We start from the raw sequence: 57,671 nt of genomic DNA, 5'->3' as shown, positions 1-57,671 counted from the left end.
GATGTCGACCGCCGAAGCAGCCAGCGCCTCGAGCGTGCTCTGCGGTTTGAATTCGAACCGGGGCATTTCTCCCGGATCGATCCGCTCCGCTTCCTCCTGAGGCGCGCCATCGTGGATGCGAATCATCCTCACGCTGGCGCCGGAATTGAACCCCGTCTTGGCCCTTTTGAATTCGCCGAACGTGCGGCTGTATTCCAGTGCGTCCTGATGGAACCGCTCGCTGAGCGCGAGGGAAGTCCCTGCCAGATGCGAGATGGCCAGCGTTAGGGACGCCGTGGGTGACAGACGCGCCAGACCCAGGGCCAGGTGGCTCTGCCGTTCCTGCGCGTTATGACGCCGTTCATTGAGCCGGCCGGACAGCTCATCCATCTTCGACTGGCGCACATTAGTAAGCGAATCCATGTATTGGTTCAGTTTCTGGATAGGATCGCCCTCAGCCCCGGCCATGGTAATCGACATGTCGTTCAGAGCATCGAAGTACTCGTCACGCAACTGAGTGGCATAGCGGGCGATTTGCGAGGCGATTTCGTCCACCGACGGAACCTCGACCGCACGGCCCGCAGTTAAAACGGCCACCCGTGGAATTATCAGGACGCAGGCAATCCAGATCACGAGCATCACGAGAAAAGAGCTCGACGAACGCTGGGTCAACGCCGAGACCCCGACAGACAGCGTCAGAAACACGCCGAAATACAGAAATCCGGTCAACACAATCAGAAACAGACTTAGCCAGTGGCCTCCCGACATCGGCACCGCCATAATCGGCAGGAGCACTGCCCCGGCTATCAGTGCAATCAGCAGCGACGCGCCCAACAAGGCCGAACTCCCGAGCAGTTTGCCGACGATATATGTATGGCGAGGGAGGGCGTTGGCGAAGGACAACCGGAGCGTGCCCTGCTCTTTTTCGCCGCTGATGGCATCGTATCCGAGCAGTATCGCAAACAGAGAGAGAATCACCTTGAAGAGGAACTCAAGGTCGAGGAACTGGAACACGGCGTAGATAGGGTCCTCGCTGAAGCGGCTGTCCTGCACGGTGGGTTCACCGCGCCCTCTTACGATAGCAGTACGGCCTATATCGTTGGATACACCGGAGACGAGTGTCGCCAAAGGATCAGGAGGCAGGAACGCGATCGCCTCGCCCACCGCATTCCAATCAGTATTGGCACGGACCTGCCGATGCACCTGTTCGCGGGAGGCGTCGTACTGGTTGCGGTACAGGTGATATCTGGCCGCGCCGGCATAGAACGCGGCGATAATCAGCACTGCGCACGCTCCGAAAGTGATCGCGAACTTGGTCGAGCCGATCAGGTCGCGGATTTCCTTTTCGACAATCGTCCTAAGCATGACGACTCTCCACGGCGACGCCCTCTCCGTTGCTGCCCGCCATGTATCGCATATAGATTTGTTCAAGGTCCTGGCCGGCCAATTCCGACGCTTCTTTCTGCATGATTATGCGGCCTTTATCCATAATGGCAATGACATCGGCAACCTCGCGGGCGCGGAAAATGTCATGAGTAGACATCAGAATAGCCTTCCCCTCGGCTCGAAGTTCACCAAGCAGTTGGAGGAATTCGTGGCCCGCTTTCGGATCGAGTCCGGCAGTGGGCTCGTCGAGGAGGATAGCCGGCGCATCCTTAAGGATAGCGATGCCAATACCGCATTTCTGGCGCATGCCCTTGGAGAAGCCCTTGAGCCGTTTGCGGTGAAACTCGCGCGCCAGACCGACCCGATCCAGCACGCGGTGGTAATCATCGGCGGTGTAACCCGTTTTGCCGCCCAGGCGGGCGAAGAAGTCGAGATTCTGCAGCGCAGTGAAATTCGGGTAGAGCATGACGTTCTCGGAAACGAAGGCGACTTTTCCCTTGGCTCGGAGCGGTTCCTTGTGCGACACAATGCCGCAGACCCGGGCCTCTCCCTCGGTCGGATCAAGGAGGTTCAAAAACAAGTTGATGGTCGTGGTTTTTCCCGCACCGTTGCCGCCGAGCATGGCGAATACTTCGCCCGGCATGACACTGAATGAAACATGGTCGAGTGCCAGTACGCCGTCTTCGTATCGCTTGGTCAGACCGAATGCTTCAAGACGCGGGCTGGTTGTATCACTGTAGTTTTCCACAATTACCTCTCGTGCATGATGTAGCAGTTTATCGTCGGGATAGTCGAATGCCGTACACCACAATCCCGCCGACCAATCCGACAAGTGCCAGAACGATGGCGATCGTGCCCAGGACATTTGAAGCAGGCTGAATTTCGATCGTTACCGTTTTATCGGTGGCGTGCACCGGCTGGTTGTTCGACGTAGCGCTGGTGCGAAGGCGGACTTCGTACTTCCCGGGGGATATCTTTTCCGGCGGAGTGAACTTCATGTTTACGCGCGCTTCTTCTCCGATACCGATCGTAGGAATCGATAGCGGCATGATCTCCTTGCTCCATCCAAGCGGCATGTCGGCGCGGACCTCGGTGTTGTCAAGGCGACGTGACCCCTCATTGACAATATCCACCGCCATAGTCACGGATTCGCCGCTGTGAATTGCGTAGTAAAGCTGTGGCGAGCGCACCAGCAGCTCTCCTTTGCCGCGGGGAATCAGTTCGAGCCGCACAAAACCGATGTCGAGACCTTTTATCTCCTGTTCCGTCCACTGCCGGGCGGGCAGATCCTGAAGCCGGCGCGCTTTCTCCCGGGGCAGGACCAGAACGTAGAACGGGATAGCGGCGTCCATAGCGACATCGGCGGCGCTTCGATCAGGCAGCGTCACTTTAAGCGCCGCGCGCTTGCTCCGGCTGCTCTCAGTGAACTTGACCTGGCTCAGCCGGGCCGCGCCGGTTGAATCGGTGAAATAGCGGTTAATGGACTTGGGCAGGTTTACGACCTCGAGTGAGAACGTGTTGTCCAGGCCGCTGAACAGCTCGAGGGTAAGGTCGAAATTGGCTGATTCGCCCAGGTCGACCTCCTGTGAGAACTGTTCCGACTGAACCAGCACACGGTTCACCGACGCGTCCTTCTGCAGGAAGATCTTCATGTTTCGCTGGGCGCCATTGCCGTAGATCAACATGACCGTGACCGCATCGAGATCCTGAAGTAGAGTGAAGTCGATCTCTTTCGGCTCGCCAAAGCGGAGTTCTTCGACCTTAGCCTCATACGGCTGGCTGATTATTGCGTTGTCATCGTTGAGCAGGCTGACATAGATGTTGTGCGTGACATCCGGCTGCAAGGAGCGAAAGAGATCGTCCTCGACACCTATCAACTGGCGGAACTCCTCGGAGCCGCCCGAGGTGTTGGCCAGGGTCAGGCGAACATGCTTACGGCCATCGGGCGCCTGACTCTTTACGGCACGAGTAACCGAGACATACTGTTCCTCGAACAATACCGCCAGCAGCGATTGCTGGTAGTTGACCTCGGCATCGGAAAACGCGCGGCGCGCCTGATCGAGATGCGTGCTGGAGATAAGCTGCCGCGAATGAAGCTCCTTCTGGCGTTCAAAATCCTGGCGTGCGACCTCGTATGCCTCTTTGGCGCGCTTGAGTCCAAGCAGGCGATATTTGTCATCGCGCTGATTAAAGAAATCACCCGACTGACCAAGCACCGGGGCAAGGGGGAGCAGGCCGGCCAGAACGACAAGCAGTGCGGCGGAGGCAAGTCGCATTGAGCTCTCCCGCTACTTTCTGATCCGGATCAGGCCGGTCGGGCCTTTCGGCTTGATGAAGGTGAGGTTCGATGTCTGCCCTTTGCTCTCTACAGACAGCGCAATTGTATCCCCCTCCCGGCACTGGTTGTAGCGTTCGGTCAAATCCAAGGCGTTAGAGACGGGCTGACCCTGCAGGGCCGTAACTACATCACCCTCCAGTAATGTCGCCGGAATCGGGAAATCGGGCGGCATGGGGAGTTTTTGTTTTACCACGACTTTGCCGTCGTCATTGCTCAGCAATACGGCCATCTCCGGCCACGGTACCGAGTTCTCATCGGCCTCGACCCTGAACATCATGCGGCCCTGAGTCGGCCCACCCTCTTCGATAGTCACTTCGGTAATCGGCTGGGCGGATAGCTCGCGCGCGGCTGCAATCTCATCGTTCGTGGCCGCCGCGTAAGTGACAACCACCGGGCTGCCCTTCCTTAGAATACCGAGTCTAATCTCCTCACCCGGCTTCGCGGCGCTGAGCACACGCCCCAGTTCTTCAAGAGTCTTGACGCTTTCTCCGCCGGCGCTGACAATGCAGTCACCCGTTTTGATATCGATCTGACGGTATTTCTCCAGGCGAGCGGCCGGCGGAATCACACGCAGCACGCGTGGGCCGTCAGGCGTGGATTCGACAGAGGCCCCCAGTTCGACAATCTGATAACTCGAATCAACCTGAATTGAAACCGACTGCTTGTCTTGTGCCGTGGCGCTAATTCCCAAACTCAGGGTTAAGGCAACAACAACGAACAGAAAACCGGTTCGAATCCGTTTTGACTTGCTCATCCAAGAATCTCCTCATGAAGTTTCACGTCCAACTGGCAAACTGTACGGTATTAATACCCCGCCTGTTCGGCTCTGTGGAGTTAAGTTACGTTACAGATCGTTAAGAAGTGTTAATTTGGGTTTTGCAGAACCACGTGCTACCGTATACTAAACTGAGTATGGGACTATCGACCCGAACCGTCTGGATTATTACGGCCGCCATGGTGATTGCGCTGGCCGGACTGGTGGGACTGCAGGCATCGCTCCTCGGAAACGCCATGGAATCGCGAGAGCAGTCTTTCCGGCGAAACGTGCTCGCGGCGATGTCCGACATAGCCCGCGGACTGGAGACTGCCGAGACGATCTCGGCCACCCTGCACGTGGTGGACAACGCCCGGCGGATGGTAATCCGAGCGGCCACAATCTCTGATGATGGCGCCGGCAGGCGGCTGACTGACTCGACCTTCTTCTTTCAGTTCGCCCTGGCCGATTCTATTCCGGATCTTGACAGGCACCTGCTTGCCGTCTGTGAGTCATCGGCTGACACGTCGGCCGTCATGTTCCAGTACCTCCTGAGGGACACGAATTTGGAGGTGCGCTTTGTTGGCGACAGCACTCTGGCGGTGGATTCGGTTATCGCGCGCGATTCTCTGCGCCTAGGGGTGATCCAGAGAGTGATCGAGCGCATCGAGTCAGGTCAGTGGCTGCCTATAACCGATCGAATCGATCCTGGCCGTCTCGATTCACTCGTTCGCGACGCTATGGGTGAATATGGCATCGCCTTAAGACCCGTCTACGCCGTTTACTCGGGAGCCGACACCACCGTGCCAATTGAGAGCGCCCCCGGTTATCGCGAGGAGTTGGCGGCATCGGAATTCCGAACCGACTTATTCCCTCATGATATTCTCGCCGTTCCGAACAGCCTCGTGCTCTACTTCCCGGGGCGGGCTGTCTACATGTGGCAGCAGATCGGCCCCATGCTGGCGGCCACGGTTTTCTTCATGGTAGTGATCGTAGGCGTGTTTGCTTACTCCGTGAAGACCATCGTGGCCCAGCGCCGGGCAGCACGGCAGATGGTTGATTTCGTCAATAATATGACTCACGAATTCAAGACGCCCATTTCCACGGTCGCCCTGGCCTGCGAGGCGATCCTGCGCCCTGATGTGCTGCCCGACCCCGAGCGCGTGAGGCGCTTTTCGCAGGTCATTGTCGACGAGAACCGCCGCATGCGCCATCAGGCGGAGAAGATTTTGCAGATGGCCGCTCTCGAGGAACACCGCGGGCACCTGCAAACAGCGCCTGTGGATCTGCACGAGGTCATCCGCAACGCCGTGGAAAGCATAAGTCTTCAGGTCGGGCAGCGCGGCGGACGTATCACGTGCGATCTTGGGGCCGGCAGTAATGTCATGGCAGGCGATGAGCTCCACTTGACCGGCATCATCTACAACCTGCTGGACAACGCCAACAAGTTCTCGCCGGAATCGCCCCAGATCAGTATCAGCACCGAGGATGCGGCCGGCGGTATCAGGATCACCGTCTCCGACCAGGGCGTCGGTATTTCGTCCGAGGACCAGAAGCACATTTTTGATAAGTACTTTCGTGTCCAGCGCGGAAACATCCACGAGGCGAAGGGGTTCGGGCTGGGACTCAGCTATGTCGCCCTGATGGTGCGGGCGCATGGCGGAACAGTTCGGGTGGAATCGGAACCAGGGCACGGCACCCGGATGATTCTCTGGTTCCCCGTGCTACGGGCAGACAAGGACCCAAGGGGGCATGACGCGTGAAGGGTCGCGTGCTGCTGCTGGAGGACGACCCCAACCTGGGGATGATCGTGCGCGAGCATCTCCAGATGAACGGTTTTGAGGCGGTGCTTTGCGCCAATGGCGAACAGGGCCTCGAGCAGTTCCGTCGCGAGCGTTTCGATCTGTGCCTGGTCGATATCATGATGCCGCGTGTCGACGGCTTCACCTTTGCGCGCGAAGTGAGGCGGAGGAATCAGGATGTGCCCCTGGTATTTTTGACCGCTAAATCACTTAAGGAAGACAAGATTGAGGGGTTCCGGATCGGCTGCGATGACTATATAACCAAACCGTTTTCAGTCGAGGAACTACTGCTCAGGATTCAGGCAGTCTTGCGGCGAACCGGCGGCCTTGGCTCGGAGGATACGCGCACTGAGTTCGAGATCGGCAGCTACACCTTCAACTCAGTAACGCGCACCTTGAGGTCTGAGTGCGAGGAACGGCGATTAACCCCAAAGGAGTCCGATCTTCTGCGCCTGCTCTGCGTGCACCAGGACAAGACTCTGGATCGTACCCTGGCTCTGCGCGAAATCTGGGGTGATGACAGCTACTTTAATGCCCGCAGCATGGATGTGTTCGTATCTCGTCTCAGAAAGTACTTCACCGACGATCCTCGAATAGAAATCTCAAGCATTCACGGGGTAGGTTACCGGCTGACTGTCAGCAACCTGTAGGCGGGGAGACGACTCACCCGGGGATGAGATCTTTTGCATCAGATCCCACTCTGAACCCGACTTGCCCGGCGCACAGTCAGCGTACTGGCATCGGTTCGGCAAATAGAGTATACTCCCCGGCGTCACCCAGGGCGAAAGCATCGAAAGGAACGCGTATGAAGTCATTTAAGATGACCAATGTCTCAGTTAGTTCATGCCTGTTTGTTGTTGCTGTGGCCACAGTCGCCTGGGCGGCGGAGGACAGCGTAAAAGTGGACAGCCGCTGGGTATCAGAAGCGGCGAGATTGATCGATCTTGAGTTCACGCCGGAGGAGCGCGACTCGATGCTGACCGATCTGGCGGACAACATCGCCTTCTACCGAGCCATTCGCTCAGCCACAATTGACAACTCTGTGCCGCCCGCTCTCGTTTTCAATCCGATTCCCTCAGGTGCAACATTCGATACCGTGCAGCGTCCTGTCAACTTTGGGCCGCCTCCGCCGGTAAAGCGCCCGGCCGATTTGAACGATCTGGCCTTCAGCAGCGTGCGCCAGTTGTCCGAACTGATACGTACCCGCCAGGTAACATCGGTGGAACTAACCGAACTCGCGCTCAGCCGATTGAGGAAATACGATTCTGTTTTGCACTGCGTTATCACAATGACCGAGGAGCTTGCCTTGAGGCAGGCTGCCGTTGCCGACAGCGAAATCGCCGCAGGGTACTATCGCGGTCCGCTTCATGGGATTCCTTATGGCGCTAAAGACCTGTTGGCTGTCCGCGGCCACCCGACCACCTGGGGCACGACGCCCTATAAGGGCCAATACATTGACCGTGACGCCGCGGTAATCCACAAGCTTTCTGAAGCGGGAGCTGTCTGTGTAGCCAAGCTCTCCCTAGGCGAATTGGCCTGGGGCGATGTCTGGTACGAGGACACCACGCGCAATCCGTGGAATCCGGCCCAGGGATCGAGCGGCTCATCGGCCGGGTCCGCATCTGCGGTAGCCGCCGGGCTGGTGCCGTTCGCGATCGGCTCAGAGACGTGGGGTTCAATCGTGTCTCCGTCGACTCGATGCGGCGCCACCGGCCTTCGTCCCACGTTCGGCCGGGTCAGCCGCGCCGGCGCCATGGCGCTGAGCTGGTCGATGGACAAACTCGGTCCGATCTGCCGCACCGTGGAGGACTGCGCGATCGTTTTCAACGCGATCTACGGCTACGACACGGAAGATCCAACGACCGTTAACCTGCCTTTCAATTACCAGCCGGATGTCGATTTGAAAACGCTGCGAATCGGCTATCTAAAGAGCGACTTTGATTGCGACACTTCGTACATGAAGCAAAATCTCGCGGCGCTGGACAAACTGCGGGAATTGGGAGCGGAGTTAATCGAGATCGAACTGCCGGAGCTGCCGGTGTATCCGCTCTCCATTATTCTGTCCGCGGAGGCGGCTGCTGCCTTTGACGAGTTGACACGAACCAATCGCGATGACCTGATGACCCGACAGGTCAAAAACGCCTGGCCGAATGTGTTCCGCAGTTCGCGTTTCATCCCGGCGGTTGAGTATATCCAGGCCAATCGGGCAAGAACGCAGTTAATCGAAGCCATGGGGGCATTGATGGATTCGATTGACGTATACGTTTCGCCTGCATTCGAGGGCGACAACCTGCTCTTGACAAACCTGACCGGACATCCCTGTGTCGTTCTTCCGAACGGCTTCGATGATGAAGGCTCGCCGGTCAGCATCACCTTTGTGGGCAGACTGTATGATGAGGGCCCGCTGCTTGAAGTGGCATGGAAATATCAGCGCGCGACCGACTTTTATACACAGCACCCGCCACTATTCAGGTAAAGCGCGAATGCTCGAAGAGCCAGGGTGCCCCACCGCTTGCGGTGGGTGAGGATTGCTTTGCTTCCCTTCGAGGTAGAGCCAGGATAGAGTGCTTGGGGTCAAGCCCGGTGCCCCACCGCTTGTGGTGGGTGAGGATTGCTTTGCCTCCCTTCGAGGTAGAACCAGCATAGAGTAGTTGGGGTCAAGCGTCGAGGCCTGGCCGTGTACAACGACCGCTTAGATCAAGCTGCTGATAATTGCGATTGAATCCTTGCTCGCTTGTGTCGGAGGAGTAGTCGCCCGGTTGTGCTCGTCCAGGCGGCGGCAGCCTTCGAGCAGGATAGCCTCATTTGTCGAGAAGACGTTTGGCGCGGGCAACTCATCGGGACACACAGGGTCAACACTCCAGACCCCCTGGTTCCAACCGACAGCACTGTAAACGGCGTCTGGGCCAATAAAGTCGTCGCATTCGGCGTACATAACTCTTCCCCGGTCGATAAATACCGTCAATTGCCGTCCCTCCGCTGAGATACTTATGCGGGCGGTCTTGCCCGTGGGCCCCATCGCCTGCAGCAGGTCGATCACATTCATGTCGGCAAGCGAACCGTGGGTTCCCAGGGCCTGCAGCAATTCCACGCGCTGGTTGCGTTGAGTGATCAATCGTTCTTTGAACCGGTTGAGTTTGATCATCAGGAGGTCAAGCACGTTTCCGGCCCGGACGACCTCCTCGAACCCGATACGGAGCAACCGACCAATGTCTGCATCGTCGATTTCCCGCATGACCAGAAAACTGGGGCAGGAAGCTATCGCCGTCGCAAGGGAGTCAATCTCCGCGAACAGCATCTGCAGCCTGCTTGAGTCACTTCCAACTAGCACAAGTATGTCGGGCTTCGCGCTTTCAAAGGTAGACCTGAGATCATGGGGCGACACGCACTCGGTAACCACAAACCCCTGATGTAGCAGCACCGGCCTAAGAGCAGGTACGTCGGTGTCGTTGTCTCGAATGAGCAGAACCCGGCACGCGGCCGACAACGAGACAAGCTGATCGATCGGCACGGACACCGAACCGGACGCAGGAATGTCGCGAGTGGGTGGAGATTCCGAGATGACGACGGCGTCCCGGTAGTGGGAGACGATGGCAGCGCGCAATGTGTCAGCGATCGCGACGTAACGCTCCACCCTTATTCCCGGCAAGAGCTCACGCAGCTCCTGGTCGAGACCGCTGCGCCTCGGGTTTTCGCAGGCGATCTTCAATAATGATCCGGATTTATCATAGAAGAACGGGAGTATCAGGCATGATCGAGCCAGGTCCGCCGGGATCATCCGGATCACGCCTCTGTCAATGGTGATGCCTGATAGACAAACCGGTGGGAAGCCGAATTGCCGCGCCAGCGACGTCACCAGGGTCTCCTCGCTCGCGTAGCCGAAGCGATATAGATGTGACTCCAGGCGGCCTCCGCAGATGCGCTGGTAGTCGAGAGCCTCGCGTACGAAGGCCTCTGCAACGGTATTATCGGCTATGAGCAGTTCATCCAGACGCATTACTCGACCCTATCGAGATAAGCGCGCACTTCTCTCCGCACGAGGATCGTCCCCGCTACTCGAGGCGAGATGTCGGTTCGCGCCAGGCACATCAACGGTCGTGTGCTACGGTAGATTAGCCTTCGCCAGGCTGATCCGAGAAGGGGGGTCGATCCGGCCCGATACGGCATATTGTCGGCTGCGGTGGCCGAATTTTGAGCAGGTAGTAAGTAGGACTAATAAGGGCTGGATTCTACAACAGCAGTACGCCGGGCTTGCCTGGCGGTTGACCAATCAGGCGAGCTCCGGGCACCGCTCTGCTTCGGGAAGACGGGACATGACGAATAGTCTGGTACCCGTACCCGCGTGTTGTGACGGTGTTCGATCACCAACGGCATCGCGCTCCGTATGCAGCGGCCGGGGTTTTCACTCGCCGCAATCGGTTCATTCGCAAGAAAAATGTCAACACGTGATTGTAGTCCCACCTGCAGGTGGGTGGGCCGCCGAAGGGGTGAGTTCGTTTCCCGGCACCAACGGCGGCCCGCCAGTCGCACCACGAGCGCGCATCCAACACGCGGGTGTTTACGAGCTACATATCCACCGCGTCGACATCGGTCTCGGGACGCGTGATCGAACTCGTCAACTCCGTGATCTCGGTCGGGTCCTTCTCTTTGAGCTTTCCCTTGAACTTCTTGAGCTGGGCTTTGATTTTATCGGAAGCGCCGGTGATCGCGGTTTTGATGTCATCGGTCTCGGCCTTTGCCGACAGCATGTGAGCGTGCACCTTGACCCGCAGCTCGGCGCTGCGGCGGTGACGCTCGGCGTCAAGCACATACTCCGCCGAGATTATACGGTCAAAGAATCGAGTCAGACCTTCCATTTCCTCCTCAGCCCTTGCTCTGATTTCGGGCGTGAGGTCAAAATGGCGAGCAGTAACTTTTTTCAGCATACGTGACTTCCTTTCTGTGACCTCGGTTAATTCAGTATGTCGGGTTATCATCAAAACAATGTTCGGTAACTATAAAGCGTCGCGTACGCGTCCGGGAACGCATCACCATCGAATGCGTGGTAGCCCCGTCGGAGCGATAGCAGACGCCGTTGAGTACGTCGCCGTCGGTAATACCGGTCGCGGCGAACATGACGTTTTCGCTGCCGGCCATGTCTATGGTACGATATACGCGGCTCAAATCACCATGTCCGGCTGATTTCAGTCGAGAGCGTTCGTTGCCATCGGTGGGGGCGAGGCGTGCCTGGATTTCGCCGCCGAGGCAACGCAGCGCCGCCGCGGCCAGCACGCCGGCAGCCGAACTGCCGGTGCCCATGAGTATGTCGATTCCGCTGCCGGGGATCGCCGTGGCGATCGCCGCCGCAACATCGCCGTCGGGAATAAGGTGTATTCGCGAACCGACTCGGCGCACCTCGGATATCAGCCCGGCGTGACGCTCGCGATCGAGAATCACGACAGTCAGGTCGGCGACCGAATAATCAAGGGCTTCCGCAATTCGGTAAAGGTTTTCTTCGACACTGAGGTTGATATCAATAGCGCCGGCGGCCATCGGCCCGACTGCCAGCTTGTTGATGTACTGTGAGGGCGGCAGATGGAAGTGCCCGGTCGGGGCCAACGCAACTACGGCCATGGCGTTGGTGCGTCCGAAGGCCACCGAGCGGGTGCATTCGAGAGCGTCCAGGGCCAGATCGAAATTGTTGTCGCCGCCGACGCCGACTATTTCGCCGGAGAACAGATGGGTGACTGTGCCCGGTTCACCCTCGCCAAGCGCGATCCGTCCGGAGAACGATATCAGGCCGAACGCCCGGTGCATTGCCGCTGCCGCCGCGTGATCGGCGGCAACCGCGTCGCCCTTGCCCACCCAGCGTGACGCTGCCAGCGAGGCGGCCTCCGTTACTCTTACCAGTTCGAGGGCGTAATTGCGATCCACAGTCCAATCATCCAATGACCATTCGGTCGCTTCTGAGGGCGCCGACTTCACGGTTGTCCGATCGCCGTCGGCGCGACGGAGACTCTGGCTCCGTCTCTATAACCGTTATACTACCGTCTTGCGGAACCTAGCTGCCTTGATGCCCAGCTCTTCGCGGTACTTGGTCACCGTGCGGCGCGCCAGATTGATGCCTTCTTCATTCAACAGGCGAAAGATCTCCTGATCGGACAGCGGCTTGGACGGGTCCTCCTTTACAATGATCTCGGAAATGCGCTGTTTGACTGAGCGCTTGGACATGTCCTCGCCGTCGGAACGTGAAATGCCCGTGTTGAAGAAGTACTTTATTTCATAGACGCCCAGCGGCGTCTGTACGTATTTGCCGTTGGCCACCCGGCTGATCGTGGCCACGTTCATGCCCACCTTCTGGGCGATGTCTTCCATGATCAGCGGTTTGAGGAACGGGGCCCCCTTCTCGAAGAACTCACTCTGCTCCTCAACTATCGCGGTCATCACGCGGATCATCGTGGTGCGCCGCTGGTTGAGAGCATTCAGAAGCCAGCGGGCCTGCTCCAGCTTGGAACGCACGTACGCCTTGGTGTCCTGCGAGGTATTGGCGCCGCGGCGAATCAGTTGCTTGTAGCCGGAGTTTATTCTCAGGCGCGGGACATTTCGGTCGTTGAGGAACACCTCGTACTCGTCGCCGATCTTCTCGACAATCAGGTCCGGTGCCACCGGCATGGCGCCGGTATCGAACCGGCCGTGGGCCGGCGTGGGAGAGAGGCTCTTGATCAGTTCCATCGCCTTCTGAGCGCGCTCGAACGGGACCCCCATCATCCGGGCGATCTGGAGCGTCGATTTCCGCTCGAGATCATGAATGTGCTCATCGACTACCCGGTAGGCCAGCGAGTTCTGCAGCCCCTTTTCTTCCAGTTGGGCCATCAGGGATTCGCGGAGGTCGCGGGATCCGACTCCGGTCGGATCAAACGTACGTATCTTCTGCAGGATATCGGCGATCTGAGCTTCCTCTATCCCCAGCTCGGCAGCCATTTCGGCGACCGAGATGGTCAGATACCCGTGCGTATCAATATTGCCGATGATGTACTCGCCGATAAGCCGCTGTTCGTCGGTGAGCTTGAGGAAATTGAGCTGTTCGAGCAGATGATCATAGAGCGATTCCACCTGGGCCGCGCTCCCCTCGAACGTGGACTCGTCCTGCTCGCGATGTTCGCGAACTTTGTAACCTTCTTCGTCATCGGATAAGAACTGGTCCCAGTCGACCTCCTCCCGTTCCGACTCTTTGTTTTCGATCAGCTCGATCTCGGTCTCGGGGGTCTCCTCAGTATCCGGTTCCAGTTCCTCGATCTCCTCGAGCATCGGATTAGTGGCCAGCTCCATTCTCAGCATCTGCTCCAGCTTGAGAATGGGCGCCTGGACCATCTTCAGCGACTGAATGAGCTGCGGGGCCAGGGTCTGCTTGAGTCTTAACTGAAGGCCGAGTTTCATAGGCTGCCTGAATCCTGGGGCTGGTTTTGGTCTCCTATGTATCGATATCGGATCGAAAAACGGGCGGATTGACCGGGCAGGGTGAGTAAGTTCATTTATTACACACCCGCCTAATTCAACCGGAACTTCTCTCCTAAGTATATCTTCCGCGCTTCCGGGTCATTGGCCAGGAATTCCGATGTCCCGTCTTTTAGTATCTTTCCGTCGCACATGATATACGCCCGGCTGCATATCGAGAGCGTCTCGCGCACGTTATGATCGGTGATCAAAACACCCAGGCCGCGGTTGACCAGACGTCGAATGATCCCCTGGATATCCTCGACCGCGATCGGGTCGATTCCGGCGAACGGCTCATCCAGCAAAATCAGCTTGGGATCGTTCACCAGCGCCCGGGTGATTTCCACGCGACGGCGCTCGCCGCCCGAGAGCGTGTACGCTTTGTGTTTTCTTAGATGTTCGATATCCAGCTCGCGCAACAACTCCTCTAACTTGGCCCGACGCTCCTTCCGGCTCATCCGGCGAAACTGCAGGATAGCCATGATGTTGTCTTCGACTGACAGCTTCCGAAACACCGAGGCTTCCTGGGCGAGATAACCGATCCCTTTCTTGGAGCGGCGATACATCGGCCATCGCGAGATGTCTTCCTCGCCGAAATACACTCGACCTTTGTCGGGCCGGATAAAACCGATAATCATGTAGAAAGTGGTGGTCTTCCCGGCACCGTTAGGTCCAAGCAACCCAACCACTTCGCCCGGAGTCACCCGAATGGATACGTCGTTTACAACAGCTCTTTTGCGGTAGTACTTGAAAAGTCCCTTAGATTCGATTACCACCATATATCTAATATACGCTCGAATCCGGCCCATGCCACATAAAACTGGAACAGTTCAGCACAATTTTTGCTGTCGCGGGTAAGTGCTTTGTAATCAATACGTTATTAGGTCTGTATTCCGATCGGCGCAGGTCGTGCGCCATTCTGCCAAAACAGTTGCGCGGCAACAGGAAAACGGGTAGAGTAGGCCAATAAGAGGGCCTCCTGGGGCGCCCGAGGTAGCGTCGGCCGATGAGGGCATCGGTCCTGCACGTCTTAGACATGAAGCTTTCCAATTCATGATCAGTGACTCACGTCCTCAGCTAACAGCAGTCGTCCTGGCCGGCGGCAAGGGAAGCCGCCTGATGCCGCACACCGCCGAAATTCCCAAGCCGTTAGTCGACGTCGGCGGACGTCCCGTCGTCGAATACCTGCTGGTGCGGCTCAGACGGAGCGGTGTCCGGCGGGTCGTGATGGCGGTCAATCACATGGCCGATCAGATTGAGCGGCGCCTCGGCGACGGTTCCCGATTTGGTCTCGCAATCGAATACTCCCATGAATCAACGCCGCTTTCGACAATCGGGCCGTTGCGCCTGATAAAAAATCTGCCTGACGATTTTGTTGTGGCCAACGGCGACGTGCTCACAGATCTGGATGTCCGAGCGTTGTACCAGTCCCATATCGACCGGCGCGCCGATTTGACCGTCGCTACATATCGCGGGAATGAGAAGATCGATTTCGGAGTGCTGGAACTCGATGAGAATAACGGTGTGGTCGGTTTCCGGGAGAAACCGGACTATTCGTTTATCGTGTCGATGGGGATATACGTCTTCAACCGCTCGGTACTTGATCTCGTGCCGCCTAACCAGGTGTTCGGTTTCGATCAATTGATGTTCGCTCTGCTCGAGAAGCAGCGCCGCGTGTTCGCACATCCGTACGACGGCTTCTGGCTCGATATCGGCCGCCCGTCGGACTATGAGAGAGCGCAGGCGGAGGGCGAGCGGATCAAGGGATGGTGCAGCTTGTAAGTCAGGACCCATACGGCCCTGACAATTGGCGCCTCTCTGCTGTTTGGCTTCTTACTTTAGCAGGAGCATCTTCTTAGTCTCCACAAAATCGCTGGCTTCTATTCGATAGAAATATACTCCGCTGGCCACATGGCTACCGTCCCAGATTACAGTGTGAGTTCCAGCCTCAAGATGTTTGTCTATCAAGGATGCAACTCTCTGGCCCATGATGTTGAAGATTTCCAGCTTTACATTAGAAGCCCTAGGCAAGGCAAAATCAATTTCGGTAATGGGATTGAATGGATTGGGGTAATTTTGTGACAATGAATATTCGGTTGGCAGATTGATGTGATCGTCGTCATCCTGAACATCAGTTGCAGCCACACTGAATGAGTTTTCCAACACGAATGCGTTTCCAGCGTTATCGGCGATTTCTAGTCGAACGTTATGAGTTCCTTCCGACCATACTGAATCATGCTGTGGCAACCAAGAAATTCTAATATGATATGGATCAAAAATAACCATATCCGGCGAGACAGTATCTTCGTCGATTTCAATCAACAGTGACCACGGGTTAAGCCCACTCGAGTAATCACCCGTATCCTCGAACACAATTTCAAATGAATCCGTGGGAGCAATTGATCCGTTATTTTCCGGATATAAGTAATTATAGGAAGGAGCAATAGTATCAGGCGGAATTGTATCAACACCTGCAAAATACTGCCCGCCCATAACAATCTGAGCCATAACTGTATCACCTGATAGGCTTGATGTTAGCTCGACTACCCGCGCTAATGTAGAATCCCACCGATGTATCTTCAGGTTACTCCGAAAGCTAGAGGCATATCCGGTTTCCGCCAAATCATTATCAGTAACCAGGATTTTGAAATCTAAAGGTGACGGGAAATCATATACTGGTGTCGAATCCGGGTTAAATACGTCAACTTGATAGGCCCTACCTACAGCCGTAACCATAACAACCGTCGTATCAACTCGGGCGGCTTTGTACGAGGATAAAGCGACTGCCTTCTGACATTTATAGGGAACATTCACTATTTGACCTGCCACTTTCAACGGCCAATCGATATCAAGCGGAATAATCTGTCCAATCGAGCCATCAATAAAATCTCCGGCACCTACAACTAATTGTGATCCACCATCAATAATATCTTGACCAGTTTGGATAACCGCCCCTCGTAAATCGGTAATAAACTCATTATAAGCCACTAGTATCCCATCGATTGCATCTTGGATCAGAGGAATCACACCCGATAGAATATTTACTACCACCTCTTCCAGATCCCTATTATCTGATTGAATGTATGGATCATCATAATAACTTTCTGTTGGGAAAATACCTTTTCCAACATTACATACTTTAGTCACCGCTGTTAGGTATTTCCGCGTATCGGTAGCGGTAATCCCTGCACCAATTTCCAATTTCGTGACTACGCCAATCCCAGCCTCAAATGGAACAGATACTGAAATATCATAGATTGCCACATCCTCTATCTCCTTCTTGACATCAAGTGAGGAGTTTTGCACTTCATAAACGTAGCTTAAGTAAGAAGTAACTGCCTTCGTGAAATCACTATTCATGCTAATTGGATCAACAAAAAGTGGTTGTGTTGGTTGAACGGCCATACTTACAAGGTTTATCTCTGTATCCCATATATGCTGCATTACTTCTGGTGTGTAATAGTAAGTGACATTTTCAAAGGTATGCTTTTCGCCTATGCTTTGAAATTCTTTATCGTCCGCTGATAAGCAAATGCTTCCACCCACTATATTATTGGACTCATTGAATAGAACTCGTTGAGTCTGTGAACCTCCTACGTGATAACCCATATTGGGAAGTAGTTCACCAATGTCCAAGCCAAGCAAATGGGGAGCAATTTGGGCCTCATAAAGACTAACATCAAAAGATTGTGCTGCAGTAATAAATACTTCCGCATTTGCATTTGGGTGCTGGTCATAATAGATTGAATGATTAAATGCTCTGGCACCGCCTAAGACGGAGGCATTCACTGCAGCATTTGGCAGATTGAAGTTAAAATACCGACTAAGACTACTCTGAACTAGTTGTGTCTCAAATCCGATACTAACCTCGCCTTCGATTCCCAGACCGCCTGCAATCATGTCACTAGCATCTACAACAAGCTGCTGAGTTCCCGAACTTTGGAGAATAAGCTCCAGTATAGCCCTTTGTATAATTGACGTTACAGGTGACAAAGGTGCACTGGCCGTATTTAACGTTTCTAATAATACGCCTGCTTGAACCTTCTGTTGCTCCGTGCTGTTAGGTTCGTCAAATGTAAACTCCTGCTCACCAAAGAGAACGGGTTTTACTGCTACTCCCGCTCCGATCCTATAGTTACCAAGCATTTCGATCTTACCAACCTCGAATGCCAATCCAACACCAGCCTCGAATCTCCTACCAAATACTAGAATATCTTCTGATGCTTCTCCTTTTAGGAGCTTTAACTTAATTCCTACTCCACCCTCTCCGGTGATTGAGGCTTGTGCTCCCTTGATGCCTAACGGACCAATTGCAGCACCCGCGCCGAGACCGCCCTCCGCCGTCATCTTAGCAAGAATGTCCCATGATTTTTCGTACCTACGATTTTCCAACGTAACATCGAATTCCACTTGTTGGCCCGGAAGTAAGAAATAGTCATTAACTGAGACTACTGCAAAAGCCCTAGTATCACCAATACTCATATCCAGTGAGTCAGAAGAGAGCGCAATAGTCAACATTCCGGAGTTACCGCTTTGAAATGACTTCTCCAGATCACCAGATTGAATGCGCACATTCTGATTTGCACGGGGATTGCCTCTGCCATCCACTACCTGATAGTATCTATAAAGCGTTCCGCCCTGCATTACGGTGGAGATTTCTGGATTGGGATCCGGCGAAAGAGGAATCACAACGAGGGAATCAAATAATGCCGATCGATCCAGACGAAAAACACCGTGTCCTCTGGTTCCCGCGAAGACATCTCCATTACCGTCGACAGATATCGCCTGGACGTCCTTGTTTATCAGCTCGTCGCCGATAAGCGTCCACGATCTGCCGCTATCCGTAGAATGATACACGCCATCATCACCCCGCCCGTATATGGTGCTGTGGTCCGCATCAAATACAATGCTGCCCGTTATGTTCGTATCCACTAGTGACCAGGTGTCACCATTGTCGGGGGAACGGTACAAGCCTCCAGAATACACCGCAGCAAATACAGCGCCGTCGCCGCCAACTGCGATACTCGAGACTAACGTATTCGGGAATCCAATATTCGCAGGCAACCAGTTTGAACCGCCGTCAACTGACCTGAACACTCCCCCCGTTTGGGTGCCGGCGAAAATGGCGCCGTCGTCATTGACGGCAAGAGCGTAGACACCGGAATTATCGGAGTCAAATCCTGTCGCTGTCCAAGTATCACCACTATTGTCAGATCGATAGATTTGTCCGCTCGCAGCTCCAGCGAATATGCTATTACTATTGTTTATTGCTAGACTCATTATTGCAATACTCGGTGGAAAAGGCAGTAGCTTTTCCCAGGTATTGCTGCCGCTGATTCTACGACTGAATACGTTGTTGCCGGAACAAGCGAAAATGTCGTCTCCGCCGTTGACCGCCAATGCCCAAATGCTACATGATGCGCCGTCAGCATGCTGCCACGAATTCCCGTCATCGATAGAAGAGTGTATACCCTGGCCCCTGGTGCCGGCAAATATCTCCCCGTTCTCAGTCGTGACAAGAGAAGTTACTAGCGAGGCGGCAAGCCCCTCATCGACTGCGCTCCAATTCAGACCATTGTCAAATGAGCGATAAACTCCTATATCGTTCATAGCCACAAATAGATGACCGTCGCTATTGACCAGAAGATCCTTGATTCCGCCAAGGCAATGCTGAGCAGTGACATTGATTCCTGTCCAATCATGCCCAAAATTTCCGGAGCGATAAATATCCCCGTCGGCACCAACAATGAGTAAATCGCTGCCAATGAACGTGAGAACACATGCCGGCTCATCCGATATCCGAATCCAGTTAGTGCCAGAATCGGTACCAATATACAAACCGGTACCGCGAGAAACGAATACATAGCCTATACCGTGAGTGATACCGCATATCGGGTCGTCTATCCCATAGGAACCAATTCTCGCCCAACTATCTCCTTCATCAAAGGAGCGATATAAGTTGCCCCTATCATCCCCAGCGTATAAGGTTTCTCCGTTAGATTCTATGACCTGTATAGAGGGAGGCTCAATACCACGGCCTACGGCTTCCCATGTGGCACCATTGTCGAAGGATCGATACACACATTCATAGGGGAAACCATAGCCAGCAGCGAAGATGTGGTCCGCTTGATTGATCGTTATGGACGTTCCACCATGTATTATTCCGTTACCTATCTGCGCCCAGTTCTCACCACTGTCCACGGAGCGGAATACTCCGTTGTCGTTCGTGACAACGAAAATGTGGCCGTGACTGTCGACGTCGATTCCCCAAATCTCTAGTCCCGCAAAACCGTTGTTTATGGCTGCCCAACTGTCACCATTGTCTGTTGATCGGAACATACCCCCCAACCACGTACCGGAGAATAGAGCCCCCTCACTATTGCTGGCAAGCCGCATGACTGTTCCACCTACCGGACCATTGGTCGGTTCCCAAGTCTGCCCGAACAGATTGGCTGACATAACCATCAGCCCAATGACAATAATTAGAAAAGACCTTTTCATAGCCTCCTCCTGTGGATTTAAGGACTCGATTGATTTCTCAGTGACATCAAAAAAGCCCGTGTCACAGCAGACGACGGGCTATATCTCACAATGCAGGTGCGACTTTCAGTGCGAGTGACTTCGGAATCGTCAGGCAAGCCCATAAACGCAACACCCCTCAGAGAGACAATTGGTAGTGACTGCCCAAGATGTAGGTCGTGCTGTCAATATACGAAGATCGGCATGTTTGTCAACCCTAAAAGCACGTAATGACCCGGCCCCAGGCTGGGTTTCGATGCCAGCTGGTCTTGCCCCCCCCCTCAATCCTTGACCCCCGCCCGCCGAAAACACACAATACGCCGCGAAAAGTCGCAGTACACAACATGGACAAGGGAACTGATCCTGATTCATGACGTAGACGAAACAAGAAAGCTACTCTCATAAAGGAGACCCCCATGAAAGGAATTCTGACCGTAATCGCAATCACCGCCCTGCTGCTCGGATGCGGCGGCGGTAGACAGGTCACCCGGTTCGATCCGAACACGCAGACCGATCTGAGCGGCAAGTGGAACGACACCGACTCGCGTCTGGTCGCCGAGGAAATGATCGCCGATTGTCTCTCCCGGCCCTGGCTAACTGAATTTAATCGGACAGCCGGAGAGAAGCCGGTCGTGACTGTCGGCACGATTGACAATCTCAGTCATGAGCACATCGCGATCGAAACGTTTATAGCGGACTTTGAGCGCGAATTGATCAACTCCGCCCAGGTCCGCTTTGTGGCCGCCGCCGACTGGCGCGCCGAAATCCGCCGCGAGCGCTCCGAACAGCAGGAGTTCGCATCGCCGGAGACCATGAAACGGATGCGCAACGAACTCGGCGCTGATTTCATGCTGCAGGGCGCAATCAAGTCGATTGTCGATCAGGAGGAAGGCAAGCAGGTCGTGTTCTATCAGACCGATCTGACCCTGGTCAATATCGAGACGATGGAAAAGGTCTGGATCGGCCAGAAGAAGATCAAGAAGGGGATTTCGCAGGGCAGCACCAAGTGGTAGGCAAGTCGAGGATTGTTTTGTCCGCGGGCAGATGTGGGCATCTGTCGGGCACGTGTATTTCGCAGGGCAGCACGAAGTGGTAAGCGATGTCTGACAAGCTCCGCTTCATTGCTCCCCTCGGTCTGGTGTGCCTTGGCCTGGGGTCGCTGGTCGGCTGCGGCTCGATGGCCACCCGGATCGACTTTTACGAGCCGGTCACCCTCTCGGCGCGAGAGGGCCAGTATGATTCGGCGGCGGTCTATCTCGAAAGAGCTCGCAAGGACGGCAAGTACGGCGAAAAGGACCGGGTCGTTTACTATGTCGATGCCGGTCTGGCGTACCACTACGCCGGGCTGTATGATTCCAGCAACGCTCGCTTGCATGAGGCCGAGAATGCCGCCGAAGAATTGTTTACAAAGAGCATCTCAAAGGCCGCGTTGTCTCTCCTGCTGAACGACAACGCGCTCGATTATGCCGGCGAGGACTATGAGATTCTGTACACCAATCTCATCAAGGCGTTGAACTATCTGGCGAAAGACGATTTCGAGGGCGCGTTTGTCGAGATTCGCCGCGCCAATCTCAAGCTGGAACTGCTTGACCAGAAGTATGCCGATGCCGCCCAGCAGTTTCAGCGCGGCTCCCAGAAAGACACGAATGCAGTCAAGATCAACTATGAGGCCAAGCCGGTTCGCTTTCACAATTCGGCATTCGCTCGGTATCTGTCTATGCACGCCTATGCCGCCGCCGGCAAACACTCCGATGCCGATCTCGACCGACAACTGTTGCACCATGCGTTCGAGACTCAGCCGTTCATCTACGGCTTCGCTCCACCCCCGGTGACTTACGCGCGGGATTCCGGCGCGGTGCTCTCGGTGGTGGCGCTTGCCGGCATGTCGCCAGTGAAGCAGGCGATGGAGCTTCGTCTGCGCACCGATAAGGACCTCGATCTGGTGCAGGTCTTCTACACTGATCCGGAGCGCGGCGAAACTGAGTACGGCCATCTACCGCTTCCCATATCTGAGGATTACTATTTTGATTTCGCCATCCCGCACCTGGTCGACCGGCCATCGCAGATTGCCCGCATAGAGGTTTATGCTGACGGCGCACGTGTAGGCGAGCTGTCACTGCTCGAGGATGTCGGCCCGGTGGCGCGGGAGACGTTTGAGGCGAAGAAAACGCTTATCTATCTTCGCTCGCTCGCCCGTACTATCGCGAAAGGGCTGATCGCGCACAAGCAGAAGGAGAAGGCCGATACTGGCGGCCTGGGCGGCTGGCTCAAGAAGGCCGCGATCGATGTCGTGACCGATATCACCGAAAACGCCGATCTTCGCTGCGCCCGCCTCCTGCCGGGGCGAGTCTATGTCGGTGACTTTATTCTGCCTCCCGGACGCCATGATGTTGCGGTCGAGTTCTACGATGCCGACGGAGCGCGTATCGGAGGGCAGAGCTACCCCGGATACGACGTCTCTGCCTCAGGCCTGAATTTGATCGAGGCGGTCTCGCTGCAGTAGATCGCCCAGGTCTCGCGGGTCCCCAGCAGTTGTTGCGAATCTCCGATTCTCGATTATATTACCTGACAGATATTCCGGTCAGGTCCCGCTATACTGACGACTCAGTTAGCCTAAGACCCCTGCGTTGTATGAGATAACTGTGACGACAAACCGCATCAGCAACTTCATTGTCACCGTCCTCGCTATCATCCTGCTCATGGCACTGGCGGTGAGGGCCGAAGATCCATCCTCTCCCGCTGTACCCTTCGGTAAGACCCCCGGCAGTTGGTATTACGGGGGCACTTCAGGGCTTTCGGGGATCGATTCCGTGCGCGGTTACATTGACTCACTGTTCTACCTTAAAGCCGCGGCCGCCGGCGTAACGCCGACTGTTGGCGAGAGCCCCGGTGTCATATACGGCGATGACGACCGCCGCGATATCTACACTCTCACCGATCCCAATCAATTGAAACTTGCCCAGGCTACCTGCGTGGTTATCCAGTCATACGAAGTCAGCTATAATGGCAATGGTACCTACACCCTGAGTACGAGTCCCTGGACAATCCAGGGCGGTCTTCCGCTCTGCGCCGGAGAGCGCTTTGCCGGGCAGCGCAGAATCGGCTTTTGTTCGGGGTTTCTGGTGGCGCCAGATATTGTCGTTACCGCTGGCCACTGCCTCAGCGCATGTGGGGGGATAGCTTTCCTGTTTGGCTTCGAGCAGGTTGATTCTTTGACACCGCCGGTGCCAATCGTGTCGGAGGACAACATATACTTCTGCTCCGAGGTGATCGATCGCCGGTATTCCGGGGATCTCGATCACTGCGTGGTCCGGCTTGACCGTCCAGTGGTCGGGCGCACACCGATACCGATCCGGCGGAGCGGGTTGGTGGACAACGGCGAACCGCTGGTGGTGCTCGGCCACCCGACCGTGCTTCCCATGAAAGCCGCCGCCGGCGCCGAGGTAAAAGACAATCGCGGGACCACGCCCTGGTTCCAGGCCAACACGGATACCTACGGTGGCAATTCCGGTTCGATGGTGGTCAACACGAACACCTGGCAGATCGAAGGTATATTAGTCCGGGGCGCGCCCGATTTCGTATATACCGGCGGCTGCGCCCGGTCGAATGTCGTGCCCAATACGGGGAATACGGGTTCGGGACTTCGTTTCGAAGAAATCAGCAAGATCGAATCAGTCGCCGGGTTCATACCACTCCTGATTACCTCAGCAGGTGAGGTTTCTCTCGGCTCTGCGGTGTTGTCCTGCAATGATCGCCTGGCAATCGAGTTGCGCGATCTTGATCTGGCCGGGCAAGGCAGCTACAGCATGCTGGTCGTTACGTCGGCTGCGGACTCGGAACAGGTCGTTCTCGATGAAACCGCGCCGTTGTCAGCCGTATTCGTGGATTCAATAGTTGCGGGGAGCGGAACTGTCGTACCGCATGACGGAGTCATCCAAGTTTCACACGGTACTGCGGTCACGGCAGTTTATTTTGATGCCGACCATGGGGGCGGTACTCCTGCTACGGTGGAGGCATCGGTAACTGCGGATTGTTTGCCACCCATGATTTCTGCTGTCACGGTGGCGGCGGTGGGCGGAACGTGGGTCACGGTCGAGTTTGTCACCGACGAGTCGGCGGCGGGACGGGTCATGCTTGGAACTGCCTGCGGCAGCTACACCAACTCGGTCGCGGGCACGATTGCTACCAGCCACCAGATATCGCTGGTTTCGCTAACTCCCGCCACCAGCTATCGCTTCATCGTGCAGGCGACCGATGAGGCCGGAAATATGAGCGAGGACGACAACGGCGGCAATTGCTTCGAATTCACAACAACCGGCACGCCCGATTTCTTCACTCAGCAGTTCACTTCGGGATTTCCGCTGGAAGGAAAAACGCTGGCGCTGATTCCGGATGAATCGGCCAGTCTCTACCATGCGTGCCTAATCGATTCGCCCGACTTCCTCACTACACCAGAGGGGCATATAGCACTCGGGTTGACCGACGACAGCTTCGCGCCGGTCTCTCTGGGCGGGGATCAGGTACTGCTGTACGGCACCGCATACAGCACGGTCTATGTCGGCAGCAACGGATTCGTCACTTTTGCGACAGGGAATAGCGACTGGAGCGAATCGCTCGACGAGCATTTTGCGTCGCCCGCGCGTGTCTCTGTTTTTTGGGATGACCTCGATCCCGCCGAGGGTGGCCAGGTGACATACGCGAAGTACAGCAATCGCCTGGTCGTGACCTGGGAAGATGTCCCGGAACACTCCGGCACCAATGTTGTTTCCATGCAGCTGCAGATGTACTTCGGCGGTGTGATCACGATGACATACAAGAAAGTCGAGCCGCTCGACGGCATCGTCGGGCTGTCCGCCGGCGGCGGGATATCGCTGGAGTTCACGCCATCCGATCTGAGCCAGTACCCGGCCTGCCAGGTGGTTGTATGCTATCCGGATGCCGACCTGGATGACTTTGGTATGATGGGTGATCCGGGGTACATGCAGTTTGGTGCGGCCTGTGCCGAAGGTACCTCCGATAATGCCCAGGACTGCGACGATGCCGATCCTTCTCGCAATCCGGATGCTCAAGACTTGCCCGACGACGGCATCGACCAGGACTGCGATGGAGTCGATGCCTCGTGCTGTGTCGGTATGGTCGGCGATGCCAACAACTCGGGAGGAGATGCCCCGACGATCGGCGATGTCACCGCAATGATAGATTACTTGTTTCTCGGCGGGGCGCCGCTGGCCTGTTTGCAGGAAGGGGATATCAACCAGTCGGGTGGACGGTACCCCGTTTTCGAGGACCTGTCGATCGGCGATATCACCACGCTGATCGACCATCTATTCATATCAGGGGCCGCGTTGAGTTCTTGTCTGTAAGTCAGGGGAAGAAGGACGGGACGATAAAATACGCCCAGGAGGAATCGAACCCCCAACCTTCTGATCCGTAGTCAGACGCTCTATCCAATTGAGCTATGGGCGCATTTCTACTGACTTGTGCAGGCGGAATCTCGCCATCGCGGCCTCCCTTGTCAACTGTTTTGATCCGCGTGCCGTTCCTGGCGCAAGACCAGCCGAAAACCTGGAGTGCGACTCATTTCTGAGGCAGGAACCAGATAATCAGCACGGCGGCAACCGCGAAAACGAGAAAGATCAGCAGCAGGACGATTTTACTCCCGCCCGCCTTGGACAACTTCCCGCCCTGGGGCGGTCGTCTCTCCGGCGCGGCCTCGGCCAATCTTGCCAGCCAGCGATCTTCCGCGGCAACAGTCTCCGGGGTCTCTTCTTTGAGAGTAAATACCGACACCTCAGGCAGGGGCGACTCCCTTATCCCCAGCACCTGCAACGCTATCACGGTTACGTTGTCCGATCCGCCACGATCGTTGGCCATCTGTATCAGGGCATCGATCATCTCGGCCAGATTGGCTCTGAATCTCGACGCAACGTCGAATATCTCATCATCATCGGCATATCCGCAGAGTCCGTCTGAGCAGAGAAGGAACTGGTCGCCCGGTTTTACTTTGATAATTCGAAAGTCCGCCTCGACAGTCGCCCGCACTCCGAGAGCGCGAGTAATTACGTTCTTGCCTACAAACGACGTCGCTTCCTCTTCCGACATGTTGTGGCTGGCTTGTATCTCAGCGACCCAGGAGTGATCCCGTGTCAGCGGTTCAAGAGCGCGCTCGCCGAGGCGGTAGGCCCGGCTGTCGCCTACATGGGCAACCGACATGACATCCGCCTCGAACGCCGCCGCCACGATGGTCGTGCCCATGCCGGTGAGCGTCGGGCTGCTCATCGCCTTGTTGTAAACTGCGCGGTTGGCCAGGCGAATGGACTTCAGTAAAAGATCGCCGCTCGGTGGCAGAGTGCGACCGACGCTGAGAAGAGGATAGTCGAGCAATTCGCTGCTGAACTGTGTAAACGCCTGGTGGATGATGTCGGAGGCCATCATCGAGGCCACCTCACCGGCCTGGTGGCCGCCCATGCCGTCGCAAACCGCGTATACGTGGTTCCTTTCATCAAGATGCAGGCAGTCCTCATTGCCCGGGCGCACCAGCCCGATATCAGTCCGGCCGACTACTTTTATTTGAAGAGACACCGGTGTACCCTGCAGGTCAAATGCGGTGCGACGAAGTCCTGTCCATTCGTGAGCTGCAAATCCAAATCCGAGGCAATATACCCGGTTCGTTGCGCTGAGAAACAAAAAAAAGACCCCTCGAACGGATCGAGGGGCCTTCACCCGGTCGATGATGCGGGTTGATACTACTTGAGGAGTATCATTTTTCTGGTTCGACTCGAGGCCTCGGTGGTAAGGCGGTAGAAGTAGACTCCGCTGGCCAGTTCCGAGCCGTCATAGACGATTTCGCCGTCGCCCGGCGACAACCAGCCCAGGTCTACTCTCTCCACCACCCGACCGAGCACATCGTATACGTCCAGCCGAACGTAGGTTGCGGAGTTAAGTCGGTAGGCAATTGTCGTAGTCGGGTTAAACGGGTTCGGGTAGTTCTGGAAGAGAGCGAACGAACCCGGCAAATTCGGATCGTATTCGTCAACATCGGTGAGCGTCATTATCAGGTTAAAGCTGCCGGTGACGTTAACGGTCGTGTCCAGGTGCGAGAAGACCTTGTAGGTTATGGTATTGGTCGTGTCGGCGCTGAAAACCGGCGCCCGCGCCGAGAAATACACCCACACCGTCTGGCCGGCATCGGCATAAACGACGGTGTCCGGCGGAAACGCCTCCCAGTCGAATGGCCCTGGCCCGCCCGGCATCGACATAGACATCCTCACACCGTAAAAGTCTGTCCCGTCACCGTCGTTGCGCACCTGCACGCGAAATACGGCGGTGTCGCCCGGCACAACCAGCGTATCGCCCGGTAGCGTAAGACCGGTCATGGCGATTGTGGCGGACGCCGAGAGCGTCACCGACTTGAGCGTTTGGTCGCTCCAGGTGGGATCCCCGGCAGTAACCGTGGCCGCGCGCCCGTTGATCCGGAACGAAATCGTCTCACCCGAGGTCGCCCCTTCATCGAGTACGGGCGTGTTGGGATCATCGCCGTACACTGAAAAGTACCCGAAAATGGCCTGGGTGCTGTCCACGTTCCAGCGGACCGTGTCCACTCCGCAGTAAGTGCCCGCCTGGTCATAGGCCTGGATGATCGAGCCTACCACGAGCGGCTGACCATTGTAAGTCGACGCAATCATGGTGTCCGCGAACGACGTAAAAAACGGGGTCGGATAGATTGTCTGCGCCTCGGCTGCAATTCCGAGCCCGACTGAGAACATTGCCGCGACTGCCAGTTTCAGGAAATACCGTTTCACAATTTCACCATTCTGCTGTGACCCGGCCGCCTGCAGGGCCTCGGCCGGGTCATTAGACTTGTGTTCCCGAAGCGACGCTTCTATTTGAGGAGCATCATCTTCCGGGTTTCGGTGTAATTATCGGCAGTCAGGCGATAGAAGTAAACACCGGACGCGGTCGGCGTGCCGTCTGAGGCCTTGCCGTCCCACACGATCTTGTGTTCACCAGCCAGAGCCTGGCCGTCGAAAACCACCGCTACCGACGCACCCAGCACGTTGAAGATCTCGAGCCGGGCATAGCCGGTAACCGGCACGGAGAATTCGATTACCGTGCTCGGGTTAAACGGGTTCGGGTAGTTCTGCTCCAGCGAGTAGCCGGTCGGCAGAGCCTGGCCACCCGAATTGGCCGCCGCAAGTTCGGTGACTTCGATGCGGTCGCCGTTGCCGGTCCAGACCAGCGTCTCGACAGTACGAATGTCGTTGACCGTCAGGTAGTACTCATCGCCGGCTTTCAAACCGACCTGGTTCTCGCCGGCGGCATCGGCATAAACGGGCATGAAGCCGAACTGGCCATCAGTGGTTAGGGTAAAGCTGCCCGCCAGATGGTCGCCGTCGACACTGAACGCCCGAACCGTCGTACCGGCGGTCACCCGCTGACCGTCCAGTCGCAAATCGCGCGAGTACAGGTTGATCCAGTTGGTTGAGGTCACCGGGCCGCTGGACAGCGCCTGTTCGGCGATCATGGGCCGGTCCTCGCCGGGCGCCAGCTCGGCGCCGCTGTAAATCAGTGTACCGGCGCTGGAGGTCTTGATCCAGTAGCCGTTGCACGGATCAAAGGTCTCGAGCTGGTTGAACTGTCCGCCCGGCTGCCAGACCCGGATTTCACCGTTCGGGAAGCCGTAGGCAAACAGCGTGAGGTGATCCACATTCATCAGCGCCGTTTCCACGTCCCAGCTTTCCTCGCGGAGGTAGCTGACCAGGTTCCAGCCGCGGCTGAGCGGAATCGGGGTTGTCTCCAGTACCGGCAAGCCGGTGATGTTGAGGTCGATCTCGCCGATACCGACAATTCGCACCCAGTAGCCGCTCAGGTGGTCGACATTCCACAGGGTGGAGAACATCGGAAGGTCCGGATCGAAAGTCAGGCCGCCCTGTTCGAAGCCGAGGACGACATCGACATAATCCATAATCGGGGCAAGCACTTCGAGAATGTCATCGCTGGTCGTATTGACGTTCCAGCTGATCAGGTTCCAGCCCTCGACCAGCGCGCACACTTTTTCGGTGGTGCCGCGCACTTCGAGGCAGACCTCGACCTGGGCGTAGTCCGCCGGATAAATCGTGTTGCCGGTGGCAACCGCATCCATACCGTTGATGGTGAAATGAATCTGATCGCCTGTGCGGGCGCCATTGTCATTGAACTCGTCACTCGCGCGATAGACCGGCATGAAACCGTACTTGCCGCGCTCACTGACGATCGTTTGACCAACCAGCAGGTTGTTTTGAGTGTAGGCTTCGACTATCGCGCCCACCGGAACCGGTACGCCGAGGAAAAGGGTGGCGCCTTCCGGATTCTCGGGACAGAAGTAGTCGACCCACTGACTAGTAGGTGTCACGGTTTCCGGCAGCGGGGTCAGAACGATCTTGATGCCCTTGTCGCCAAAGTTAATGTCCTCCACATACCCGGGATAATAGCCGTCTTTGTAAGCATACAGATCGAACGGAATAATCATGATGTCGTCGAAAGCGAACCCGCCAATACTCGAAGACATGGTTGACATCAGCGGCTCGGTGAGCGGGTAGTCATCCCAGAGCTCAACTGTGGCGCCCTCGATTTCGTTGTCCAACGGATCTACCACATACCCGCAGACGTAGTTGGACGTGGTGCCGACTATGATAGCGCCCGGGATGTATTCCGGAAATTCGGTCTCCTGACCTTCACCGCAGTCACGATAGAAATAGACATCGCCCGGCAACAGCGGCGGGTAAGCCCCGAGGCCGAAGCTGTACGTGCCGGCCTCTATTTCGGGGCGAAGCGCGAACCAGAGAGTGGCCATAAGCTGCTGCGAACCGATCGGCACCTGCGGTTCCGCGCCAACTGACGCGACGATTGTCACATCGTTCAGGTCGTTGTTTATCGCGACGGTCTTATCGGTGACATAGGCAATAACCGAACCAACGAAAGAAACCGAATCGAGAACCATTCCGCCGGTCCAGTTGAGCGACAGGCCCAGACCGGTCAGGCGGCAACTGTTGCTGAATACCACCGGCACGCCCACCCGCTGTCCGGGAACGGCCGGGGTGTTGATAACTATGACGGTATCTGCGCTCGGAGCACGATTAACGGAAACGTTGACGATAATCAATATTTCCGACGGACAGTCCGGATCTTCGGATCCCCAGGCGGCAATGATGCGCGCGGTATCGGAATGTGAACCCTCGCTGTCGAACTGGCGTGAGTAGGTCATGTGTGTTTGAGGTGAAAACTCGGTGTCGCCGAATTCGGGGTCAAAGGTGAAATAGGTAGCCGGGATCGCAAACCAGGGGATCTCTACTTCTGTCGAGCTGTTGATATTGATCATTTCATCGACAGTAGCCGTTTCCCCGACGAATACCTCGCGGCTGAATGCCACTTCCGGAACTGCGAACCCGGGACACGGCGTTACGGTCAGATTGACATGAACTTTCAAGGGCGAATTCGGCGCATCTGCTGATGCCACCTCAATCGAATCGGTGTAGTCGCCCGGCGCCAGATCGGTGGAGGCTGCCGCGACCACCACTTCCTGAGGTGTCGTGCCGCCGGCCGGGTTCAGGGTGAACCAATCGGCCTCCGAGCTAACCGTGAAGGCGATAGCGTCGCCACCGAGCTCGTAGACCGTAAAAGTCGTACTCGCAGGCGACGGCGCACCCTCCGACTGCGTCAGCTGCAGATTGGTCGCTGTGACCGCAAGCTCGTTGTACACGGTAAAGAACACGTGCACCCAGACCGGGTCGTAAGCTGCCGGTGAGCCGGCCTCGCCGACCTGTTCCACAACCTGGATGGAGTCGTGATAATCACCTGCCGCCAGGCCCGTGATGCGAGCGGTAACTTCGATATCGGACGGAGTGGTAGCGCCGGTCGGGTCGAGCGTTATCCAGGTAGCGGCGGTGCTTACCAGGAATTGGACGTTGCTGCCGTCGCCTATGGAGACGTTGAAGTACTGCGGCGCCGGGTCCGAGCTGTTAAATCGCGCCTCGAAGTTGAGCATCGGCGGGTTGACCACGAACCCATCGGCATCAATAACCTGAACACTGACCAACTGGCTGTCCGCCAGGTTACCGTCGGACGCAATAACGTAGAAATCATACAGACCGGCGTCTGTGTTCGACGGCGTCCAGCTAAAAGTGGCGGTGCCGTCACCGTGGTCGGTAAACGAGGCCGCCGCAGGAGCACCCACGGCACTCAGTGTCAGCGGGTCGAGATCCGGATCGGTAGCCGACGCACCAAAAGTGAGATTCACGCCCTCGTTGACTTGTTGCGGGTCGATGGTTGCCAACAGTGGGGCGCGGTTGACGTTATTGACCGTGATCGTGATTGTCTCCTCGTCGGTCAGATCACCGTCCGATGCCGTAAAAGTTACCGGGTACGCGCCCTGATCATCGTATGTCGGCGTCCAGGACAACGTCCCGGTGCCGTCGCCATTGTCGATAAAACTGGCGGTGCTCGGCAGCGCCGACGTAGTCAACGCCGGAATCTGGGCGTCCGGATCCGTCGCGCTGACTACAAACTGCAGGAGTTGAGCCTCGTCTACTTCCCGGTTACCAATCGGATTCAGTACCGGTGGCTGATTGGCCTGGTCGAGGTGCAGGTTCACTGTCACCGTGACCTGATTGGTAGCCTCAGGTGACGTGACTGTTATAAGGCTTTGGTGATCGCCGGCGCCCAGACCAGTCATGTCGATAGCGACACCTACGTCAGCCGGCGTGGTGCCTGAAGCGTTGGTCAGATCAAACCACGATGCGGGGCTCGACGCTACGTACGGTATATTCGCACCACCTTGTTCGGAGATGTTGAACGTCTGCGACGGTGGAGCCGGACCACCGGCCACACCGGTGAAGTTGAGCGTTGTGGGACTCGCCTGAAGTACCCCGGTCACCACGTGGCCGACACACGTTTGGCCGCGAAAAATCGGTTTGTACTCCACATTTCCGACTGTCGACACGAATAAGAGCGGAGTAAACGACGCCGTATCGATGCAGAAGGCGTCTGAATTGGTCCAGGTAGTGGCATGGAAATAATACGTGGCGATAAGTTTTGGGGCTCCCGAGGCAACCAGCCCGTCACCGAAAATGCGTAGTGCGGTGGCCTGAAAGTACCGGTTGGCGTTAGTCGAGTCCCGGTTATTGCGGTAATAGGCCAATTGTGTCAGGTTGAACGCCGCCATCGCTTCCGGAGACCACCGTACAGAATCCATCACCAGCTTCGGATTGTCCCAACGATAACCGCCCGATACGCTGGCCAGGTTCTGCGGGGTATTGAAGAAATACAGTTGAGCCGTGACGACCTGGTCCACCAGGCCTACTGTCGGCTCCAGGACTACGAAAAAGGCGGAGTCTGCAACTCCCTCGTCTTTCGGATCCTGCTGGGCAGCTGCGGTGGCCGCAAAAACGCTCGCCAGGAACAGCGCGCCTGCGAAGAGTCTGAGGTTCATCGTGTCAATTCCTCCTCAAGTGTTTTTATCAGAAAAGCTCTTTTGAAATGACAACTCCGGGTACAGGCGCACGGGCTCGGCACAAGAAGCTGCCCGCGTTCCGTTGCTTTCGGCAACAGAAACGGCGCCGCCAAACTGTGCTTCGAAACACCAGTTACGATGCATCGTAGGTCGAAAAGCTGTCGCTTATCTAAACCCAGTCCTGTTAGACCTAATGAAGTAATCGAAAGGAGTAACTGCAGCAGTAACGCAGGGTAACCCCTAACATCATCGACCAGCCCGAATATATCAGAAAACCCGCAGTTGTCAAGGGTTTATGGCCACAAATGCTGTATGAAAAATGGACAATTTAACCGCGGGTCCTGCTACGCCGACGCCTCCACCATACCAGCAGGCCATAAACGGCCACCCCGCCGCAAAGATCGGCAACATAGTCCCAGATGTCCGTCTGCCGTCCCGGGATAAACCGTTGCAGGACTTCGTCTACCACGGCGAATACCGCCAGGACAAGGAAGCTGATCAGGAACATCATGCGAGGTTGGAGTCGCTCGCTCCAGTGACTTACCGAGCGATAGGCCAGTAATGCGAAGACCGCGTATTCGAGGAAGTGTGCCAGCTTGTCACTCACTAGAAATCTGACCGCAGGAGTACGAAACCCCGGCAGCGACGGAATAATCAGGATCGCGGCGGCGTAAAGGACAGCCGGAAGGTGGTATTTGGCGAATGACTTCATTTAATTGGCTTTGGCAAAAAAGCAAGGGTAGTGGCGGTCAGACGACCAAGTCAACAAAAGTAGGTGTTGAAACCCTCAGTGAGCGCTATGGCGCCAGATTGGGACCTCATGAACGGGCGCTCAGGTGCGGTCGGCGGACACGGCCACCGGTCTGCGGCGGTTCCGTTCGAGCAGGATTTGGTTTTTGGCCGAGCGGGTTTCCCCTACCGATGTAATATAGATCGCGCGTCTGTCCTGAACCGGGCAGGCGAACTCACACGCGCCGCAGCCGGTGCACAGGGCGGCGTCGACATATGGACGCTTCACTTTCACCTCTTGGCCGCGGCTGTCGATGGCGATCTCTTCAAGAAGGTATACCGCCTTTGGCGAGGTCGGACACCACTCCTCGCACACGATACAGGGCGTCGCCATGGCCCACGGCAGGCAGCGGCCGCGATCCACGAATGCGGTGCCTATCCGGTCCGGCGGCGTTTCTCTGTCGCCTACCTTCTGTTGAAGGGTCAGCTCGCGAATGGCGCCGGTGGGGCAAACCTGGCCGCAGAGGGTGCAGCTCGGTTCGCAATAGCCGATTCGGGCGATCAGGTACGGGGTCCAGATCCCCTCGAGGCCCGATTCCAGCAGAGCCGGATGCAGGGCGTTATTCGGACAGACCCGCATGCACTGGCCGCAGCGAATACACCTCCCAATAAAATCCTCCTCCGGCTGTGATCCGGGCGGCCTGATCAGGAATTCAGACCGGTTAACCTCGAAGGCGTCGCCGGCGCGAAATGTCGGGACGAGTGCCAAGCCACCCGCCACCGAGGCGAGAACTTTGCGGCGCGAGGCGTCGACTTTCGCCGTACCGGACGGATTCGTTTTGGAGTCTGCCTGGTCTGGAAAGAACTGAAAGCTGAGCGAACCCTGCGGGCAGGCAGCCTGGCAGTTGAGACAGAGATGGCATTCGGCCTGCCGCCAGCGGCTGCCGATATCCGGGTTGTCCGCCCCTTGGCAAGATTCGAGACAGAGATTGCAGTGATCGCAAGTTGTCTCGTTCTTTTTCAGACCGAATATCGCGAACCGGGAAAAGATGCCGAGCATCGCCCCCAGCGGGCAGATGGCGCGACAGAAGAAGCGGGTGAACCATCGGTTCAGCAGCAGGATCAGCACGAAGAACAGGCCGATCGAGACAAGTCCGTGAAAGAACGCCTGCCGGTAAGTAAGGAGCAGCGGCGCTATTAAAACGTAGATGGCCTTCGCCAGCCAGGACAGGGGAGGGATTCCGGTCTGTCCGGCCCAGGCGACCGCTCCGGCGGCCGCCGCATGAAACGCCGGGAGCACCGCCGTGCCGAGCGAGCGCGCCAGGAGTGGCAATGGGTCCAGCAAACCAGCCTGGAGCGACCCAAGAAACGCTGCGCCCAGGCAAAAGAAGAAGACGTAGTACTTGAGGCGCTGGTATTGCCGGTATCGATTAGATTCAATCCTCCCTTTGCCGCGAAAACTGAGCCGTTCCGATTTGATCTCGGACACCCAGTGACTGAGGCTCCCCAGCGGGCAGACCCAGCCACAGAAGAAGCGCCCCATGAAGACAGTCGGAATCAGAATCACCAGCGCCCAGAGCATTCCCTTGTAGATAGTACCACTCGCGAGCAGTGTCATCAGCGCTGCAAGCGGGTCGAACTCAAGTGCGATTGAGACCGGATAGGGCAGACGAATCTCTGCGGCCTCGCCCGGTGTGAAGGTCACCTCGAATGTCGTCTTCAGGACAAGCCAGAAGAAGATCAGGAAGAATACGACTTGGGATACACGTCGGAGATTTCTGACGGCCCCGATAGTCATCAAGCTACCTCGAGATAGCCCGCCGCGCGATAATCGAGCATACCGAGGCCGGCCCTGGCCGCCAGCGCGATATGCTCGACCTGGTCGCCCCGCATACCGAGAAACTCCGCGGCCCGGGAGTCGGCGGCTACAATGTCGGTCGCACAGATGACGCTGTTTTCGATCGCCACGTCATCGAGCGACCCACCGGTCGGACCGCCGCGGACAAGCACGCGAGTGGCATCGATAACCGTCAATGTGGGCTTGCAGAACGCGGCCAGATCGACAATCGACTGGTCAATCTGCTGGTGCAGTTGATTGCGTCGCCCGCCGAGAATGCCGTAGAGGTTCTTCATGCCGATCGTGCACCGCGACAGCGAGTGGTGTTTGACAATCGGCATGTTTATGAATCGATCGGTATCGACAAAGTACTTCGATACCGGCCAGCGCGTGAGCAGTTCGCCGCCGAGGTCGATTTCCACGAGATCGCTTTCCTCCGGCAGGATTACCCGCGCCCCGGCTTTTTCGGCGGCCTCGCGGATACCGGATCTCAGGAAGCAGCGTCTCGGATCGTTACAGGTGATGTCGGTGACAATCACGTCGATCGCACCTGCCGCCAGGCAGAGCCGCACCATCTCGGCTACTAGCTCGGGGTGGGTGTTGGCGGCAAGCTCGGGCGTGCGGTCCCAGCCGATATTCGGTTTGATCGTCACCCGTTCACCCGACTTTACAAACCGGCCGATTCCTCCAATAGCGTCCAGCGATGCCCCCAGCGCCTGCCGGGGATCCTCGCGGCGAGCGAGAGTGACCTTTGGAAGACTCATATCCGGGGGTATCTCGAACCCGGCTTTGCGACTTGCTAACGGAATATACCGGTCCGTTTGCCGGTTATGAAAAAGGAACCCGGTCGCGCCGGTGACTGCCGCCAGCGCCATCGCCTGACTGGTCTTCTTGAGGAACTCGCGCCGTTTCATAGTAGCCCAACTTGCTCCATCAGGTATAGAATAAGCATGTGGCAGACGCCATGCAAGATAGTATGTGACGCCCGGCACCCGGTGGCGTTATAATCGTTATCAGGTGAAGGAGTTTGCGTCATCGGCAACATCGGAAAGGACCATGGATAATACTGTTTCATCGGATCGTATCGATCAGGACGCTGCACTCGACGGCAAGCTCCGATCATTGAGGAACCTGGTGAAGGAACTGGGCAGCGCCCTGGTGGCTTACTCAGGCGGTGTCGACAGCGCGTTCCTGGTCAAAGTCGCATTTGAACAACTGAGCGAACAGGTGCTCGCAGTGACTGCCGATTCCGAAAGCATCCCCCGTTCCGAGTTGGATGCCGCCTGTCGGCTGGCACGTGCGATTGGCGTGCGTCACCTGGTGATCAATACCGGCGAGTTGAAGGATCCGCTCTATATCGCCAACGCACCGGACCGCTGCTATCATTGCAAACGGACATTGTTTGTTTCGCTGACCGAAATCGCCAGGCAGCAGGGGTTTCGTTTTGTGCTCGAAGGCTCCAATTTCAGCGACCTGGCCGATTATCGTCCCGGCCTGAAAGCGGTCAATCAGTTCCGCGTTCGCAGTCCGCTCAGGGAAGCCGGTCTGACGAAAGACGAAATCAGAACGCTGTCAAAACAAGCTGGTTTGCCCACCTGGGATAAGCCGGCGGCGCCATGTTTATCCTCGCGGATTCCGTACGGGTCCGCAGTCACGACCGAGAAGCTGCGGCGGATCGAGGCGGCCGAAGCGTTTCTGCGACCCCTCGGTTTCAGAGAGCTTCGTGTGCGTGATTATGACACAGCCGCCCGAATCGAGGTGCCCATGGAGGACATTCCTCGGCTTCAAAGTGATGCGCTGTTCCCGCAGGTTGAGCGAAAGCTGAAAGAACTGGGTTATCAGAGCGTGATTGTAGATCCGCGCGGTTTTCGCTCCGGCAGCCTAAACGAGGCCATATTGAAAGATCCGCATGGACCGAAATAAACTCCGCCAATTACTGCAGGAGGTTAAGGACGGGGAACTCGATATCCCTGCCGCGTTGGAACGTCTGAAATCGTTTCCGTATGATGACCTCGGTTTCGCCAAGATCGACACCCATCGCCACCTGCGGCGCGGTTTTCCCGAAGTGATCTTCTGCCAGGGGAAAACGCCCTCACAGGTAGTCGACATATTCCAGACGCTTCGCCGGAACGAGCATCTGGTGATGGCGACACGTGCTACTGCTGACGTGTTTGACGCCATTCGCATGAAACATCCGGGCGCCAGGTACAACGAATCGGCCCGAATCGTATTGAGTGCAGAGCCACCGACAGCGAGGACCGAAAAGCGTGTTGTGGTTGTGTCCGCGGGCACCTCGGATATGCCGATCGCGGAGGAAGCCGCCGTGACCGCCGAATGCATGGGCTGCCCGGCTGATCGCATCTACGATGTCGGCGTGGCCGGGATACATCGGCTGCTCGATAACCGTGAGAAGCTGGCCGCGGGCAACGTGATTATAGCTGTCGCCGGTATGGAAGGGGCGCTGGCCTCGGTGGTGGGCGGCATGGTTGAAAGGCCTGTGATAGCGGTGCCGACCTCGGTCGGCTACGGGGCCAGTTTCGAGGGGCTGGCGGCGCTGCTGGCAATGCTCAACAGTTGTGCACCAGGTGTGGCGGTCATGAATATCGATAACGGGTTCGGCGCCGGTTACTTCGCATCGATTATCAACCTCGGTGAATAATTCGTATGAAACTGCTTTATTTCGATTGTTTTTCGGGTATTAGCGGGGATATGATTCTCGGCGCACTTATCGATTCCGGACTGCCGCTGGATAGGCTGCAGCACGAGCTCGCTAAGCTCCCGGTCACCGGATTTTCGGTGTCGGCAGAGAAAGCGGTCAAGAACGGCATCACCGGCACCAAAGTGACGGTGCACACTGACGATCAAAAGGCGCACCGCCATCTCAAGCAAATCATGGGGATCATCGAGGCAAGCAGTTTGTCGAACTCGGTCAAGCAAACCAGCATTAGAGTCTTCGAGACCCTGGCTGGCGCCGAGGCGAAAATCCACGACACAACCGCTGATAAGATACACTTTCATGAGGTCGGCGCACTGGATGCTATAGTCGATATTGTCGGCGCAATCGCAGCGATGGAACTGCTCGGCATAGATCAGGTATGGTCGTCGGCGGTGCATGTGGGAACCGGATTTGTTGATTGTCAGCACGGGCGGCTGCCGCTTCCCGCGCCAGCTACAGTTGAGATTCTGAAAGGCACGCCGGTTTATTCTACCGGACTTGACGCTGAGCTGGTGACGCCGACAGGTGCCGCGATTCTGAAAACAATGTCTGCCGGATTTGGTCCGTTTCCGCCGATGACTCTCGAGTCTGTCGGTTACGGTGCCGGATCGCGTGACCTGCCGATTCCCAACCTGCTGCGGGTGCTCATAGGAACATCGGCAGATGATTACGAAATGGACCAGGTTGACCTTATCGAAGCCAACATTGACAACATGCCGCCCGAGCAATTCGAGTATGTGGTCGACAAGCTGATGTCCTCGGGCGCGCTCGACGCTTACCTGACGCCTATCATCATGAAGAAGAGCCGCCCGGCGATCACTCTGAGCGTGATCGCTCGCCCGCAGGACGCACCACGCCTGCTCGACGTTGTCTTCGCCGAGACTACGACCCTTGGTGTCCGCCTTCAGAAACTCGAACGACGGAAGCTGAAGCGCGAGGTTAGAACCGTTGTTACAAAGTACGGTGACGTGCGCGTCAAGCTGTCCTGGCTGAGCGGGCGAATTCGCGACATCACCCCGGAGTATGATGACTGCCGTCGCCTGGCCGAGGAAAAGAGCGTGCCTTTGAGAGAGGTTTTTCGTGAGGCAGCGAGGGTGGCGCGGGGGGAGTGGGGGTAGGGGACTGACGCCATTCTGCCGGGGATAGCCTCCGCGAGGCATACTCGCCCGGGTTCATTTGCGAATCTGATTGACATTCTCAGTGGGAGGGTAGTATCTCATAGTCATGGAATACAATGTCTATTGTGATGAGAGCTGCCATTTGGAGAATGACAGAGGGAGAGTAGGTCGGGTTCACGAGTGGCGCGCGGAGTGCGCTACGAGCAACCCGACATCCGCCCATGAAATCGCTGCGCCGTTACGTTCTGTCTGACGCCACGTTCTTCGTTACTGCTGTTTCTTACGAGCGGAGGCCGATTCTCCTTCGAGAACCTGAACTGTTTCAGAAGGCCTGGCGCGGACGAGAACTCGATGCGTGGGTGATCCTCCCCGATCACTTTCATGCCGTGCTGACAATCGGCAAAGTGTCCATATCCCAGATCATGCACGATTTCAAGCTGAGCTTTTCCCGCCGTTACAGGCTTCTCCACGGACCGGGTCGGGTATGGCAGAACCGCTTTTGGGACCACGTGGTACGCGATCAGGAGGATCTGAATAAGCGTATCGACTATATTCGCTACAATCCTGTGCGCCACGGCCTGGCTCTCGATCCGTTCGCGTATTCAATGTCTTCAGCCGCTCGCTGGCTCGAACGCGGTTATTACCAGAGAGATTGGGGGGTGAGAAAGCCGATCTCATTCGACGGCTCGTTCGGAGAATGATCAGGTGTCGGGTTGCTCGCGTTTCCCTGCGCTAAACGCTCGTGAACCCGACCTACGGGGACAAATGTGATTTCGTTTGGGAATCCTGACTCCCAGATTTCGTTATGGCCTGCTCCTCCCGCATTGAATGGACCCACTCCTCCTGGAACCCGGTTACCGGGTGCAGTCGGGTATCGGCCGGGTGCGCGCACTGCTACGCCGAGCGCATGGCTAAGCGCTTGCAGGGCATGAGAGTAGCTAAGTACCGCAACGGCTTCGAGGTGACCCTCCATCCCGATGTTCTCGAAGACCCGCTCAAGTGGAAGAAGCCGCAGCTCATCTTCGTCAATTCAATGTCCGACCTTTTCCACGAGCAGATCCCGATTGCCTACTTGCGCCAGATATTCGACGTTATGCGTCGCGCCGATTGGCACATCTTCCAGATACTCACCAAGCGGGCGGAGCGTCTCGCTGAATTGTCGCCTAGGATTGACTGGCCGCCGAATGTTTGGATGGGGGTGACGGTCGAATCGGCCAGGTTTACGCACCGGATCGGTCTCCTGCGCCAGAGCAGCGCGGCGATCAAGTGGCTGTCGATGGAGCCGCTTCTCTCAGCCGTGCCGGACATGGACCTTGCTGCTATCGACTGGATAGTTGTCGGTGGCGAATCCGGCCCCGGCGCCCGCCCGATGAAAAAAGAGTGGGTGGTAGATATCAAGCGCCAGTGTGATGCTCAAAACGTCCACTTCTTCTTCAAGCAATGGGGCGGGGTGAACAAGAAGAAGACCGGCCGCAAGCTCAATGGCCGCTTCTACGACGCCATGCCGCCACTCCCCGAGCCGGCCGGCCAATTCACTTTTGGGTTGTAGATTTCTCCCGTATATTTTGTTGTAGGTCGGGACCTTTGTGGTCCCGACAGGTGGCAGGACCTCAGGGGTCCTGCCCTACGAAGAGATGAAGACTCGCATGGACAAAACCGTCGGCGTGCTCGCCATCCAGGGCGATTTCGAGCGCCACATCTACCAGCTCGGGCTGGTCGGCGCGCGGCCGGTCGAGGTTCGTCTGCCGGGTGATCTAGACAAACTCGACGCGCTCATACTCCCCGGCGGCGAGTCGACCACAATCAATATCATGATCGACCGATTCGATCTCAGGGAACTGCTGGTTCGCTTCGGGCGTTCTAAACCGGTATTCGGAACCTGTGCCGGGATGATCATGCTGGCCAAGAAGATAGAGAACAACACGTCGAACGTAAACGCCCTGGGTCTGTTGGACATCGATGTCGACCGCAACGGATACGGCCGTCAAGTACACTCCTGGGAAGACAAGGTCGATGCCGATCTGGCCGGGCAGAAGGCGAAACTGACTGCCACTTTCATAAGGGCGCCGAGGGTGACGCGAGTCGGCCCAGAGATCGCAACTCTCGCCTCCTGGCGAAACGACCCGGTGCTGATCCGCCAGAATCGACTATTGGCGGCCTCATTTCATGCTGAACTCGACGACGACACCACGCTGTTGGAGTATTTTCTGACAAGAGTCTGACGCCTCCGGATAGTGTGCGCGTATACTAACTGAAAGCAATTCGATGGACATAACAGCAACCAAACCACCGGCGGAAGAAACCGTGCTCAAGCTCGAAGCTGCTCCAACATTGCCGGTGGCCGAGCGCCTGAAAATTCCGCACCGGCGCCTGCCGAGTTGGTTCAAGGCGCGGCCGCGTATGACCGAGGAGTTCAATCGTGTCTATTCGTCCCTGAAGGCGGGCGGATTGCACTCGGTCTGCCAGGAAGCCTCCTGTCCCAACATCTGGGAGTGTTTCAACGAGGGCACCGCTACGTTCATGATCCTCGGCGATAAGTGCACCCGGAACTGCAACTTCTGTGATGTTGCCACAGGCAAGCCGGATGGTCTGGACCGCGACGAGCCCCGTCGGCTGGCCGAAGTAGTCGGGCGGCTCGGACTCAAGCAGGTAGTGATAACGTCGGTGGCCCGCGATGACCTCTCCGACGGCGGCGCGTCGATCTTTGTCGCCACCATGCGCGAACTCAGGGCGCATGATCCCGCGATCAGAGTTGAGTTTCTCATTCCCGATTTCAAAGGTGACTATCAGGCGGTGGCGTCGGTAATCGACTCCGGGGTAGACGTGCTGGCGCACAATGTCGAAACGGTTCAGAGGCTGCATCGCCGGGTGCGCGGCGGAGCGAAACTGGATCGCTCGCTGGGCGTGCTGCGCTACATTTCAGACTACAAACCGAGGCCGGTGGTGAAAACCGGTATCATGCTCGGATTGGGTGAGACCAAGGATGAAATAATCGAGGTGCTGCATCAGATTCACGCCGCCGGAGTGGACATCGTCACGATCGGCCAGTACCTGCGGCCGTCGTTGGCGCACCTTCCGGTGGAGTGTTTCTACCTTCCTCAGGAATTCGAGGAACTGGCGCAGATAGGAAAGGATATCGGTCTGGGGCATGTTGAGGCCGGCCCGCTGGTTCGCAGTTCCTACAAGGCCTTTCACCAGTCGAAAAGTATCCTGGAGAAAGCATGATTAAGAAGATCACTATCGCCCGCCACTACGGCTTCTGCATGGGTGTCAAGCGGGCTATTAAAATAGCCGATGAAACCGCCCGCGACACGGACGGCCCGGTGACGATCCTCAATGAAATAGTGCACAACGACTCGGTGGTCGAAGACTTTCGTCGCAAAGGTGTCGGCCAGAAGTTTGCGGTCAGCGATGTCCCCGGCGGCACGCTGATCATTTCGGCCCACGGAGTCGCGCCGCATGTCAAGCAGGAAGCGGCAGATCGAGGGCTCAGAGTAGTCGACGCCACCTGTCCGCTGGTTACACATATCTACAAGATTATCGCCAAGGTTATCCCGCAGGGGTACTATCTCATACACTTCGGTGACAAAAACCACGACGAGACCCAGGGCGTGGTCGGCCACGCGCCAGACCGGATCACAGTGATTTCATCGATAGCCGAGCTCGACAACTACCCGGAATGGACCGACCGCAAGCTTGGGCTGACGGTTCAGACCACGATGCGGATAGAAGACTTCGAGGCGTTTCGAGTTGCAGCTGAGCGGAAATGGCCTCATTTGGAAACATTCGATACTATCTGTATGGCCACCAGCGAGCGCCAATCGGCCGTGCGCGACATGGCCCCGGAAGTTGATATCATCCTCGTGGTCGGTTCAGAAACCTCGGCGAACTCCAAGCGGCTGGCCAATATCTCGCAGGCGCTTTGTGGGCGCGGCGAGCTGATCGGATCGGCCGAAGATATCCACGAAGAGTGGTTCACCGGCCCGAACGAGCGGCTGGAGCGCGTCGGTGTAACCGCCGGAGCGTCCACTCCTGATTTTCTTGTCGAGGCGGTTATCAAACGGCTCGTGGAGTTTTCCGGGGGACAGGCCGAGGTGTATCAGCAGCCCAAACCACCCAGAAAACGCCCAGTGGCTGCAGAAGCTGCCCAGGACAACGCCGCGCACCTGGCCTAAAATTGGCGGCCAACACATGCCCCTTGTTAAAATGGGAAAACTGGCAGACCTGCCTCCGGGTGGGGTTCTCGAGAAGCGTATTCGAGCCCGCCGGGTGGCGGTGTTCAATGTCGACGGCCGACTGTACGGCCTCGAAGCTGACTGCAAGCATATGCGGGCGTCGCTTGCCGCGGGAAGCGTGAAAGACGGCACGATCACCTGCCGCTGGCATCACTGGCGGTATGTGCTCGAGACCGGGGAGTGTCTGAATCTCAAGGGGGTGTTCCTTAAGCGGTATGATGTAATGGTCGACGGCGACGAAGTCTTCGTACAAATGTAAGGGAGTGCAGAATTATGATCTACGAAACCGAGATTGAAGATTATCTCTATCGAGTTACTCCGGAACGGCCATCGGTTCTGCAGGAGATGGAAGCGTACGCAGAAAAGAAGGACTTTCCCATAGTCGGCCCGCTTGTGGGCCGGTTCCTGTATCAAATGGCGAAAGTGACCAAAGCGCGAAAGGTGCTCGAACTTGGCAGCGGTTTCGGCTATTCGGCATACTGGCTGGCCCTGGGAATGGGGGGGCGGGGGAAAATCACCATGATCGACGGCAGCGAGGAAAACCGGAGCCGGGCGCTCGGCTATCTTGAGCGAGCGGGGTTGGAAACCAGGTTCGAATTCAAAGTGGGAGATGCGCTGGCAGTATTGTCCGAAATCGACAAGGAGTTCGACATCGTTTTCAATGATATCGATAAGACGGGATACCCCGCCACTATCGATCCGGTGGCGAAGCGCCTACGCCGCGGCGGACTTTTCATCACTGATAACGCGCTCTGGTCCGGTCAGGTCTGCGAAACCGACCAGGACGTCGACACCAGGGCAATTGTTGAATTCACGCGCGAGCTTTATGCAGACACAAGGTTCTTTACGACGATACTCCCGCTTCGCGACGGGCTGGCGGTAGCGGTGAGACTTTGATTGTGACGTGGCGCCCACGAGTCTTAGAGGCACAAGAGCGTCAGTTCACATCCCTTTCGCCCTGCTTAGGGGCCGAGGCAAAAAGGGGCAAGAATTCACGCAACAGCTGCCGAGACTTTTGAGGCAACGATTCCTTGTCCGATAGTCGGCGCTGATGTGCCTCGCCGCATTCATCACGATATTGTCATTTCCGGATAGCGCGGTTCGGTTTTTGGAACTTTGGTCGGTTGCGGGTGTTCCAATTGTAAGATGTCGATCAAGTTACTTCATTCTGAGTCCGATACCCCGGTAGTGGGCATACTGAGAGCAGTTCTGGACGATTAGTTCTTCCACAGATTGAGGCGCGCTGGATTAGGCGCCCGGCAATAGCTGAAATTCTGGGGTGGCGGTGAATCATTTTACGCTCCGCAGAGTCTAAGATACGGTTCCAATGGAGCCGGCGCCGATGGCATGGTGGAGTTTGCGAGTTTTTAACATAGATTTAGGTTGACAAAAATGACCGCGGACCGTTTCTATGGTGCCCGAGGTCGGAAAGTGGCCGGGCGAGTCAGTCGCCTCTCAGGCCTCTCCGATCTGGAATTTGGAAGTCCTCCAGGCTCCCGAACAAAGTATCGGCCCCTACTGTGTTCCCGGCTACCGGCCCTGTGGACTAAGTGACCAGGAGAAGTTATGCCTCAGAAGCGTGCAACATTCATGACATACGGCCACGATGAGCGCTGCGACGAAGTCCGCAGATTCATCGAGGATGCCGGTATCCGGCTTGATATCAGAGATCTCAGCAAGAATCCGCTGACGATGGAGGAGCTGGACCATATGTTCGGTCACAACCCGCTGTCGTATTTCATCAATCCGGCATCGAGCGAGTACACTTCGCTCGGACTCGATCAGAAGGTTCCGGATCGGCGCGAGATGCTCAAGCTCATGGCCGAACATCCGGGTTTGCTGCGTCGTCCAATTGTCAAAAACGCTCGGTTACTGACAATCGGGTGCAACAAGGAAAAGATCGCCGAGATGCTCCAGATCAGTCAGAATGGCGAACCGGACGAAGAGAACGAAAACGACAGCCGCAAGTCCGGTAAGGTAACCCGGCGTTCTCTGCCGGTGCGCAAGTAGTTTCTTCCGCACCATCCACCCGGCGCGGGACTGCCGCTCCGCGCGGCGATGTCGTAGCGTGGCAATCTCCACTTGATTGTGGGTTGGGCGTTGAGATTGCCATGGCCGTGCCCGCCCTGTCAAAGTCGGGCGGGCCGAGCCTCGCGATGACAGTGCTGAGAGTTTTTCACCAATTGCCGTCGCGGGGAATCCAGGATTCAACCGTCATCCCACGTCTGCCGAGGCAGTCTGCAGCCCGCGACGATATTTCTTTCCTTCGGCCTCCCATCGCCTATATTCGCCCTCAGAGAAGACTACCGAGGTGCCGTACATGGAAATCCAGCGCGAAACAATAGAAACTGACATATTGATAGTTGGCGCCGGCCCCGCGGGACTGGCTGTTGCCCTCAAACTAACTCAGCTTTTTGCCGCAGACGGTGCTCCGGCCATGCCGGAGGTGTTCCTCATGGAAAAGGGATCGTATGTCGGGGGGCATTCTCTCTCCGGCGCGGTCATGGACCCGAAAGGCCTCCGTGAGCTGATCCCGGATTTCGAGGCCAAGGGCGCACCGCTGGAGGCTCAGGTCAGCAAAGACGCCATGTATATTCTCCGCCGGAATGGCGCGACAAAACTACCGCTCATGCCGCCGCCGCTCCGAAATCACGGCAACTATGTCGTGTCTCTCAACAAACTGGCCGGCTGGATGGCCAAGCAGGTCGAGGCGGCCGGGGTTGACATTTTTGCCGGTCTGGCCGGTTTCAAACTGCTGGTAGAGAACGGGCGCGTGGTGGGCGCCCAGACCGTCGACATGGGGTTGGACAAGGAAGGCCACCCGAAAGCCAATTTCGAGCCGGGTTCCAACATCAAGGCCAAAGTCACCGTGCTCTGCGAGGGCGTCCACGGGTCGCTCACTAAAGAAGCGTTCGAGCGCCTGCCGGAGCTTCGCCAGGATTGTTACCCGCAATCGTACCTGACCGGCGTGAAGGAAGTGTGGGAGGTCCCTGCGGGGCGGATACAGGCCGGGGAGGTAATCCATACCGCCGGATGGCCGGCCGAGAGTTACGAATACGGCGGCTCCTGGCTTTACGGCATGAGCGATACGATGGTCTCGGTCGGCTATTGCTCCGGGCTGGACAGCCCCAACCCGACCAACGATCCCCATTTCAGATTTCAGCTCTACAAGACGCACAAACTGGTCCATTCGATTCTTGAAGGCGGCACCATGCTGCACTACGGGGCCAAGACGATTCCGGTCGGCGGCTACTATTCGATTCCGAAGCTGTATCACGACGGCCTCCTTTTGTGCGGCGATTCGGCCGGGCTGCTCAATCCCCAGCGGTTGAAAGGCATTCATCTGGCGATCAAGTCGGGCATACTCGCCGCGGAGACGATATTCGAGGCGGTCAAAGCCGAGGATTACAGCAGGACTCGCCTGAGTCTCTATTCCGACAAGTTCCAGAAGAGCTGGGCTAAAGACGAACTGTGGAAGTCGCGCAATTTCCACGCCGGATTCGAGGGCGGTCTCTGGACCGGCATGCTCCACGCCGGGTTGCAGATCGTGACCGGCGGACGCGGTATTTTCGATCGTCGCGCCCACAAACAGGACCACGAGTACGTCCTGAAGATCTCGGAATACGAGCGGAAATACGGGCACAGGCCGGCCAAGCCTGCGCTCAAGCTGGACAACCAGTACCTGTTCGACAAGGTCTCCGACGTCTATAAGTCCGGCACCATGCACGAGGAACACCAACCGTCACATCTGGTAGTAGCTGATTTCAACATCTGCAACACGCGCTGCACCGAGGAATACGGTAACCCGTGCCAGCACTTCTGCCCGGCGTCGGTCTACAACATGGTCGAGGATCAGTCCCGCCCCGGCAGGCTCAAGCTGGAACTGACCCCGTCGAACTGTGTCCACTGCAAGACCTGCGACATTCTGGATCCGTACCAGATCATTAAGTGGGTGACGCCGCAGGGCGGCGAAGGCCCGAATTACACGAATTGCTGAAGCCCCGCGGCCGGTGCCACTGAACGTGGCGGACAAGGTCATGCGCCTCGCACAAACTGTAGGGCAGAAGCCTCGCCGCTTCGGCGAGTGCTTCTGCCAAACTGAGCGAAACGCGAGTGATCGCATCTGGCAGAACCGCTCCGCCCGAAGCGGTCGGAGGGTTCTCCCCAACGATACTGCGGCCCGGGGAGCAAGCTGTGGGGGAAGAAACCGCGTGACCCACTGTACAGGAGACAGAAAGCAGTCTTTGACACTGGCGCGGGTAGCTCGTCTTCTTGGTAGAGGGATGCCCTCATCGCCAATGGGTTATTGACCTGCATAACAAGGAGGTGCGTCATGCAGTGGAAGAACGCAGTTGGTCTCGGTGCAGCGGCCGCGGTGCTGTCAATGACGGGTTCCTGCGAAACCGGTGTCGCGGCGAACCAACGGATCCTGTCGGGGCCGTATTCGTTTGAGAATCTCTCAGTTTATCTCGTCCACTCGGAAGATGCGACTAAGGTCGAGGACTTGCGGACATTGGATGAGGCTGTCGAAGAAGGCTGGCTGACCATCTTTGAGACCGGTGTAATCGACGAAATCGAAGTTGAGAATACGTCAGACTGGCCGGTGTACATTCCGTCAGGAAGTATTGTTACAGGCGGTCGACAGGACAGAATGCTTCCGCATGACATTATTGTCGCTGCGCACTCAGGAAAGATACCGCTGGCTTCATTCTGCATAGAGCGGGGTCGCTGGTCCGGGCGAGGACAAGAGAGTGAGAGTATCTTTATGGTTGCGCCCTTTCTGGTGGCCGATCGCGATATTCTCATGGCGGCCAGAATCGAAAAATCCCAACGCCGCGTATGGGAAGGTGTCGCTGCCAATATAGAAGAGTACGGCACACATATTCGAGGCGGTCGCGCGGACGAATGGTTGTGGGTGTCCAGCCTGCCCGAGGCTCTCGAAAACATGCAGATTCAGGACAGGGCGCGCCCATATGTCGAGGCCATCACATCTCAGGCTCGTTCCCGCACGGGCGCTATAGGCATGGTGGTAATCATCCAGGGCAAAATCAGCGGCGCCGACCTGTACCGCAGCGGGACGCTCTTCGAGAGGCTGTTTCCAAAGCTCCTCGATGCCGCCGCCACTGTAGCCCTGGCGAAAAGCGCAGACGAGGGCGCCCCGGAACATGTCACGGTGGAAGAAATTTCCGCCTGGATGGCGGGTGCCGAGACGGGCAATGCCAGTTCAGAAAGTGGGGGCGGGGTTGTGTTTCTCCGCAGGATTGAGAGCGAGAACGCAGTTTTCATCGAGTCACTGAGCGACACCTTAACTGACCATTGGATTCATAAGAGCTTTCTCGGCAAGTAGCTCGGAAACGGCAAAACCAAACCGCCCGTAGCAGTCGGTATGACCGGCCCGGGTCCACAACCGTTTCACCAGGGGCGCTCATTGTTTTCGTCGTACCCCGGCTTGACCTGGGTATCCCAAGTCAGTATACCTTTGCTTCCGGAACCGTATTGCCCTGATCCAGTATCAACTACTATGACCTGCATCCGAGGCCCCATTCCGTGCTGACCAAAATCGTCGCCGTGCAGGCGAGAATGGGCAAGCGGCTCAGCCTGCCCGACATGATCCACATATTCAAACAGCGGCCCGATTTTGTCTGCCTGCCCGAGTATTGGTTGATCGACGAATCGATCGGCGACTTCCACCGCGCCGCCCTGCAGCATCATGAGTACATGGAGTATCTGCGACGGCTTTCAGAAGAGCTGACGACCTGTCTGATCGGTGGAACCGTGGTCGAAAGTGAACAGGATCGCCTGTTCAACAGCTGCCCGGTTATGCGAAACGGAGTCCTGATGGCGAGCTACCGTAAACGGTACCCGGTGCCGGGCGAGCAGGCGAAGGGGATTCAGCCGGGTTCAGGTAACCTGGTGTTCGATGTGGACGGGGTCAGGATCGGGATAATGATTTGCGGTGACGTTCTCTATCCTGAAACGTACGGGGAAATGCGCCGCGCAAAGGTTGATGTCATATTTGTCCCGACCACATCGCCCTATCGACCGGATGACACTCCCGCCGCTAAGCAAGGGCGGGATTTGCGATACTTTGTCGACGGCGCCGCCTCTTCCGGTGCATACGTGGTTAAAGTATGCGGTGTGGGGGTGCTGTTCGGGAGACGATTGCAGGGGCGATCATCGGTTGCCGCGCCGTGGGGGATGCTCGCGTGCGTGGGCTACGATGACGAGTTCTCGGAGCGCATCCTCACCGTGACGCTTGATATCGACGAAATCCGCGAGTTCCGCCGCAAGGCGAGTGATCACGGGGTGTCGGTTAGATAGCTGGGGTCCCTCGCTGTCCCTCCCCGAATGGCCATCGGCTTGAAGACCGTGGTGGATGGGGACGTCCACCACGCACGACGATGCGCCGCCCGGCCCCTCCGAGGCGGGATGCTTGACAGCTCCGGCTACGCTTCCTACCGCCGGCGCTGGAAGTTGAGATAGTTCTCTATCTGCGCGTTTTCCACCACGCTGGTATACCAGGCTCCCCAGGCGCGCTGCTGCTTGGTCTGCTTCAATACGTTTAGAACCGAATCCCGTTTTTCGCTGAAGGTCGTGAGGTCGGGTGACTCGCGATTGAGCAGCTCCATAATCACCGTGCCGGTCGAGTAATCAACCGGTTTTGACACCGCTCCGACATTCTTGAGGCTGAACGCCGTCCCGATCGCGGTTGGATCGCCGCCCAGTTTCGGGACGGAGGCGTCGCGCGAAATCGGCTCCAGCTTTTCGTAGGTGAAGCCATAGCGAATAGCGGCGTTTTCCAGGGTGGCGCCGCGGCCGATCTCGTCGTAGATCACCTGGGCTGTGTCGCGGCAGACCTCGGCCAGTTTGGCGTTACGGAAGTCTCGCTTGACCCTGGCCTCGACGTCTTTTAGTTCGGCCACTCCGGCCGGAATCTTGTCGGCTACCCGCATCACACAGTAGTAATTGGTAAGGTCAAGCACCTCCGAGATGTCGCCCACCTGAGCTTTGAAAGCCCATTCTATGTCTTTCGGCCCGGCCCCCACCCAACTGACGCTGCCAGTCTTTTCCAGGGGCGGCGTAGTTGTGTGTACCTCGAGGCCCTCCGCTTGCGCGGCCTCGGCGAACCCGGTCTCGGCTGCCTGGGTCTTAATTAAATCGAGTTGCTGCCAGGCGGCGTCCAGAGTCTGTGTTGAAGCCTCAGTCTTGACGAGAATATGCGCCACGTGGGCCTCGCGCTGACCGTTTTCTTCTCGATAACCCATGTGCTTGAGAACGTGCCAGCCGAAATCGGTCTTGATGGGCAACGAAATCTCCCCTTCGCGCATGGCGAATGCGGCGCTGTCGAACTGCTTGACCATCCGCCCCGGCGCAAACCAGCCCAAATCGCCGCCGTTAGAGCCCGAACCGGGATCATCGGAATATATTCGTGCGAACTCGGCAAAATCGGAACCGGCGGTCACGGAATCGTAAATCTCTTGAGCTCGCACTTTGGCGGCTTCCTCGTCGAACTGGCCCGGCGCCTTGCTGGCCCGGACTATTTCCAGGACCACCCGCTCGCCTAATTTGTAGTCCTCGCGATTCTTTTCGTAGTATTCCTGCATTTCTTCAGGTGTCGGATCCTTTATCAAGCCGTAGAACCGTGTCATGGGAATATTGACAACTCCCAGCGTGATCTTCTCAAAATGATCCAGGAACGCCTGCCGTGCTTCCTCATCGCTGACCACGGCCGCCTCCATGACCTGTTGCTGGACCTTGAATCGCTTGAGGTCCTCTCGGTATGCTTGCTCGACACTGGCCCAGAAGGCGGCCTGACTGGGGTCGGCCATCAGGGCCTCATACTTCTGATAATCGAATACGCCGTTGGTCTGAAGTTCGGGTGACTGCTGCAGGAACTGCGGCGGGTTAAATCTGAGAAACTGGTAGAGATCCTCGCCGGTCACCACCACTCCCATCTTCTGACCTTCCTGCTTTATGAGCCGGTCGGCGACCAGCTCATCCCAGGCCTGCTGCTCCAGTTCACGCTCCCGTGTTTCCGGGATTTCGTAATCGGCTCCCCGGGTATTCCGCTCGTTCTGATACAGGTTATTGAGCACTTGGGAGTAAGTCTGCCACGAGATCTCCTCGCCGTTGATGATCCCGGCCACGTTCCTTTCCAAACCTGTGCCGCGCCCGCTGAAATTCATGCCCCATTCCAGCACGATCATGGCAACAAAGAAAACTAACACGGTGATGATGATCGGCAGGATCATCTTGCGAAGCATTTCAAACATCTGACCGAACTCCTCTCAGTACCATTGTACCCGATTCCTGCGACCGCCGCTGTTTGGAGGGCACAAACTTCATAATATACCCAAATGCGCGCCATTGGCAAGGCGCAGCCAGCTCGATTGCGGCAAAAAAAACTGTTCTCTCGGCTCGCTTGTTGGTACCATCCATGAACCTTTTGAGCAAGCAGCCGTGGCCGCACCTATGACCAGAGTATCGACCAATGCCGTCGCCTTGTTAGCCGTGCTACTCATTTTGGGGACAACAGCTTACGGCCAGAACCCAGTATGGCCGCTCAAGGGGGAGATCGATCTGTCCTCCGGCTACGGAGACCTCCGCGCCGGCCGGTTCCATGTTGGTCTGGACCTCCGCACGGGCGGCCGGATCGGCGCCAAAGTGTATGCACCGGTGGACGGGTACATCTGGCGGATCAAGATGTCCTATCGCGGGTACGGCAAGGGTTTGTATCTAAAAGGGGACGACAAGCACATCTACGTCTTCGGGCATCTGTCCGGATTTCCAGACGCCATCACCAAAGCGGTTACCGACGAGCAGTTTCAGCTCGAACGCTACTATGTCGAGCTTACCTTCCCACCGGATTCCATTCGGGTCAAGAAAGGAGACCTAATCGCCTTCTCCGGACAGACCGGCGTGGGGGCACCACATCTCCACTTTGAAAAACGCACCGCGGATAATCTGCCGCTGAACCCGTTATTGCATGGGTTCGACCTCGACGATCGCGTACCGCCAACCTTGGAGCGTCTGGGGATTCAGTTGCTCGATAACCACTCCCTTTTCGCGCAGGGTCGCCGCAAGTTGTTCCTGCCGGTCAAGAAGATTTCCGCCGGCAAGTACCGGGCGGAACGTACGCTCGCCCTGGATGCTCCTTTCGGATTTCTGGTCGACGGTTTCGATCAGATGCGCCCCGGCGGTATGCGCCAGGCTATTCACAAACTGACGATGTACATCGATAGTGTCCCTTATTACGAATCGGTTTTCGACACGCTGCCGTTCGAGGTCGGTTCGGCGGTATCGCTCCTGTTTGATCCGGCAGAGGCAGCCAACGGTGAGAGGCGGGTGCGGCGGATGTTTCGCCCGGTGGCTCAGGACGCGATCTGGCCCGAGGCGCGCGCCTGCTACGGCGGTCGTTCGCCCGGGACCTGCGCCTATGGAGTCGACTCGCCGCCGCGCGTGGGCCGTCACGAGGTGCTAATAGTCGGCGAGGATGCGGCGGGGAACCGCTCAGAGCTGACGTTTCATTTCAATTATGTCGAACCGGGTTCGACTGAGTCGGCGGCAGCAAGATCGTCATACGAATTCCAGAACGACACCACACCCACATTGGAAGGGTATGAATTGGCGGATGACGGTCTTATAATGCAGATCAGGGCGAGTGACCGAAAGCACTACCTTTTCTTCCGGGCGAAGTCGCCGCATGAGACGCTTCTGGACCCGCATGATCTGGAATCATACCGGCTTCAGGATGAGATCAAAAATAAAGGTATTGATCTGGCGGTGGTCGGCTGGGACGGGGACCGGCAGTTACGATCCGGCGATGACCAGTTCACACTGACGGTACCCAAAGGAGCTCTATTTCGGCCGCAGTTTCTCGCCGTGAAAGCAACTGATCCTCTGCGCGGAACCCAACCGATTCCTGTCTCGCAGGTATACCGGGTCGAACCCCAGTCACTCCCCATGAAGGGACAGTTCAAAGTCGCCATAAAGCTGGACCCGTCCACGCCCGGCATTCGTCAGGCGGGCCTTGGCTGGTCGGCTGAGAAGGGAGATGCCTGGACCTGGATTGACAACGGCGAGCTGGGCGACAGTGTCGCCGAGGGGACCTCCTCGGGCGGCGGCCTGTTTACGGTCGTGCTCGATGCCGCGGCGCCGACTATCACCGGTCTGAATTTGAAAAACGGTCACAAGTACACCAATCGGCGTCCCGAGGTGACATTCAAACTGAGCGACAACCTCTCCGGGTTCGAGGATGACCGGGCTATCGACGTGCGCATTGACGGCCAGTGGCTGCTTCCGGAACTCGATGTCGAAACCGGTCGCTGCGTGGCGAAACTGAAAGGTCCGCTTGACATCGGAAAACATCAGTTGAGTATTGTGGTCCTGGACCGTGCCGGCAATCGTGCGGAACGAACACTCGAATTCGAGATAGTGAAGCAGAGTAAGAGTAAGAGTACGAAATAGAGGTCGCGTGTTTATATATCAGCCAATGGAAACTCAACTCGCCCTGCTGTGGGTCTTCCGAGCGTAGGAAAACAGATCGGTGTTCATACCCATCCGTGATGACCAGCCAACCTTGCGCCCCCCGCACTTTACGATTGCGTTGATCCTCATCAATTCCGCAGTCTTTCTGTATACCAAGACGCTTGGGTACGAGGGTTTCCAAAACGTGCTGGTTTATTTCGGCTATATTCCTGATCTCGTACTCGAGTCCGACCAATACCTCGATGTTCCTCATTGGCTGTATGCCACGCCGTTTACGTCGATGTTCCTCCACGGCGGCTGGATGCACCTGATCGGCAACATGCTCTTCCTCTGGATCTACGGCAATAACATCGAAGACTACTTCGGCTCGATACGGTTCATCCTGTTCTATCTCATCTCCGGTATTGCGGCCATTGCACTCTACACGCTGTTTAATCCCAATTCGCAGGTGCCGCTGGTGGGGGCGTCCGGCGCGATCGCCGGTGTCATGGGCGCGTACTATGTTCTTCATCCGCAGGCGCGCATTACTATCCTCATTGTCTTCTTCTTCATCATGCTGAGGGAATTCCCGGCCAAAGTGGTGTTGGGGTTCTGGTTCGTCTACCAGATACTCATGTCAACTCTCGACCTCGGTTCCGGCGGGGGAGTGGCCTGGCTGGCCCACGTGGGGGGATTCGTATTCGGCTATCTGCTCCTGCGGCTGCTGCTGGCGGTAAGGGGTAGACGCCGGATCGGCTCTGATCAACCCCGTATCTACCGGATGCAATGGTAGGATGGCTTTGAATTCCTCCCAACGTCACCAGATCCTAAGCCGATAGAGGCGTGTCGGTTATGCTGAGTTCACTGGTGCATCGTAAGCCGCCTTTGTCCCCGCCCGAAACCGCTTGACCTGTCCCCGACAGGTCCTTTATTGCGTCGTTTTAGGACGTGAAAAACCGGCAAGGCCCGGCGACAGGAGATAGAACTATATGATTACCAGACAACAGGCTCTGGATTACCACTCGCAAGGCAAACGGGGCAAGATCGAAGTCCGCCCCACTAAACCGTGCAGTACGCAGGTCGACTTATCGCTCGCCTATACCCCCGGGGTTGCCGAGCCCTGCAAAATGATTCATCAGAACCCGGCCGACGTTTACAAGTACACCGCCAAGGGGAATCTGGTTGCGGTGGTCTCCAACGGCACCGCGGTGCTTGGACTGGGCAATATCGGCGCCGCCGCCGGTAAGCCGGTCATGGAAGGCAAAGGCGTTCTTTTCAAGAGGTTTGCCGATATCGACGTGTTCGATATTGAACTCGCCACCGAGGATCCCGATGAGGTCATCAAGGCGTGTCAACTGCTGGAGCCGACTTTCGGCGGTATCAATCTCGAGGACATCAAGGGACCGGAGTGTTTCTATATCGAAGAGACCCTCAAGGCGACAATGAAAATTCCGGTCTTCCACGATGACCAGCACGGCACGGCGATTATTTCCGCGGCCGCGCTGCTCAATGCATTGGAATTGGTCAACAAAGATATCAGCAAAGTCCGGGTGGTTTACTCAGGAGCCGGCGCCGCCGGTATCGCCTGCGCCAAGCTCTACATTTCGCTCGGGGTCAAGCCTGATAACATACTTATGGTCGATTCCAAGGGCGTGATGTATGAGGGACGCGATGAGAAGTGGAACAAGTACAAAGCGCAGTTCGTCCGCAAAACCAATTGCCGGACCATTGCCGATGCCCTTGTTGACGCCGATGTGTTCGTGGGCGTTTCCGTGAAGGATCTGGTCACGCAGGACATGGTCAAGAAGATGGCCAAGGATCCAATCCTGTTCGCTATGGCTAATCCCGACCCGGAGATCACTTATCCCGACGTAGTAGCGGTCCGCAAGGACGCAATCATGGCGACCGGTCGCTCGGATTATCCCAACCAGGTCAACAACGTGCTCGGCTTCCCGTTTATTTTCCGCGGTGCGCTCGATGTCCATGCCACTGCGATCAATGAGGAGATGAAAATCGCCGCCGTCCACGCCCTGGCGCGGCTCGCCAAGGAAGACGTTCCTGAAAATGTCGCCAAGGCGTACGGGGTCGAATACTTCCGATTCGGCCGGGAGTATATCATCCCGAAACCGTTCGACAGCCGCGTGCTGGTGTGGGAGGCCTCGGCAGTCGCGAAAGCGGCCATGGACAGCGGTGTCGCCCAGGCGCCGATCGATATCGACGAGTACAAAAAACAGCTCGAAGGTCGAATCGGCCAGGGCCGCATCTTCATGAACGTGGTTTTCGACAAGGCCAAGAAGTCTCCCAAGCGCGTGGTCTTCCCGGAAGGCGATTCCAGTCGCATCATCCGGGCGGCCAAGATTGTCGAGCAGGAAGGTATCGCCAAACCGATCGTTCTTGGTAAGTTGGACGATATTAGGAAACTGGCGGTGAAATACGAAATCGACCTCACCGGTATCACTATTATCGATCCTATTTCGTCGCCCAAGCTTGAGAGCTATGCCGAAGCCTACTACAAGCGGCGCTGCCGCAAAGGGGTGACTCTCGAAAAAGCCCGAGACCAGATGCTGAGCCGCACCTATTTCGGCATCATGATGCTGGCCCAGGGCGACTGTGACGCGGTCCTGTCGGGGGTGACATCGGATTACCCCCACACGATCCGACCGGCATTGCAGATGATCGATCTCAGTCCCGGCGTGACCCGCGTTTCGGGCCTGTATGCACTGGTGAAAGATTCCAAACTGTACCTGTTTGCCGATACGACGGTCAACATCAACCCGACCGCCGAGGAACTGGCCGAGATCGCGATCGGCGCCGCCAAGGTCGCGCGCGGGTTTAACATGAAACCGCGCATCGCCATGCTCTCGTTCTCCAACTTTGGTTCGGCTCCGCTGCCGGAATCGAACAAAGTGGCGCTGGCCACCCGGCTGGTACGGGAGAAGGCGCCCGAGCTGATGGTCGACGGCGAGATGCAGCTCGATACCGCGCTTATGCCCGACTATTTGAAGCGGCACTTCCCCTTCTCACGACTGACCGAGGAGGCCAACGTGCTGATCTTCCCGGACCTGAACTCAGGCAACATCGCCTACAAGCTGGCGCTGAACTTGGGCGGACTCAAGGGCATCGGTCCTATTCTGATGGGCCTGTCCCGACCGGTCCACGTGCTGCATCGTACGCTCGATGTCGGCGAGATTGTCGACATGGCGGCGATCGCGGTCATGGATGCCCAGAAGCACCAGGTGTGAGCAGGTTTGGAGAATAGTCGTTGCGCGGCGTAAGGTGCCCGGCAGATGCCCTCATCTGCCGCGTACTGATGAGTAAGTCGTAAGGAGAATCCTCCCCCGCTTCGGGGGAGTGATTCTGCCGATTGGATCGGTGCGTGGTGGACGCTTGCTGTCGACCTGATCGGGGGTCCTCGTCCGCAACGGATCGGGTGTCGAACGTCTTCGACCGCCCACGAATCCCCCTGGAACTCCCGCCCGGGCTCGCACGTTTAGGGCCTGTTACCTGGACCTCATTCGCGGGCTTCATGGGTCCTCGTTAGACCGCCTGCGTACGAGCCGTGACCTTTCACACCAAAGGAGTCTCTATGTCATCAGTTGCAAAGTACGCCGGCGCTTTGGCGGCGCTGACACTTGTCGCCATCTCGTCCGGCCATGCCGATAACGATGCAAAAGCCAATACCGAGCCGGCTACAACCGTATCGCCAGTCGCCGAAATCGGCAAGCCCGCGCCGGTATTCAGTCTGCCGGATACCGACGGCAAGACCCACACTCTGAAGCAGTATCTCGACGCCGGCAAGACGGTCGTTCTCTACTGGTTCAATGCCAACTG

General features: G+C 57.0%; 42 protein-coding genes and 1 tRNA gene (2 of these 43 cut by a window edge). 25 read left to right on the top strand and 18 right to left on the bottom strand.

The genetic code is table 11. The features are described from left to right. The 4 genes in view from AB1772_02380 to AB1772_02365 are tightly spaced (at most 28 nt apart) and all read right to left on the bottom strand, a layout consistent with a single transcriptional unit that may run on beyond the window. Nucleotides 1–1,344, bottom strand: partial view of an ABC transporter permease subunit gene (locus tag AB1772_02380; protein MEW5795185.1) — the 5' portion only. The gene continues 75 nt to the left of window position 1, outside the view; the window shows 1,344 of its 1,419 coding nt (coding positions 1–1,344); its start codon is at nt 1,342–1,344; its stop codon lies off the left edge, out of view. Further along, entirely contained in the window at nt 1,337–2,113 is a 777-nt protein-coding gene (locus tag AB1772_02375; protein MEW5795184.1) for an ABC transporter ATP-binding protein, read from the bottom strand. The genes AB1772_02380 and AB1772_02375 overlap by 8 nt, the downstream gene beginning before the upstream one ends. 28 nt (nt 2,114–2,141) lie before the next feature. Beyond that, complete coding sequence (locus AB1772_02370) at nt 2,142–3,641, bottom strand: NEW3 domain-containing protein (protein MEW5795183.1); 1,500 nt, start codon at nt 3,639–3,641, stop codon at nt 2,142–2,144. 12 nt (nt 3,642–3,653) lie between these two features. Further along, the gene (locus AB1772_02365) at nt 3,654–4,457 is read right to left on the bottom strand and encodes a PDZ domain-containing protein (protein MEW5795182.1); all 804 of its coding nucleotides are present in this window, start codon (nt 4,455–4,457) and stop codon (nt 3,654–3,656) included. Nucleotides 4,458–4,615: 158 nt separating this feature from the next. Here AB1772_02365 and AB1772_02360 point away from each other — a divergent pair, with 158 nt between their 5' ends. The 3 genes from AB1772_02360 to AB1772_02350 all read left to right on the top strand — a co-directional run bounded on the left by AB1772_02360 (nt 4,616) and on the right by AB1772_02350 (nt 8,735). After that, nucleotides 4,616–6,220, top strand: coding sequence for a HAMP domain-containing sensor histidine kinase (locus AB1772_02360; GenBank protein MEW5795181.1), 1,605 nt, complete (start codon nt 4,616–4,618; stop codon nt 6,218–6,220). Next, nucleotides 6,217–6,909, top strand: a complete 693-nt coding sequence (locus AB1772_02355; protein ID MEW5795180.1) for a response regulator transcription factor — start codon at nt 6,217–6,219, stop codon at nt 6,907–6,909. The genes AB1772_02360 and AB1772_02355 overlap by 4 nt, the downstream gene beginning before the upstream one ends. 155 nt (nt 6,910–7,064) lie before the next feature. Then, complete coding sequence (locus tag AB1772_02350) at nt 7,065–8,735, top strand: amidase (GenBank protein MEW5795179.1); 1,671 nt, start codon at nt 7,065–7,067, stop codon at nt 8,733–8,735. A 216-nt stretch (nt 8,736–8,951) separates the two neighbouring features. On the opposite strand, the gene AB1772_02345 is transcribed toward AB1772_02350, so the two are convergent. The 5 genes from AB1772_02345 to lptB all read right to left on the bottom strand — a co-directional run bounded on the left by AB1772_02345 (nt 8,952) and on the right by lptB (nt 14,511). Beyond that, on the bottom strand, nt 8,952–10,256 hold the full coding sequence (locus tag AB1772_02345) for a DUF4388 domain-containing protein (protein MEW5795178.1): 1,305 nt from the start codon (nt 10,254–10,256) through the stop codon (nt 8,952–8,954). A 568-nt stretch (nt 10,257–10,824) separates the two neighbouring features. After that, nucleotides 10,825–11,184, bottom strand: coding sequence for a ribosome-associated translation inhibitor RaiA (raiA, locus tag AB1772_02340; GenBank protein MEW5795177.1), 360 nt, complete (start codon nt 11,182–11,184; stop codon nt 10,825–10,827). A gap of 31 nt (nt 11,185–11,215) precedes the next feature. Further along, a complete protein-coding gene (gene glpX, locus AB1772_02335; protein ID MEW5795176.1) occupies nt 11,216–12,172 on the bottom strand; it encodes a class II fructose-bisphosphatase in 957 nt (318 codons plus the stop codon). A 105-nt stretch (nt 12,173–12,277) separates the two neighbouring features. Continuing rightward, nucleotides 12,278–13,675, bottom strand: coding sequence for an RNA polymerase factor sigma-54 (rpoN, locus tag AB1772_02330; GenBank protein MEW5795175.1), 1,398 nt, complete (start codon nt 13,673–13,675; stop codon nt 12,278–12,280). A 110-nt stretch (nt 13,676–13,785) separates the two neighbouring features. Then, a complete protein-coding gene (lptB, locus tag AB1772_02325) occupies nt 13,786–14,511 on the bottom strand; it encodes an LPS export ABC transporter ATP-binding protein (GenBank protein ID MEW5795174.1) in 726 nt (241 codons plus the stop codon). A 274-nt stretch (nt 14,512–14,785) separates the two neighbouring features. Here lptB and AB1772_02320 point away from each other — a divergent pair, with 274 nt between their 5' ends. Beyond that, on the top strand, nt 14,786–15,514 hold the full coding sequence (locus AB1772_02320; protein MEW5795173.1) for a sugar phosphate nucleotidyltransferase: 729 nt from the start codon (nt 14,786–14,788) through the stop codon (nt 15,512–15,514). Nucleotides 15,515–15,565: 51 nt separating this feature from the next. Here AB1772_02320 and AB1772_02315 read toward each other — a convergent pair whose 3' ends face one another. Beyond that, complete coding sequence (locus AB1772_02315; protein MEW5795172.1) at nt 15,566–20,233, bottom strand: T9SS type A sorting domain-containing protein; 4,668 nt, start codon at nt 20,231–20,233, stop codon at nt 15,566–15,568. Between the two features lie 434 nt (nt 20,234–20,667). Here AB1772_02315 and AB1772_02310 point away from each other — a divergent pair, with 434 nt between their 5' ends. The 3 genes from AB1772_02310 to AB1772_02300 all read left to right on the top strand — a co-directional run bounded on the left by AB1772_02310 (nt 20,668) and on the right by AB1772_02300 (nt 25,614). Beyond that, complete coding sequence (locus tag AB1772_02310) at nt 20,668–21,264, top strand: penicillin-binding protein activator LpoB (protein ID MEW5795171.1); 597 nt, start codon at nt 20,668–20,670, stop codon at nt 21,262–21,264. Between the two features lie 86 nt (nt 21,265–21,350). After that, nucleotides 21,351–22,754, top strand: a complete 1,404-nt coding sequence (locus tag AB1772_02305) for a hypothetical protein (GenBank protein ID MEW5795170.1) — start codon at nt 21,351–21,353, stop codon at nt 22,752–22,754. 139 nt (nt 22,755–22,893) lie between these two features. Further along, on the top strand, nt 22,894–25,614 hold the full coding sequence (locus AB1772_02300) for a trypsin-like peptidase domain-containing protein (GenBank protein ID MEW5795169.1): 2,721 nt from the start codon (nt 22,894–22,896) through the stop codon (nt 25,612–25,614). Between the two features lie 29 nt (nt 25,615–25,643). On the opposite strand, the gene AB1772_02295 is transcribed toward AB1772_02300, so the two are convergent. From AB1772_02295 to AB1772_02265, 7 genes are all read right to left on the bottom strand, one after another. Further along, a tRNA-Arg gene (locus tag AB1772_02295) sits at nt 25,644–25,717 on the bottom strand. A 111-nt stretch (nt 25,718–25,828) separates the two neighbouring features. Continuing rightward, nucleotides 25,829–26,833 (bottom strand): Stp1/IreP family PP2C-type Ser/Thr phosphatase, encoded by a 1,005-nt coding sequence (locus AB1772_02290; protein MEW5795168.1) that lies wholly within the window; start codon nt 26,831–26,833, stop codon nt 25,829–25,831. A gap of 164 nt (nt 26,834–26,997) precedes the next feature. Continuing rightward, nucleotides 26,998–28,053, bottom strand: a complete 1,056-nt coding sequence (locus tag AB1772_02285) for a T9SS type A sorting domain-containing protein (protein MEW5795167.1) — start codon at nt 28,051–28,053, stop codon at nt 26,998–27,000. 80 nt (nt 28,054–28,133) lie between these two features. Next, the gene (locus tag AB1772_02280) at nt 28,134–32,717 is read right to left on the bottom strand and encodes an Ig-like domain-containing protein (GenBank protein ID MEW5795166.1); all 4,584 of its coding nucleotides are present in this window, start codon (nt 32,715–32,717) and stop codon (nt 28,134–28,136) included. 349 nt (nt 32,718–33,066) lie between these two features. Next, nucleotides 33,067–33,450 (bottom strand): VanZ family protein, encoded by a 384-nt coding sequence (locus AB1772_02275; protein ID MEW5795165.1) that lies wholly within the window; start codon nt 33,448–33,450, stop codon nt 33,067–33,069. 120 nt (nt 33,451–33,570) lie between these two features. Then, entirely contained in the window at nt 33,571–35,265 is a 1,695-nt protein-coding gene (locus tag AB1772_02270; protein MEW5795164.1) for a 4Fe-4S binding protein, read from the bottom strand. After that, complete coding sequence (locus tag AB1772_02265) at nt 35,265–36,218, bottom strand: DUF362 domain-containing protein (protein ID MEW5795163.1); 954 nt, start codon at nt 36,216–36,218, stop codon at nt 35,265–35,267. The genes AB1772_02270 and AB1772_02265 overlap by 1 nt, the downstream gene beginning before the upstream one ends. A 142-nt stretch (nt 36,219–36,360) precedes the next feature. On the opposite strand from AB1772_02265, the gene larE reads away from it, so the two are divergent. The 14 genes from larE to AB1772_02195 all read left to right on the top strand — a co-directional run bounded on the left by larE (nt 36,361) and on the right by AB1772_02195 (nt 49,694). Beyond that, nucleotides 36,361–37,227 (top strand): ATP-dependent sacrificial sulfur transferase LarE, encoded by an 867-nt coding sequence (larE, locus tag AB1772_02260; GenBank protein MEW5795162.1) that lies wholly within the window; start codon nt 36,361–36,363, stop codon nt 37,225–37,227. Then, the gene (larB, locus tag AB1772_02255) at nt 37,214–37,963 is read left to right on the top strand and encodes a nickel pincer cofactor biosynthesis protein LarB (protein MEW5795161.1); all 750 of its coding nucleotides are present in this window, start codon (nt 37,214–37,216) and stop codon (nt 37,961–37,963) included. The genes larE and larB overlap by 14 nt, the downstream gene beginning before the upstream one ends. Nucleotides 37,964–37,968: 5 nt before the next feature. Continuing rightward, the gene (gene larC, locus AB1772_02250; protein MEW5795160.1) at nt 37,969–39,138 is read left to right on the top strand and encodes a nickel pincer cofactor biosynthesis protein LarC; all 1,170 of its coding nucleotides are present in this window, start codon (nt 37,969–37,971) and stop codon (nt 39,136–39,138) included. Between the two features lie 221 nt (nt 39,139–39,359). Continuing rightward, nucleotides 39,360–39,839: a transposase gene (locus AB1772_02245; protein MEW5795159.1), complete on the top strand. Its 480-nt coding sequence runs from the start codon at nt 39,360–39,362 to the stop codon at nt 39,837–39,839. A 104-nt stretch (nt 39,840–39,943) separates the two neighbouring features. After that, nucleotides 39,944–40,687: a phage Gp37/Gp68 family protein gene (locus tag AB1772_02240; protein ID MEW5795158.1), complete on the top strand. Its 744-nt coding sequence runs from the start codon at nt 39,944–39,946 to the stop codon at nt 40,685–40,687. A 97-nt stretch (nt 40,688–40,784) separates the two neighbouring features. Continuing rightward, nucleotides 40,785–41,360, top strand: coding sequence for a pyridoxal 5'-phosphate synthase glutaminase subunit PdxT (gene pdxT / locus AB1772_02235; GenBank protein ID MEW5795157.1), 576 nt, complete (start codon nt 40,785–40,787; stop codon nt 41,358–41,360). A gap of 43 nt (nt 41,361–41,403) precedes the next feature. Next, a complete protein-coding gene (gene lipA, locus AB1772_02230) occupies nt 41,404–42,363 on the top strand; it encodes a lipoyl synthase (protein ID MEW5795156.1) in 960 nt (319 codons plus the stop codon). After that, on the top strand, nt 42,360–43,313 hold the full coding sequence (ispH, locus tag AB1772_02225; protein ID MEW5795155.1) for a 4-hydroxy-3-methylbut-2-enyl diphosphate reductase: 954 nt from the start codon (nt 42,360–42,362) through the stop codon (nt 43,311–43,313). The genes lipA and ispH overlap by 4 nt, the downstream gene beginning before the upstream one ends. Before the next feature lie 16 nt (nt 43,314–43,329). After that, nucleotides 43,330–43,632, top strand: a complete 303-nt coding sequence (locus tag AB1772_02220; protein ID MEW5795154.1) for a Rieske (2Fe-2S) protein — start codon at nt 43,330–43,332, stop codon at nt 43,630–43,632. A 14-nt stretch (nt 43,633–43,646) separates the two neighbouring features. Continuing rightward, entirely contained in the window at nt 43,647–44,270 is a 624-nt protein-coding gene (locus AB1772_02215) for an O-methyltransferase (protein MEW5795153.1), read from the top strand. Between the two features lie 669 nt (nt 44,271–44,939). Continuing rightward, the gene (locus AB1772_02210) at nt 44,940–45,383 is read left to right on the top strand and encodes an ArsC/Spx/MgsR family protein (protein ID MEW5795152.1); all 444 of its coding nucleotides are present in this window, start codon (nt 44,940–44,942) and stop codon (nt 45,381–45,383) included. Between the two features lie 310 nt (nt 45,384–45,693). Further along, nucleotides 45,694–47,370 carry an electron transfer flavoprotein-ubiquinone oxidoreductase gene (locus tag AB1772_02205; GenBank protein MEW5795151.1) on the top strand — a complete coding sequence of 559 codons (1,677 nt, stop codon included), beginning with the start codon at nt 45,694–45,696 and terminating at the stop codon, nt 47,368–47,370. Nucleotides 47,371–47,706: 336 nt separating this feature from the next. Continuing rightward, on the top strand, nt 47,707–48,720 hold the full coding sequence (locus AB1772_02200) for a DUF6569 family protein (protein ID MEW5795150.1): 1,014 nt from the start codon (nt 47,707–47,709) through the stop codon (nt 48,718–48,720). Between the two features lie 200 nt (nt 48,721–48,920). Beyond that, on the top strand, nt 48,921–49,694 hold the full coding sequence (locus AB1772_02195) for a carbon-nitrogen hydrolase family protein (protein MEW5795149.1): 774 nt from the start codon (nt 48,921–48,923) through the stop codon (nt 49,692–49,694). Nucleotides 49,695–49,828: 134 nt separating this feature from the next. On the opposite strand, the gene AB1772_02190 is transcribed toward AB1772_02195, so the two are convergent. Continuing rightward, on the bottom strand, nt 49,829–51,646 hold the full coding sequence (locus tag AB1772_02190; protein MEW5795148.1) for a peptidylprolyl isomerase: 1,818 nt from the start codon (nt 51,644–51,646) through the stop codon (nt 49,829–49,831). A gap of 199 nt (nt 51,647–51,845) precedes the next feature. Between AB1772_02190 and AB1772_02185 the strand changes: the two genes are divergently transcribed. The 4 genes from AB1772_02185 to AB1772_02170 form a co-directional block, all read left to right on the top strand. Continuing rightward, on the top strand, nt 51,846–53,840 hold the full coding sequence (locus tag AB1772_02185; protein ID MEW5795147.1) for a M23 family metallopeptidase: 1,995 nt from the start codon (nt 51,846–51,848) through the stop codon (nt 53,838–53,840). 79 nt (nt 53,841–53,919) lie between these two features. Continuing rightward, on the top strand, nt 53,920–54,633 hold the full coding sequence (locus AB1772_02180; protein MEW5795146.1) for a rhomboid family intramembrane serine protease: 714 nt from the start codon (nt 53,920–53,922) through the stop codon (nt 54,631–54,633). Between the two features lie 196 nt (nt 54,634–54,829). Continuing rightward, the gene (locus tag AB1772_02175; GenBank protein ID MEW5795145.1) at nt 54,830–57,082 is read left to right on the top strand and encodes an NADP-dependent malic enzyme; all 2,253 of its coding nucleotides are present in this window, start codon (nt 54,830–54,832) and stop codon (nt 57,080–57,082) included. Nucleotides 57,083–57,426: 344 nt separating this feature from the next. Next, nucleotides 57,427–57,671 carry the 5' portion of a thioredoxin family protein gene (locus AB1772_02170; GenBank protein ID MEW5795144.1) on the top strand. It continues 415 nt past the right edge of the window, so the window shows 245 of its 660 coding nt (coding positions 1–245); its start codon is at nt 57,427–57,429; its stop codon lies beyond the right edge, outside the window.

Source organism: Candidatus Zixiibacteriota bacterium (assembly GCA_040752815.1).
GTDB lineage: Bacteria > Zixibacteria > MSB-5A5 > GN15 > FEB-12 > JAGGTI01.
Note: the sequence above shows the minus strand (reverse complement) of the source record. Positions and strands in the feature narration are given on the sequence as shown.

Excerpts from the sequence above, each read along its gene's own strand:
- AB1772_02370 (MEW5795183.1), bottom strand. The coding sequence starts at position 3,641 with ATGCGACTTGCCTCCGCCGCACTGCTTGTCGTTCTGGCCGGCCTGCTC.
- AB1772_02365 (MEW5795182.1), bottom strand. The coding sequence starts at position 4,457 with ATGAGCAAGTCAAAACGGATTCGAACCGGTTTTCTGTTCGTTGTTGTT.
- AB1772_02360 (MEW5795181.1), top strand. The coding sequence starts at position 4,616 with ATGGGACTATCGACCCGAACCGTCTGGATTATTACGGCCGCCATGGTG.
- AB1772_02350 (MEW5795179.1), top strand. The coding sequence starts at position 7,065 with ATGAAGTCATTTAAGATGACCAATGTCTCAGTTAGTTCATGCCTGTTT.
- AB1772_02345 (MEW5795178.1), bottom strand. The coding sequence starts at position 10,256 with ATGCGTCTGGATGAACTGCTCATAGCCGATAATACCGTTGCAGAGGCC.
- raiA (MEW5795177.1), bottom strand. The coding sequence starts at position 11,184 with ATGCTGAAAAAAGTTACTGCTCGCCATTTTGACCTCACGCCCGAAATC.
- rpoN (MEW5795175.1), bottom strand. The coding sequence starts at position 13,675 with ATGAAACTCGGCCTTCAGTTAAGACTCAAGCAGACCCTGGCCCCGCAG.
- lptB (MEW5795174.1), bottom strand. The coding sequence starts at position 14,511 with ATGGTGGTAATCGAATCTAAGGGACTTTTCAAGTACTACCGCAAAAGA.
- AB1772_02320 (MEW5795173.1), top strand. The coding sequence starts at position 14,786 with ATGATCAGTGACTCACGTCCTCAGCTAACAGCAGTCGTCCTGGCCGGC.
- AB1772_02315 (MEW5795172.1), bottom strand. The coding sequence starts at position 20,233 with ATGAAAAGGTCTTTTCTAATTATTGTCATTGGGCTGATGGTTATGTCA.
- AB1772_02310 (MEW5795171.1), top strand. The coding sequence starts at position 20,668 with ATGAAAGGAATTCTGACCGTAATCGCAATCACCGCCCTGCTGCTCGGA.
- AB1772_02305 (MEW5795170.1), top strand. The coding sequence starts at position 21,351 with ATGTCTGACAAGCTCCGCTTCATTGCTCCCCTCGGTCTGGTGTGCCTT.
- AB1772_02280 (MEW5795166.1), bottom strand. The coding sequence starts at position 32,717 with ATGAACCTCAGACTCTTCGCAGGCGCGCTGTTCCTGGCGAGCGTTTTT.
- AB1772_02275 (MEW5795165.1), bottom strand. The coding sequence starts at position 33,450 with ATGAAGTCATTCGCCAAATACCACCTTCCGGCTGTCCTTTACGCCGCC.
- AB1772_02270 (MEW5795164.1), bottom strand. The coding sequence starts at position 35,265 with ATGACTATCGGGGCCGTCAGAAATCTCCGACGTGTATCCCAAGTCGTA.
- AB1772_02265 (MEW5795163.1), bottom strand. The coding sequence starts at position 36,218 with ATGAAACGGCGCGAGTTCCTCAAGAAGACCAGTCAGGCGATGGCGCTG.
- larE (MEW5795162.1), top strand. The coding sequence starts at position 36,361 with ATGGATAATACTGTTTCATCGGATCGTATCGATCAGGACGCTGCACTC.
- larB (MEW5795161.1), top strand. The coding sequence starts at position 37,214 with ATGGACCGAAATAAACTCCGCCAATTACTGCAGGAGGTTAAGGACGGG.
- larC (MEW5795160.1), top strand. The coding sequence starts at position 37,969 with ATGAAACTGCTTTATTTCGATTGTTTTTCGGGTATTAGCGGGGATATG.
- AB1772_02245 (MEW5795159.1), top strand. The coding sequence starts at position 39,360 with ATGAAATCGCTGCGCCGTTACGTTCTGTCTGACGCCACGTTCTTCGTT.
- AB1772_02240 (MEW5795158.1), top strand. The coding sequence starts at position 39,944 with ATGGCCTGCTCCTCCCGCATTGAATGGACCCACTCCTCCTGGAACCCG.
- pdxT (MEW5795157.1), top strand. The coding sequence starts at position 40,785 with ATGGACAAAACCGTCGGCGTGCTCGCCATCCAGGGCGATTTCGAGCGC.
- lipA (MEW5795156.1), top strand. The coding sequence starts at position 41,404 with ATGGACATAACAGCAACCAAACCACCGGCGGAAGAAACCGTGCTCAAG.
- ispH (MEW5795155.1), top strand. The coding sequence starts at position 42,360 with ATGATTAAGAAGATCACTATCGCCCGCCACTACGGCTTCTGCATGGGT.
- AB1772_02220 (MEW5795154.1), top strand. The coding sequence starts at position 43,330 with ATGCCCCTTGTTAAAATGGGAAAACTGGCAGACCTGCCTCCGGGTGGG.
- AB1772_02215 (MEW5795153.1), top strand. The coding sequence starts at position 43,647 with ATGATCTACGAAACCGAGATTGAAGATTATCTCTATCGAGTTACTCCG.
- AB1772_02210 (MEW5795152.1), top strand. The coding sequence starts at position 44,940 with ATGCCTCAGAAGCGTGCAACATTCATGACATACGGCCACGATGAGCGC.
- AB1772_02205 (MEW5795151.1), top strand. The coding sequence starts at position 45,694 with ATGGAAATCCAGCGCGAAACAATAGAAACTGACATATTGATAGTTGGC.
- AB1772_02200 (MEW5795150.1), top strand. The coding sequence starts at position 47,707 with ATGCAGTGGAAGAACGCAGTTGGTCTCGGTGCAGCGGCCGCGGTGCTG.
- AB1772_02190 (MEW5795148.1), bottom strand. The coding sequence starts at position 51,646 with ATGTTTGAAATGCTTCGCAAGATGATCCTGCCGATCATCATCACCGTG.
- AB1772_02185 (MEW5795147.1), top strand. The coding sequence starts at position 51,846 with ATGACCAGAGTATCGACCAATGCCGTCGCCTTGTTAGCCGTGCTACTC.
- AB1772_02175 (MEW5795145.1), top strand. The coding sequence starts at position 54,830 with ATGATTACCAGACAACAGGCTCTGGATTACCACTCGCAAGGCAAACGG.